Origin of the sequence: Paenibacillus provencensis (genome assembly GCF_042678545.1) — a bacterium.
GTDB lineage: Bacteria > Bacillota > Bacilli > Paenibacillales > Paenibacillaceae > Paenibacillus > Paenibacillus provencensis.
The window spans coordinates 1-48,713 of the sequence record NZ_JBHTKX010000013.1; the positions used below are offsets into that span (position 1 = coordinate 1).

General features: G+C 45.2%; 47 protein-coding genes, 1 tRNA gene, 1 rRNA gene, 1 other RNA gene and 1 riboswitch. Of the genes, 39 read left to right on the forward strand and 11 right to left on the reverse strand.

Annotated elements, in window-relative coordinates; all coding sequences use genetic code 11:
* The first annotated feature begins 9 nt into the window (after positions 1 to 9).
* The 10 genes from rrf to ACFQ3J_RS26400 all read left to right on the forward strand — a co-directional run bounded on the left by rrf (position 10) and on the right by ACFQ3J_RS26400 (position 9,168).
* Positions 10 to 126: ribosomal RNA gene (gene rrf / locus ACFQ3J_RS26355) — 5S ribosomal RNA — on the forward strand.
* A gap of 339 nt (positions 127 to 465) precedes the next feature.
* Positions 466 to 1,929 (forward strand): IMP dehydrogenase, encoded by a 1,464-nt coding sequence (gene guaB / locus ACFQ3J_RS26360; RefSeq protein ID WP_251584867.1) that lies wholly within the window; start codon positions 466 to 468, stop codon positions 1,927 to 1,929.
* 355 nt (positions 1,930 to 2,284) lie between these two features.
* Positions 2,285 to 3,685, forward strand: a complete 1,401-nt coding sequence (locus ACFQ3J_RS26365; protein ID WP_251584865.1) for a D-alanyl-D-alanine carboxypeptidase family protein — start codon at positions 2,285 to 2,287, stop codon at positions 3,683 to 3,685.
* A 287-nt stretch (positions 3,686 to 3,972) separates the two neighbouring features.
* Entirely contained in the window at positions 3,973 to 4,854 is an 882-nt protein-coding gene (gene pdxS, locus ACFQ3J_RS26370) for a pyridoxal 5'-phosphate synthase lyase subunit PdxS (RefSeq protein WP_047914362.1), read from the forward strand.
* A gap of 17 nt (positions 4,855 to 4,871) precedes the next feature.
* On the forward strand, positions 4,872 to 5,444 hold the full coding sequence (pdxT, locus tag ACFQ3J_RS26375) for a pyridoxal 5'-phosphate synthase glutaminase subunit PdxT (RefSeq protein WP_091161846.1): 573 nt from the start codon (positions 4,872 to 4,874) through the stop codon (positions 5,442 to 5,444).
* A gap of 135 nt (positions 5,445 to 5,579) precedes the next feature.
* Positions 5,580 to 6,863, forward strand: coding sequence for a serine--tRNA ligase (serS, locus tag ACFQ3J_RS26380; protein ID WP_091161844.1), 1,284 nt, complete (start codon positions 5,580 to 5,582; stop codon positions 6,861 to 6,863).
* Positions 6,864 to 7,053: 190 nt separating this feature from the next.
* Positions 7,054 to 7,142: transfer RNA gene (locus tag ACFQ3J_RS26385), tRNA-Ser, on the forward strand.
* Positions 7,143 to 7,271: 129 nt separating this feature from the next.
* Entirely contained in the window at positions 7,272 to 7,613 is a 342-nt protein-coding gene (locus ACFQ3J_RS26390; protein ID WP_091161843.1) for a hypothetical protein, read from the forward strand.
* A 13-nt stretch (positions 7,614 to 7,626) separates the two neighbouring features.
* Positions 7,627 to 7,779 carry a small acid-soluble spore protein P gene (locus tag ACFQ3J_RS26395; protein WP_091161841.1) on the forward strand — a complete coding sequence of 51 codons (153 nt, stop codon included), beginning with the start codon at positions 7,627 to 7,629 and terminating at the stop codon, positions 7,777 to 7,779.
* A 309-nt stretch (positions 7,780 to 8,088) separates the two neighbouring features.
* Positions 8,089 to 9,168 carry a hypothetical protein gene (locus tag ACFQ3J_RS26400; RefSeq protein ID WP_251584863.1) on the forward strand — a complete coding sequence of 360 codons (1,080 nt, stop codon included), beginning with the start codon at positions 8,089 to 8,091 and terminating at the stop codon, positions 9,166 to 9,168.
* A 125-nt stretch (positions 9,169 to 9,293) separates the two neighbouring features.
* Here the strand turns inward: ACFQ3J_RS26400 and ACFQ3J_RS26405 are convergent, their stop codons facing one another.
* Both ACFQ3J_RS26405 and tadA read right to left on the reverse strand, forming a co-directional pair.
* Positions 9,294 to 9,857, reverse strand: a complete 564-nt coding sequence (locus tag ACFQ3J_RS26405; protein WP_251584861.1) for a GNAT family N-acetyltransferase — start codon at positions 9,855 to 9,857, stop codon at positions 9,294 to 9,296.
* 3 nt (positions 9,858 to 9,860) lie between these two features.
* Complete coding sequence (gene tadA, locus ACFQ3J_RS26410) at positions 9,861 to 10,376, reverse strand: tRNA adenosine(34) deaminase TadA (RefSeq protein ID WP_251584859.1); 516 nt, start codon at positions 10,374 to 10,376, stop codon at positions 9,861 to 9,863.
* 387 nt (positions 10,377 to 10,763) lie between these two features.
* On the opposite strand from tadA, the gene ACFQ3J_RS26415 reads away from it, so the two are divergent.
* Both ACFQ3J_RS26415 and ACFQ3J_RS26420 read left to right on the forward strand, forming a co-directional pair.
* On the forward strand, positions 10,764 to 13,067 hold the full coding sequence (locus ACFQ3J_RS26415; RefSeq protein WP_251584857.1) for an ATP-binding protein: 2,304 nt from the start codon (positions 10,764 to 10,766) through the stop codon (positions 13,065 to 13,067).
* A gap of 35 nt (positions 13,068 to 13,102) precedes the next feature.
* Entirely contained in the window at positions 13,103 to 13,804 is a 702-nt protein-coding gene (locus ACFQ3J_RS26420) for a pseudouridine synthase (RefSeq protein ID WP_251584854.1), read from the forward strand.
* 152 nt (positions 13,805 to 13,956) lie between these two features.
* On the opposite strand, the gene motB is transcribed toward ACFQ3J_RS26420, so the two are convergent.
* Both motB and motA read right to left on the reverse strand, forming a co-directional pair.
* On the reverse strand, positions 13,957 to 14,751 hold the full coding sequence (motB, locus tag ACFQ3J_RS26425) for a flagellar motor protein MotB (RefSeq protein ID WP_251584852.1): 795 nt from the start codon (positions 14,749 to 14,751) through the stop codon (positions 13,957 to 13,959).
* On the reverse strand, positions 14,738 to 15,538 hold the full coding sequence (gene motA / locus ACFQ3J_RS26430; RefSeq protein ID WP_091161829.1) for a flagellar motor stator protein MotA: 801 nt from the start codon (positions 15,536 to 15,538) through the stop codon (positions 14,738 to 14,740). Before motA ends, motB begins: the two co-directional genes overlap by 14 nt.
* A 146-nt stretch (positions 15,539 to 15,684) precedes the next feature.
* On the opposite strand from motA, the gene ACFQ3J_RS26435 reads away from it, so the two are divergent.
* The gene (locus ACFQ3J_RS26435; RefSeq protein WP_251584850.1) at positions 15,685 to 15,978 is read left to right on the forward strand and encodes a hypothetical protein; all 294 of its coding nucleotides are present in this window, start codon (positions 15,685 to 15,687) and stop codon (positions 15,976 to 15,978) included.
* Between the two features lie 239 nt (positions 15,979 to 16,217).
* Positions 16,218 to 16,514: a 4a-hydroxytetrahydrobiopterin dehydratase gene (locus ACFQ3J_RS26440; RefSeq protein ID WP_047914350.1), complete on the forward strand. Its 297-nt coding sequence runs from the start codon at positions 16,218 to 16,220 to the stop codon at positions 16,512 to 16,514.
* Between the two features lie 95 nt (positions 16,515 to 16,609).
* On the opposite strand, the gene ACFQ3J_RS26445 is transcribed toward ACFQ3J_RS26440, so the two are convergent.
* From ACFQ3J_RS26445 to ACFQ3J_RS26465, 5 genes are all read right to left on the reverse strand, one after another.
* Positions 16,610 to 16,972 carry a c-type cytochrome gene (locus tag ACFQ3J_RS26445; RefSeq protein WP_091161826.1) on the reverse strand — a complete coding sequence of 121 codons (363 nt, stop codon included), beginning with the start codon at positions 16,970 to 16,972 and terminating at the stop codon, positions 16,610 to 16,612.
* Positions 16,973 to 17,085: 113 nt separating this feature from the next.
* Positions 17,086 to 17,583 carry a GNAT family N-acetyltransferase gene (locus ACFQ3J_RS26450; RefSeq protein ID WP_251584848.1) on the reverse strand — a complete coding sequence of 166 codons (498 nt, stop codon included), beginning with the start codon at positions 17,581 to 17,583 and terminating at the stop codon, positions 17,086 to 17,088.
* A 226-nt stretch (positions 17,584 to 17,809) separates the two neighbouring features.
* On the reverse strand, positions 17,810 to 18,277 hold the full coding sequence (locus ACFQ3J_RS26455) for a C40 family peptidase (protein WP_091161823.1): 468 nt from the start codon (positions 18,275 to 18,277) through the stop codon (positions 17,810 to 17,812).
* A gap of 6 nt (positions 18,278 to 18,283) precedes the next feature.
* Positions 18,284 to 18,425, reverse strand: a riboswitch (cyclic di-AMP (ydaO/yuaA leader).
* Between the two features lie 313 nt (positions 18,426 to 18,738).
* Positions 18,739 to 19,560: a hypothetical protein gene (locus ACFQ3J_RS26460; protein WP_251584846.1), complete on the reverse strand. Its 822-nt coding sequence runs from the start codon at positions 19,558 to 19,560 to the stop codon at positions 18,739 to 18,741.
* Between the two features lie 12 nt (positions 19,561 to 19,572).
* Positions 19,573 to 21,555, reverse strand: coding sequence for a M1 family metallopeptidase (locus ACFQ3J_RS26465; protein WP_091161820.1), 1,983 nt, complete (start codon positions 21,553 to 21,555; stop codon positions 19,573 to 19,575).
* A gap of 103 nt (positions 21,556 to 21,658) precedes the next feature.
* Between ACFQ3J_RS26465 and ACFQ3J_RS26470 the strand changes: the two genes are divergently transcribed.
* Positions 21,659 to 22,174: a YwhD family protein gene (locus ACFQ3J_RS26470; protein WP_091161818.1), complete on the forward strand. Its 516-nt coding sequence runs from the start codon at positions 21,659 to 21,661 to the stop codon at positions 22,172 to 22,174.
* A gap of 131 nt (positions 22,175 to 22,305) precedes the next feature.
* Here ACFQ3J_RS26470 and ACFQ3J_RS26475 read toward each other — a convergent pair whose 3' ends face one another.
* Positions 22,306 to 24,363, reverse strand: a complete 2,058-nt coding sequence (locus tag ACFQ3J_RS26475; protein ID WP_251584844.1) for a transglycosylase domain-containing protein — start codon at positions 24,361 to 24,363, stop codon at positions 22,306 to 22,308.
* Between the two features lie 150 nt (positions 24,364 to 24,513).
* On the opposite strand from ACFQ3J_RS26475, the gene ACFQ3J_RS26480 reads away from it, so the two are divergent.
* The 10 genes from ACFQ3J_RS26480 (at position 24,514) to argS (ending at position 34,676) form a co-directional block, all read left to right on the forward strand.
* On the forward strand, positions 24,514 to 27,435 hold the full coding sequence (locus tag ACFQ3J_RS26480; protein ID WP_251584842.1) for a Na+/H+ antiporter subunit A: 2,922 nt from the start codon (positions 24,514 to 24,516) through the stop codon (positions 27,433 to 27,435).
* Between the two features lie 2 nt (positions 27,436 to 27,437).
* The gene (locus tag ACFQ3J_RS26485; RefSeq protein ID WP_091161812.1) at positions 27,438 to 27,776 is read left to right on the forward strand and encodes a Na(+)/H(+) antiporter subunit C; all 339 of its coding nucleotides are present in this window, start codon (positions 27,438 to 27,440) and stop codon (positions 27,774 to 27,776) included.
* Positions 27,769 to 29,253: a Na+/H+ antiporter subunit D gene (locus ACFQ3J_RS26490; RefSeq protein ID WP_091161811.1), complete on the forward strand. Its 1,485-nt coding sequence runs from the start codon at positions 27,769 to 27,771 to the stop codon at positions 29,251 to 29,253. Before ACFQ3J_RS26485 ends, ACFQ3J_RS26490 begins: the two co-directional genes overlap by 8 nt.
* A 4-nt stretch (positions 29,254 to 29,257) precedes the next feature.
* Positions 29,258 to 29,734 (forward strand): Na+/H+ antiporter subunit E, encoded by a 477-nt coding sequence (locus ACFQ3J_RS26495; protein ID WP_091161809.1) that lies wholly within the window; start codon positions 29,258 to 29,260, stop codon positions 29,732 to 29,734.
* The gene (locus ACFQ3J_RS26500) at positions 29,734 to 30,018 is read left to right on the forward strand and encodes a Na(+)/H(+) antiporter subunit F1 (protein ID WP_091161808.1); all 285 of its coding nucleotides are present in this window, start codon (positions 29,734 to 29,736) and stop codon (positions 30,016 to 30,018) included. The genes ACFQ3J_RS26495 and ACFQ3J_RS26500 overlap by 1 nt, the downstream gene beginning before the upstream one ends.
* Positions 30,002 to 30,430 carry a monovalent cation/H(+) antiporter subunit G gene (gene mnhG, locus ACFQ3J_RS26505; RefSeq protein ID WP_244533712.1) on the forward strand — a complete coding sequence of 143 codons (429 nt, stop codon included), beginning with the start codon at positions 30,002 to 30,004 and terminating at the stop codon, positions 30,428 to 30,430. Before ACFQ3J_RS26500 ends, mnhG begins: the two co-directional genes overlap by 17 nt.
* A gap of 197 nt (positions 30,431 to 30,627) precedes the next feature.
* The gene (gene speE / locus ACFQ3J_RS26510) at positions 30,628 to 31,455 is read left to right on the forward strand and encodes a polyamine aminopropyltransferase (RefSeq protein WP_251584840.1); all 828 of its coding nucleotides are present in this window, start codon (positions 30,628 to 30,630) and stop codon (positions 31,453 to 31,455) included.
* A 16-nt stretch (positions 31,456 to 31,471) separates the two neighbouring features.
* Entirely contained in the window at positions 31,472 to 32,341 is an 870-nt protein-coding gene (speB, locus tag ACFQ3J_RS26515; RefSeq protein WP_091161805.1) for an agmatinase, read from the forward strand.
* Positions 32,342 to 32,573: 232 nt separating this feature from the next.
* Positions 32,574 to 32,993 carry a DUF1934 domain-containing protein gene (locus ACFQ3J_RS26520; protein ID WP_251584838.1) on the forward strand — a complete coding sequence of 140 codons (420 nt, stop codon included), beginning with the start codon at positions 32,574 to 32,576 and terminating at the stop codon, positions 32,991 to 32,993.
* 3 nt (positions 32,994 to 32,996) lie between these two features.
* Positions 32,997 to 34,676 carry an arginine--tRNA ligase gene (gene argS, locus ACFQ3J_RS26525; RefSeq protein ID WP_251584836.1) on the forward strand — a complete coding sequence of 560 codons (1,680 nt, stop codon included), beginning with the start codon at positions 32,997 to 32,999 and terminating at the stop codon, positions 34,674 to 34,676.
* A 95-nt stretch (positions 34,677 to 34,771) separates the two neighbouring features.
* On the opposite strand, the gene ACFQ3J_RS26530 is transcribed toward argS, so the two are convergent.
* The gene (locus ACFQ3J_RS26530) at positions 34,772 to 35,932 is read right to left on the reverse strand and encodes a S8 family peptidase (RefSeq protein WP_091161801.1); all 1,161 of its coding nucleotides are present in this window, start codon (positions 35,930 to 35,932) and stop codon (positions 34,772 to 34,774) included.
* Between the two features lie 499 nt (positions 35,933 to 36,431).
* Between ACFQ3J_RS26530 and rpoE the strand changes: the two genes are divergently transcribed.
* The 14 genes from rpoE to ACFQ3J_RS26600 all read left to right on the forward strand — a co-directional run bounded on the left by rpoE (position 36,432) and on the right by ACFQ3J_RS26600 (position 48,407).
* Positions 36,432 to 36,977, forward strand: a complete 546-nt coding sequence (gene rpoE / locus ACFQ3J_RS26535; protein ID WP_251584834.1) for a DNA-directed RNA polymerase subunit delta — start codon at positions 36,432 to 36,434, stop codon at positions 36,975 to 36,977.
* Positions 36,978 to 37,310: 333 nt separating this feature from the next.
* Positions 37,311 to 38,921, forward strand: coding sequence for a CTP synthase (locus tag ACFQ3J_RS26540; RefSeq protein ID WP_251584832.1), 1,611 nt, complete (start codon positions 37,311 to 37,313; stop codon positions 38,919 to 38,921).
* Between the two features lie 206 nt (positions 38,922 to 39,127).
* Positions 39,128 to 39,508, forward strand: coding sequence for a response regulator (locus ACFQ3J_RS26545; RefSeq protein ID WP_091161796.1), 381 nt, complete (start codon positions 39,128 to 39,130; stop codon positions 39,506 to 39,508).
* Between the two features lie 233 nt (positions 39,509 to 39,741).
* Positions 39,742 to 40,596, forward strand: coding sequence for a class II fructose-1,6-bisphosphate aldolase (gene fba, locus ACFQ3J_RS26550; RefSeq protein WP_091161794.1), 855 nt, complete (start codon positions 39,742 to 39,744; stop codon positions 40,594 to 40,596).
* Positions 40,597 to 40,779: 183 nt separating this feature from the next.
* On the forward strand, positions 40,780 to 42,033 hold the full coding sequence (locus tag ACFQ3J_RS26555) for a UDP-N-acetylglucosamine 1-carboxyvinyltransferase (protein WP_091161793.1): 1,254 nt from the start codon (positions 40,780 to 40,782) through the stop codon (positions 42,031 to 42,033).
* A 303-nt stretch (positions 42,034 to 42,336) separates the two neighbouring features.
* The gene (gene rho, locus ACFQ3J_RS26560) at positions 42,337 to 43,686 is read left to right on the forward strand and encodes a transcription termination factor Rho (RefSeq protein WP_251584830.1); all 1,350 of its coding nucleotides are present in this window, start codon (positions 42,337 to 42,339) and stop codon (positions 43,684 to 43,686) included.
* A gap of 139 nt (positions 43,687 to 43,825) precedes the next feature.
* Complete coding sequence (rpmE, locus tag ACFQ3J_RS26565) at positions 43,826 to 44,023, forward strand: 50S ribosomal protein L31 (protein WP_047914325.1); 198 nt, start codon at positions 43,826 to 43,828, stop codon at positions 44,021 to 44,023.
* 5 nt (positions 44,024 to 44,028) lie between these two features.
* A complete protein-coding gene (locus ACFQ3J_RS26570; protein WP_379294386.1) occupies positions 44,029 to 44,190 on the forward strand; it encodes a hypothetical protein in 162 nt (53 codons plus the stop codon).
* A gap of 26 nt (positions 44,191 to 44,216) precedes the next feature.
* An RNA gene (ffs, locus tag ACFQ3J_RS26575) (signal recognition particle sRNA large type) lies at positions 44,217 to 44,483 on the forward strand.
* A gap of 336 nt (positions 44,484 to 44,819) precedes the next feature.
* Entirely contained in the window at positions 44,820 to 46,565 is a 1,746-nt protein-coding gene (dnaX, locus tag ACFQ3J_RS26580; RefSeq protein ID WP_251584828.1) for a DNA polymerase III subunit gamma/tau, read from the forward strand.
* Between the two features lie 39 nt (positions 46,566 to 46,604).
* Positions 46,605 to 46,916: a YbaB/EbfC family nucleoid-associated protein gene (locus ACFQ3J_RS26585; RefSeq protein WP_047914323.1), complete on the forward strand. Its 312-nt coding sequence runs from the start codon at positions 46,605 to 46,607 to the stop codon at positions 46,914 to 46,916.
* 29 nt (positions 46,917 to 46,945) lie between these two features.
* A complete protein-coding gene (gene recR / locus ACFQ3J_RS26590; RefSeq protein ID WP_091161788.1) occupies positions 46,946 to 47,545 on the forward strand; it encodes a recombination mediator RecR in 600 nt (199 codons plus the stop codon).
* A gap of 350 nt (positions 47,546 to 47,895) precedes the next feature.
* Entirely contained in the window at positions 47,896 to 48,141 is a 246-nt protein-coding gene (locus ACFQ3J_RS26595; RefSeq protein ID WP_311288312.1) for a DUF2508 family protein, read from the forward strand.
* Positions 48,141 to 48,407, forward strand: a complete 267-nt coding sequence (locus tag ACFQ3J_RS26600; RefSeq protein WP_091161786.1) for a pro-sigmaK processing inhibitor BofA family protein — start codon at positions 48,141 to 48,143, stop codon at positions 48,405 to 48,407. Before ACFQ3J_RS26595 ends, ACFQ3J_RS26600 begins: the two co-directional genes overlap by 1 nt.
* The last annotated feature ends 306 nt before the right edge of the window (positions 48,408 to 48,713 follow it).

Consider the following 48,713-nt stretch of genomic DNA (forward strand, 5'->3'; position numbering starts at 1 on the left):
AAAATCCTGTTTGGTGGCGATAGCGGAGGGGTTCCACACGTACCCATCCCGAACACGACCGTTAAGCCCTCCAGCGCCGATGGTACTTGGACCGCAGGGTCCTGGGAGAGTAGGACGCCGCCAAGCAAAGAACCACTGTCGATGACGACGGTGGTTTTTTTATTTTTACAGCGATAAATTACTTGAAAAAGAAGCATTCTATGTCATAGATGATGTGAGTCCAGCAAAACAGATTCTCCAAAAATATCGTGCCATTACTGGATTAAAATAGGATATGTCCGCATGTCAGATACACTTGTTTTTCTAGTGCAATACACTCTTTCATAGCAGGTTACTTTTCCTTGACAGTCCAAATGGGCCTTTGCTAAGATGGCAATAATATATTTTCAGAAAACGGTCAAAAGTTCTCAAATGGGGCTGATTTTCGGATCTTTAAGGCTATATAAATAAAGGAGGAACATCCTGGTGTGGGAAGATAAGTTCGGTAAAGAAGGTTTAACGTTTGATGATGTATTGTTAGTACCTCGTAAATCTGAGGTTTTGCCTAAACAAGTAGATGTATCAGTTCGTCTGAGCGAGAATATCAAGCTTAACATTCCACTGATTAGTGCTGCAATGGATACAGTTACAGAGGCGCCTTTGGCTATTGCCATCGCAAGAGAAGGCGGTATTGGTATTATTCATAAAAATATGACAGCTGAGCAGCAAGCAGAGGAAGTGGATCGAGTTAAGCGTTCCGAAAGTGGTGTCATCACGAATCCTTTTTCTTTGACTAGAGATCATTTGGTTTCCGATGCCGAACGAGTTATGGCCAAATTCCGTATTTCTGGTGTACCTATCGTCGATGATCAACAAAAGCTTGTTGGTATCCTTACTAACCGTGATTTGCGTTTCATCCATGATTACAACATCAAAATTTCCGAAGTGATGACAAGCGAGAACTTGGTTACTGCACCGGTGGGTACAACTTTGGAGCAAGCTGAAGAGATCCTTCAAAAGCATAAGATAGAGAAGCTTCCTTTGGTTGACGAAACAAACACACTCAAAGGTCTTATTACGATTAAAGATATTGAAAAAGCAATTCAATTCCCTCACGCGGCTAAAGATGCACAAGGACGTCTTGTGGTTGGTGCAGCGGTTGGTATCTCACAAGATCTGTATGAGCGTACAGAAGCTCTGGTTAAAGCCGGAGTGGACTTGATCTCCATTGACTCAGCACATGGACACAGTAAAAATATCATCGATGCAGTTCGCAAACTGCGCAGTCTATATCCGGAACTGACGATAATTGCAGGTAACGTTGCAACAGGTGAAGCGACTCATGAGCTCATTGAAGCGGGCGCATCTGTAGTTAAGGTCGGCATCGGTCCTGGTTCGATCTGTACGACGCGTGTCGTAGCGGGTATTGGTGTACCTCAAGTTACTGCAATTTACGATTGTGCTTCTGTTGCACGGGAATACAACGTTCCTATCATTGCTGACGGAGGAATTAAATACTCCGGAGAAATTACGAAGGCCCTTGCTGCTGGCGCACATGCCGTTATGCTGGGAAGCTTGTTCGCGGGTACTGAAGAAAGCCCTGGTGAGTTCGAAATCTACCAAGGCCGCCGCTTCAAAGGATACCGTGGTATGGGCTCGATCAGTGCAATGAAAAAAGGCAGTGCAGATCGTTACTTCCAAGATAATGATCAGAGCAAGAAGCTTGTGCCCGAAGGAATTGAGGGTCGAGTTGCTTACAAAGGTCCACTAAGCGACACCGTTCATCAGCTTATGGGCGGACTTCGTGCAGGTATGGGTTATTGCGGAACGCAAACCATCGATCAGCTGCGTAACGACACTCAATTTATTCGTATTACGAATGCAGGCTTGCGTGAGAGTCATCCGCATGACGTGCAAATTACGAAGGAAGCGCCAAACTACGCTTTGTAGAATATGATTTTCTCTATTCTGATGATTCCTTAATCATATAGAATCTCATGATTACAGACAGGCAGGTTGAAATTAACCTGACCTGTCTTTTTTTGCACAATATCGTGTGTTAAAATGAAACAGTGCTTATTCCGCTAATGAATAACTGTGAGACACTTATTTGAAATGGTTTCAACAGTGTTTTGAATCTGCCAACAATACGCTGCTGTAATCCTTTAATTCGGGGTGATACGGCATAGATTATAGATTCTTAATATCTCGGCACGAATGAATTCATGCATACGCAGTAAACACGATTTTATCATTAGGTTATTACACAACATTGATTGAGAAATTTAGAGGAGGATTTATTCCATTGAAGAAATACAAACATTCATCAGAGCATTCCACTAAAGGAAAGAAGGCGAAAATTAAGAAACGGATCGCTACGGTTATGGTCGTGAACATGCTCTCTATGGCAGTTCTTCCTGCAGCTGTGTTTGGGGCTTCCATTCCTGTTGCTTCGGCAACGACGACAAATACAGATACTGCGGCGACAACAGCTAAAGTTCCATCTCCAGACACCCTCAATTTAAACGTAAGATCTGCCGTATTGATTGAACCAACCACGGGTGAGGTGCTCTTGTCCATTAATGCGGACGAGGCTTATGCGCCGGCAAGTATGACCAAGATGATGACGGAGTATATTGTTGCTGATAAGGTCAAAAAAGGTGAGCTTTCCTGGGATACTGAAGTAACGGTGCAAAAAAATGCAGCCAGCAGTGTTGGCTCTCGGATTTATCTCGCTGAAGGGGATACTCATTCGGTAGAAGAGCTTTACATAGCGATGGCTGTAGGATCTGCCAATGATGCAACTGTGGCACTTGCAGAATATGTCGCTGGTTCGGAGCAAGAGTTTGTTAAGATGATGAATGAAGAAGCTAAGCGGATGGGATTAACCAAAACACATTTCATCAATTCGACAGGTCTTGACCGTGCGGATATGCCTGAGGAATTCCGGCCTGAGGAAGATCGGGAAACTTTAATGTCTGCCATGGATGCAGCAATATTGGCGAAGTATATCATTACAGATCACCCGGATTTTGCAAATTATACAGCGATTCCCTCCTACAAATTCCGTGAGACGGATGCGGATCCAATGGTCAACTGGAACTGGATGCTTGAAGCGAACAAGGGTGTCACCAATTTCAAACAATTCGCTTACGAAGGCTTGGATGGACTAAAGACGGGTCATACGAAAAGCGCAGGCAATTGTTTTGCAGGTACGGCTGAACGAGATGGTATGCGCCTGATTAGTGTCGTTATGGGTGCCGAAACAAATGCCAGTCGATTTACAGAAACGAAGAAGGTACTCGATTACGGCTTTGAGAATTTTGAAGTCAAGCAGGTAGTAGCTGCCAAAAGTGCCGTTCCAGGGGCAGAGACAGCTCCAGTTGTAAAAGGTAAGGAGACAGAAGCGCCCGTTGTAACTGAACAGGCTGTCAACTTCCTTGTGCCTAAAGGGACAGAGAATCCGACACCAACTTTTGAGACAAGCTTTGAAGGAGAAGGACTCACTGCGCCTGTAGAAGCCGGAACCAAAGCAGGTACCATTACGTACACTTACAAAATCGAGGGAATGGCAAGTGAACAGGTACAGACGGTGAACCTCGTAACCTCAGAGCCTGTAGACAAAGCCGGCTGGTTCAGCCTGATGTTCCGCGCGATTGGAGATTTCTTCGGGGATATGTTCGACAGTATCAAAAATTTGTTCTGAGTGACGAGCTCGAAAGCCAATTAAAATCGTATACACCGGAAATAATGACAACTAGGCAGGTCTTCAGAACTTGATCTATTCTAGGCTCCTGCTTATACCCAGGTGATCATCGGATAGAACGTCAAATCCAGTAAAATTGTTGTATAATAAGGATGTATACGGTAAAATATCAAGTTAGAATTCTATTTTATGGTCGATAAATATAATATGTTTTTCTAAGGATACAAACCTTATTTATAGGGACCTGAGTGGAAGAATTGTTGTATATTATGGGGGGCGTAAAGGATATGGAAACAGGAACATCTCGTGTTAAAAGAGGCATGGCAGAAATGCAAAAAGGCGGCGTCATCATGGACGTCATGAACGCAGAGCAGGCAAAAATTGCGGAAGCATCAGGTGCAACTGCGGTTATGGCTCTTGAGCGGGTACCTTCTGATATTCGTGCGGCCGGTGGTGTGGCCCGCATGGCTGATCCAACAATCGTTGAAGAGGTTATGAAGGTTGTCTCTATTCCGGTTATGGCTAAGGCGCGTATCGGTCATTACGTTGAAGCGAAAGTACTGGAGTCCCTGGGTGTGGACTATCTTGATGAGAGTGAAGTGCTTACGCCTGCGGATGAAGTGTTCCATATTGATAAGCATGAGTTTACTGTACCATTTGTTTGTGGAGCAAAGGATCTGGGTGAGGCTCTAAGACGTATCGGTGAAGGGGCGTCCATGATTCGTACAAAAGGCGAGCCGGGAACAGGTAACATTGTTGAAGCCGTTCGTCATATGCGTTTCATCAACAGCCAAATTCGCAAAGTACAGAACATGTCAAAGGATGAGCTGTATGCGGAAGCGAAGAATCTGGGCGTGACTTATGAGCTTCTGCGTGAAGTGCATGAGAATGGCAAGCTTCCTGTCGTCAACTTTGCAGCTGGCGGTGTAGCGACTCCAGCAGATGCAGCACTGATGATGCACTTGGGGGCGGATGGCGTGTTCGTAGGATCCGGTATCTTCAAATCGGACAACCCTGAGAAATTCGCTCGTGCAATCGTTGAAGCAACTACTCATTATACCGATTATAAATTGATTGCCGAAGTTTCCAAGAACTTAGGAGCCCCTATGAAAGGGATTGAAATTTCCAAATTGACTGCAGCAGAACGCATGTCCGATCGCGGTTGGTAAGAGAGAAGGGAACCGAGTTGAAGATTGGTGTATTGGCTCTACAGGGTGCAGTAGCTGAACATATTCGAAGCATAGAGCTTGCTGGTGGTGTTGGCATCTCTGTTAAGAAAGTGGAGCAATTAAACGAAATAGACGGTTTGATTATTCCAGGTGGAGAGAGTACAACCATCGGTAAGCTGATGAGAAAGTATAACTTCATTGATGCAATTCGGCAATTTTCAGCTGCTGGCAAGCCCATATTTGGCACTTGTGCTGGTTTGATTGTGCTGGCTGATCGTATTGCCGGCGGTGAAGAAGCGCATCTCGGACTAATGAACATGACGGTTTCGAGAAATGCTTTTGGCCGTCAGCGTGAAAGCTTTGAGACCGATTTGCAGATGGTTGGTATCGAAGAGACGGTGCGTGCGGTGTTTATTCGTGCCCCGCTCATTCAATCGATTGGAGACGAGGTTACGGTTCTATCTACGTACCAAGACGAAATTGTGACAGCCCGTCAAGGGCATTTGCTCGCATGTTCCTTCCATCCGGAGCTCACTGATGACTATCGATTACATCAGTACTTTGTGCAGATGGTGGAGAGCAGCCTCTAAACTTTGAGATTAATGTACTTATAACGATCTTGCCCTGGTAAGGCACGGAATCTTCTCCCATAGGCTTACTTAAGCTTTGCGGGAGAAGCTTTTCCTATTTTTCAGGCAAGGTTGTTTTTGTAGGAGGGATTATTCGTGTTAGATGTTAAAATATTGCGAAATGACTTCGGTCAAGTAGAACAGGCACTCCAGAACCGAGGCAAATCAGTGGAGCTTATTGCGGATTTCCCCAAGTTGGATATGCGTCGCCGCGAATTGCTGCAAGAGGTAGAACTACTAAAGAATCGCAGGAATACGGTATCTGGTGAAGTGGCCAAGCGCAAGAAGAATAAAGAGGATGCAGAAGAGCTGATTCTGGAAATGCGTGAAGTTTCGGATCGTATTAAGCAAATGGATGAAGAGATCCGTACGCTTGAATCCGATATCAATGAATTGACGATGGCGATCCCTAACCTGCCTCATGAGAGTGTTCCAGTGGGTGCTTCTGAGGATGACAATGTAGAGGTTCGCCGCTGGTCTGAAGCAAGAGAGTTCAGCTTCGCTCCAAAAGCGCACTGGGATGTAGCTGGGGAGCTCGGAATACTTGATTTTGAAGCTGCTGCTAAAGTTACAGGCTCTAGATTTACTTTTTATAAAGGTCTAGGTGCACGTCTTGAGCGAGCATTGATTAACTTCATGATGGATCTCCATAGTAATGATCATGGTTATGAAGAGATTCTGCCGCCGATGATTGTTAATCAGGACAGCCTGTATGGTACAGGACAGCTGCCTAAATTCGAAGAGGATCTGTTCAAGATCAAGGATACCGAGTACTACTTGATTCCAACTGCAGAAGTACCGGTAACGAACTATCACCGTGAGGAGATCATCCCTGCAGAAGAACTGCCTCAGAAATTTGTGGCTTATAGCTCCTGCTTCCGTTCTGAAGCCGGATCGGCAGGGCGTGATACAAGAGGTTTGATTAGACAGCACCAATTCAACAAAGTAGAGATGCTGAAATTCTCGCTGCCTGAGAACTCTTATGAAGAGCTCGAAGAGATGACTCGCAACGCAGAACGTGTTCTGCAGCTTCTGGAGCTTCCTTACCGGGTTATGGCGCTGTGTACGGCAGATATGGGCTTTACGTCAGCGAAGACGTATGACCTTGAAGTATGGCTTCCTGAGAGTGGGATGTACAGAGAGATATCTTCTTGCTCCAATTGTGAAGATTTCCAGGCTAGACGGGCGAATATTCGTTTCCGTAGAGAAGCCAAGGCCAAACCTGAATTTTTGCACACGCTGAATGGATCTGGATTAGCGGTAGGCAGAACGGTAGCCGCAATACTGGAGAATTATCAGCAGGAAGATGGTAGTGTCATCATTCCAAAAGTACTCGTTCCTTATATGGGCGGAGTAGAAAAGATCACTTCTAAGAAGTAGCGCTCTATTTAGATGTGCTCATATGGATGAGCACCCGCAACGAGCAGACAGTTCATGAAGTAAGATCAGGATTCAGCAGAAGCTGATGAAAAATTAAAAAATAACTTGCAATGATGTACAAGCTGTGATAAAATAATTTTTGTTACGCGTTATATTAAGTGTTAACGCCAAATAAGCATTATTTTATCCTGGAGAGGTACCGAAGCGGTCATAACGGGGCGGTCTTGAAAACCGTTAGGGGGCAACTCCACATGGGTTCGAATCCCATCCTCTCCGCCATACATAGCATAATCAAGCCATTCTCTATTATAGAGATGGCTTTTTTGTTTACATGGTTTTATGACACTGGGCAATGCATAAAAAGCGGCTGTATTTCGCATTTTATAAGGTGTGGAGGTGCTAATATAAATGAGCCAAAGTTTTGATATCGATCAAAATCAGCTTGTTCATGCCTGGCAAGAAAGACTGCCTGTTATACTGAATCAGGGAGATCAAGCTCAGGTGCATGCCGACGAGGCAGATCAACAAGCCATTCGTATTCATATTGATGCAGCAGGACGTCAATTGTACTCTTTTGATTTTCGCTGTGCTTATGTGGACAACCGTGAAGTGAAGGTAGATCTCATTGATGTAGAAAAAGACGGGCTTCATATTGATGAACGCACCGATGCAATACAGCAGATGACGGAAGATTACACTCGTCATATCCATGAATGTGCCCAAGCGGTACAGCAATTAACCAATCCTTAGGAGGAATTCATGAATGGGTAAGCCAAGAGCAGTTCCTGTCCCTGAAGCACAGGCTTCGCAAGGAGTCAAAGAAAAGCGTGATCATGCATCGGGTCCCGCGCCGTTGTCAGGCTCCAAGAAGGTAAAGAACCGCAATCATGTGGACCATAACAATCCGGAAGGTTAGTTGATAACGACTTGTGTGTGATGGGTAAATGCATTTTTGTGAAAAGGCCATGCTCCTATAGCAGAGGCTTTTTTATTTTGCATACTAATGAAAATCCGCGTCATGGCAAGAAAAATCGTTTCAATTTCCAATATGAAAACGCTTATAAAAAAGTGTCGAAAAAAGACGAAATTAATTAAATTTGATTTTTATAAATCTATAGCACCAAAAATGACCAAAAGTGTTTATACTTATGAGATAATGGTTTATTATGTTATGGTGTGATTTATGAAGATGGTTGCTTTGCTTTGGAAAGGGGAAAAACAAAAAATGAAAAAAGGATTCACGAAAGGCTTGTTTGCACTAATGCTGTCTATAGTGTTAATTCTAGCAGGCTGTGGAAGCAAGCAAGAACCGAAAGAGGCGGTACAAACTGCGGCGACAAAAGCGGCAGAAATGACCTCTTACGCAATGACGAGCAAAGTGAAAATTGATAACCTAAGCTTTAGCTCTGCAGAAAATTCCGAAGACATGGCAATGTTTATGTCCATGCTGAAGGATGCAGAGCTTACGGTTGACGGAGTGTTTCAAAATGATCCGATGCAGGCGGAGTTTACGCTAGGCATTGCAATCAAGGGCGATATGGAGATGACTTATAACATCCCAATGGTTATGACTACGGAGAAGGTGTTCGTTAAGGTACCGAACATTCCTATGCTTCCAATGCCAGAAGCACTGATCGATAAATACATTGAGCTGGATATGAAAAAGCTTGCTGAGGAAGAAGGCGTAGCGTGGACTCCAGGATCAATGGATGTTGCTAAATCGCAAGCGCTGACGAATGAAATTAGCGAGGCAGTCCTTGCAGAATACGACCAGGATACGTATTTCAAGAACCTGGAGGCGGATGCAGTTACACTTCCTGAGGATGTAGAGGCTAAACAGATCGTACAATTTGCGATTACAAATGATAATGTGAAGGAAGCCATTACAATCTTGGTAAACAATGCTCTGCCTAAAGTACTAGATATTATCGCCAAGGATGAATATAAAGAGATGCTACAGCTGACAGATGAGGATATTGCAGGAGCGAAGGAATCTCTTACAGCAACAGATCAAAGCCAAATGGCAGCAGATTTGGAAGAGCTGAAGAATTATTTGACGATCAACACATTCAATGTCAATACCGCGATTAACAAAGATCATATTCCTGTGTACCAAGAAGCCATTGTGGATATCGTTATTAACGATCCAGAAACAGAAGAGGTTATTAACCTTGCGCTGACAGGCACAAATCATTATTCAAAAATTAACGAAACGCCTGAATTCGTAATTGGTATCCCTGCGGGAGATGATGTTGTAACCATGGAAGAGTTTGAAGAAATATTGAATGAGTATTACAGCTACTAATTTCGAAGTGTTGAAATTGCCATCATACACAATGAATAATTCATTGAGGTTTATCGGCGTATAAACAAGAAAACCCGTCATTTTGACGGGTTTTTATGTTTTAAGTGGTGTAGTCAGCAGAGGTATTAATCTTTTCCGTAATTTGGGTTTAACAGTGAATAAATTTGGTGATCCTGCCAGTGGCCGGCGATCAGCAGGTAGCCCCTAGCAATGCCTTCTGCCATAAATCCGTTCTTCTCGAGAACACGGCGAGATGCCTGATTATGAAGAAGAATGGATGCCTGTATACGGTGAAGCCCAAGTGAACGAAAGGCGAATAAGATGATCAGCTTCACCGCTGCGCTCATATAGCCTTTGCCCATATGATCAACATGCGTAAAATAACCTAAATCTGCATATTGAGCCACTCCGCGTGCGATACTGGTCAGACTGACTTGTCCAACCAGCTCGTCGGTATTATCCTCAAAAACCCCAAAATAATAGCCCTGATCCTGATCAGATTCCTGCTGCCTGGATAGGATTCTGTTTCTCAGGGCTTCAATAGTGTAGAACTCATCCCCTCTAATGGGTTCAAAGGGTGCGTGATGCTGCTTGCTGGCCACATACAAGGCTTGTAACGCTTCCGAGTCTTCTATTACGTATGGCCTGATATAGAGGCCGTGTTGTGTATCATGAAGGACCCTATGCACTTGTTATTCTCCCTCCGTGCGTGGTTTGCGGCGAAGTTTTCTAAAGAAGGACGTAAGCATCGCAGCGCATTCCTCCTGTAAGACTCCGCTTGTAATTTCGGTCTGATGGTTAAATCGAGATTCCTGAAGCAGATTCATGAGTGTACCGGCGCAGCCGGCCTTCGGATCGGTTGTTCCATATACAACATGAGGAATTCTAGATTGTACGATGGCACCAGCACACATAGGGCATGGCTCGAGCGTGACATACAATTTGCAATCCAGCAATCTCCATGCCTTCAAGTGCTCGCTTGCTTGTTTAATAGCAATGATCTCAGCATGTGCTGTCGCATCATAATGAATCTCCCTTAGATTGTATCCCCGGCCAATGATCTCATTGTCTTTGACTACGATCGCTCCAATCGGTACCTCGCCGAGTGTCTCTGCCTTCATTGCTTCACTTATGGCTTCTCTCATCCAATATTCATCTGTGTATAAAAAATTTACGTCTTTACTGGTATGGGACTGAAATTCGTTCATTTATGCGGCTCCCGCCTTTCATTACTCCAATTATACAACGAACAGATATTCTATTGTTAACATGATGTGCATAACTTTGTGGATAACTTTGTAGTTGCTAACAAGTTTGTACACATATTATCCAAAGGCCTGTGGATTTGTGCACAAATATGTGTATTGTTTTTCATATCGAGTTTTGGCCTATCTAATTAATTGTAGATTTAACATAGGGATATATCAAACCAATGAAGAGAAGAATTGCTATAAAATACTGCATAGTTACGAATCAGATTCCTTTTCAAATACACCACTAAAAGGTATGATGGTTTTATAAATACATAAAGTCCTAAGAAGGAGTAAATAAAGTCACATTTCGCCAGCATACGAGCCAAGAGGTGAGCTGAAGTCTTGTCCATTAAAATTAAATTATCTTTAGTAATGTCATTCTCGGTACTCATTATACTCGGGCTCAACATTGCTTTAAGCTATTACACAACCCAGGAGAATTTACAGCAGGATAGTGAGAAGCGGGCGGTTTCGGCTGCCAAACAGATTGCACTTGCTGTCGAGCAGAATCAGAATAGCACGAAGTCCATTAAGAAGCAGATCTCCAAAAATATATGGCTGGCTTCCATTATAGCAGCGGATAGACTAGATTCCGATATCAAAAACGTGACGACAGAGCAGCTGGAAGAGCTCAGTGAAGAAATTGGAGTTACAGATATTTCTTTGATGATTCAAACAGAGGACGATATTATCGTAAGTAAATCCTCTGACCCGAATGAGATTGGCTTATCCACCAAGAAAATGACATATTGGTATGAGGCTTTTAAACAGTTGTTTGCCTTTAATCAAGTAACGATTCCTCAGGGAGTCGCTTATGATCACTATTGGTCTGACGGGTTTGAGTATGCCACCTCAGACCCAGATAACATCAATATTTGGGGATATTATCACGACGGAGAACGAAATTACATCATCAACCCTTTTCTGAATGCATCTGAGGTGGAAGACTATGTTGTGTTCTCAAGTCCGGATGGAATGATAGAGAAGGTGAAGGATGTCAATCCTTCAATTCTGTCCATTGCAGGCATTAATCCATCTACTTTCGGACAGCCATCTATGGCACCGGATGGGACCGATGAGCTCAACTATAAATTTGGTACCAGGCCGATTATGTTCGGCGCGTACGATTATGGACAGATCAAGGAAGATAGCACTGCCATTCATAAAGCGATTGAAACCGGAAATAATGTGTCTTATGTAGCGAATGTGGATAATAAAAAAGTATTAAAGAACATGATTCCGATACCGAATCCTGAAGGCGGATCCTACATCATTAGCATTATTACCGATTATCAGGAGATCCAGGGCGTTATTACAGAACAACTGGTTAGTCATATTGCAGTTTCTCTCGTTTTATTGGAGATCGTCATTTTTGGCAGTTATTTATTGGCTTCTGCATATACAAAACCTATCCAAATTGTACTTTCTAAGGTGAATGAAGTGGCAGACGGACACTTCAATATTGGATTGCAGCTGAAACGTCATGATGAGTTCGGTCAACTGTCTAACGGGATTAATGCGATGATTCGCAATCTCGGTCATTACACGAATCGTCTCAAGCAGATGTATGAAGAAAATCGAGCAGTGAAGGAGCATCTTGAATCGGTTATTAACCAGACAGCAGATGCCATTCATATTACAGATGAAGACAGCAATGTCATTCAGGTAAATCGGGCTTTTGAACTATTATATGGCTGGACCAGTCAAGAGATTGTTGGAAGGCCACTTAGTAATGTACCTGATGAATTAATAGTCGAAGAAAAAGAGCGGATGCAGAAGCTTCATGAGGGCCAGACAGTTCCTTATATTGAATCTTACCGTTTAGCCAAAGATGGCAGTAGAATTGAAGTCAGTGTAAGTACTGCACCAATCAGGGATAATGAAGGCGAAATCACTGGATTTATTAGTATTTCTAGAGACATTACAGGTCGCAAGCGGATGGAGGAAGTGCTACGCAGGTCAGAGAAGCTGACGACCGTGGGACAGCTTGCAGCAGGCGTAGCCCATGAAATACGTAATCCTCTGACGACGCTTCGGGGCTTCATTCAGCTGCAGCAGCAGACCAAGAAGCTGAATCCAAGGCATATCGACCTTATGCTGTCAGAGCTGGACCGGATTAATTTGATTGTCGGCGAATTTCTCATATTAGCTAAGCCTCAGGCAGTTAATTTCCAGCAGAAAGACATTCGCTTTATTATGGGAGATGTCATTTCTCTGCTCGACAGCCAGGCTCATATGCATGGTATCGAATTCAACATTGAGGCAGAGGGGACGTCGATCGTGCATTGTGGTGAGAATCAATTAAAGCAGGTATTCATCAACATATTAAAGAACGGGATGGAGGCAATGCCTGATGGCGGAACCATCCATATTACGATCTCCAAGACTCCGGATGAGCAGATCCGAATCCAAATAATAGACCAAGGCATCGGTATTCCGGAGGAGATCATGCACAAGCTTGGGGAGCCGTTCTTTACGAATAAGGAAACAGGGACTGGGCTCGGACTCATGGTCTGTCAGCGACTAATCCAGGCTCATAAAGGTACGATGGAAATTGAAAGTGAAAAAGGTAAAGGGACAACGGTCACGATTCTTTTACCCGAGGTCGTAGATGGTGACACCGATCCTTCTGATGTTGAAATGTAAGCATCCAGATTTTTTAATGTTAGGTGAGTGAATGAATGCGAATCAACAAATTTATTAGTGAGACAGGCTATTGTTCCCGGAGAGAGGCAGACAAGCTGGTCGACAGCGGGAAAGTAACAATCAACGGAGTTGTGGCTGTGCTTGGCAGTCAGGCGGGGGAAGGGGACGAAGTGCTGGTTGATGGGAAGCCTCTTCGTGCCAAAGGTAACACGGTATATATTGCATTGAATAAGCCTGTCGGCATTACCAGTACGACAGAGCAGCACATTGAAGGAAACATCGTGGATTTTGTGGGTCACAAGGAACGCATCTTCCCGATTGGGCGGCTGGATAAGGATTCGGAGGGCCTGATCCTAATGACGAATGATGGAGACATCGTAAATAAAATACTGCGCGCTGAAGGAAAGCATGAGAAGGAATATATCGTGACCGTAAACAGGCCGGTGACAGAATCTTTCCTGAGAGGTATGGCAAGCGGTGTGAAGATTCTTGGTGAAAGAACACTGCCTTGTACGGTGACTCGCATCTCGGACAAGACCTTTCGCATCATTTTGACCGAAGGGAAGAATCGGCAAATTCGACGAATGTGTAGTGCGTTTGGATATGAAGTGCGCAAACTGAAGCGTATTCGTATTATGAACATTCATCTCGGATCCCAGGCAATAGGTACTTGGCGAGAATTAAGCGAGCAGGAGAAATCGGAATTAGGGAACCTATTGAATTACAAGCTGCTCTAAAAGCTCAAGATAAGGCGTTATTTCATAGCGTCAGCATAAAATTCACACTAAGCAAGCTGAAAATAACCATATAATAAAGCCTCCAACCCGACCTAAGACGGGAATGGAGGCTTTGTTAGTACATATCTATCCGTTGAGCTAGCGCTACTCAACTACTCAACACTCATCGTGCTAGAGCTGCTTGTGTATTTACGAATAATCGAAATTTCGACACGCCGATTCTGAGCTCGCCCTTCAGGCGTATCATTAGAGGCGACAGGGTGATATTCACCATAACCGCTAGGTGTAAATTTTGAAGGATCCAGATTCGTATTTAGCAGCATAATTTTCAAGAAATTCAAGGCACGGTCGCTGCTCAGGTCCCAGTTATCATTGTATTGTGCATTGTTAATAGGCATATTATCCGTGTGACCGGTAACAATGACATCATAGTCAGGAAATTGCTGCAGCATGCGGGATATGTTCTTAGCCATAACTCTTGCCTCAGGCTTCACTGTCGCTTGCCCTGAAGCAAAGACGGCATTGTCTGCTATGGTGATCATGAGCTGTGATTGATTTAGCTTCGTATCCAGCTGATCGGTCAGCCGATTCTCGCTGATATATTGATCAAGCTGCTTCTTCAGCTTCTCCAGCTCTTCCTGCTCTTGCTTCGCGAGCTGGGCCTCTTGGGAAGTCTCAGGATTCTTTGGCGGAGTTGTTTCGCTGCCTAAGTCCATGCTGGGATCGGTGGGAAAGGCAGATTTGTTATCCAGAACGCCTGTACCACCGTTGAGCGCACTGCTTAAAGCACTTGCCATTTGTTCAAACTTCTGAGCATCGATGGAGCTCATGGAGAACAGAGTGATGAATAGGGCCAGAAGCAATGTCATCAGGTCGGAATAAGGCAGCAGCCAGCTTTCGTCTACATGCTCTTCATGATCTTCATGTCTTTTCTTAGTCTTTTTCACCTGTGCTTCCCTCCTTGCTTGCAAGCTCTGCACGTTCGCTCGGGGTCAGGAATACGGACAACTTCTGATTGATCGCAATGGTGGATACACCGGATTGGATGGACAACAGGCCTTCGACCATCATTAACTTAAGCTCGGTTTCTTTTTTGGAAATACGCTTGAGCTTATTCGCAATAGGATGCCAGAGCACATATCCTGTAAATATACCTAACAGGGTAGCAATAAATGCAGCAGCGATGGCATGAGCCAGCTTGTCCATATCACTTAGATCACCGAGAGCGGCGATAAGGCCGACAACAGCGCCAAGAACACCAAGTGTAGGAGCGTACATGCCCATTTGAGAAAAGATCAATGCCCCTGTCTTGTGTCGTTCCTCAGTTGCGTGAATATCTTCCATCAAAACATCACTGACAAATTCCTGATCATTACCGTCTATAATCATCCGCATTCCGCTGCGCAGGAAAACATCGTCGATCTCGTCTACCTTTGCCTCAAGTGCGAGGAGCCCTTCACGACGGGTAATGGATGCCCACTCGGAGAACATGCTGATCAGTGAAACTTTGTCAATCATCTTCTGCTTCACGAAGACGACTCTAAACAGTTGTGGTATCTTTTTGACCTCTGACATGGGGAAGGCCATAAAAATGGTAGCCATCGTACCACCGAAAATAATCAGGTAAGCTGCAGGGTTGTTCACCAAATTAATGAGTGGCGCACCCTTAAAGATCATACCTAAAACTAGGGACACTAACCCTAGTATCAGTCCAATAATTGTTGAAATTTCCATCATACACCTCATCCATGAGATTTAATCTGAATCCTTTCAAGATATCCCTTTGATTTATAATATTTATCGACACGTTATTCATTTTTGTGAAGGGTTAATTTCCGGTATAATAGAAACACGATATTAAAAATGGAGTGAACACACGAATGGGTGTAAAACATGGACGCGAGTATAGTGACATATTAGAGGATTTGATTAAGGCAATTGCCAAAATTCCGGATCGATACACTTTCTTCGAGATGGAAGAAGAGGACTGGGAGCGGCTTGGAGCTGCAGACAGAGGCGAGGTGGATGAAGCGCTTGCAGAAGATTTGTTCTACGCGCTGGGAGGCGAATCCATGATTACTGTAGGCAGTGGAGTCGTTATTCATGATAAGGAGAACCATCGTCTGAATATATTAATAGGCGAGGATGAACTGGATTTCGTAGCTCTGATTTAGGGCTTTTGGGGAGCTGGAATTAGGATCGCTTACATGATAAGATGGAACACGATAAGCCGTTTACCACTAGCAAACGGGTTCCTTATTGTAAGATATCAGTAAATATAGAGACAGAATTGCACCTAAGCTTGCTGATATGCTTAGCATTCTTTTACTGCATAGTGCAGTACCTGTATTTACGTGAGGCACCTGGTCTGCTGAATGTAAGTACGTCTTATCAAGGAGGTTGGATTGAAACGATGGTCTTTACACAAGAGGAAGTAGAAGCTCATCTTGATAAACTAGAGGGCTGGGAGTACGAAGAGGGTCGCTGGATTGTCCGCAAATTCACGTTCACCAGCTTCATGAAAGGGATTGCCTTTGTTGATGAAGTCGGATTAATTTCGGAGGCATTCAATCATCACCCTTTTATTACCATCGATCATAAAGTGGTGACGCTGCGGCTCACTTCATGGGATGATGGAGGAATAACCGCGATCGATATTAAAGAAGCACAACAATATAATGAAGCTTACGATAGAATGATGCAAAATTAAGTAACGATGAAAGTAACAAAACACGCCTGTAAGAGTGGGTTCTGATGACAGATACCAACTCTTTGCAGGCGTGTTTTATTTAAGGTTATACGGCTTTACTTCTTCTCGGACAGCCATAGAGCAAGGTTCGCAATCTCTTCTTCAGTAAGCTGACCTTCAAACGCCGGCATGCCGCCGCCTGTGCCTTCACTAATAATCTGGTACAGTTTATTGGCGTCATGTTTTGCACCAATGGTTTGCAGTGACGGTCCCATTCCGCCTTCCAGTTGATTACCGTGACAAGTAATACAGCTTGCCTTCGCCTTCTCCTCTGCAGCAGCAGCATCTAGAGTTACCTCAGGCATTGCCCGTGGCTGCTCTTCCTCAGTCACATGTTCTCTTCCTGGAACCGTAAACATTAACACGAGGGCAAAAGCGCAAGCGAAGAAAAATAACCCACTCATGATCCATTTCTTCATTCGTTGTGTCCTCCTACTATGTACAATCCTTCATTTATTATAAAGGATCATGAACTTGCTTCATAGTATTTTATGGTAAATATTTAAACAAAAGTTAGGAGAGACAATCATGTCTATTTAAGCTTTGCTCCTTCATACACCATACAGAAGAACAGCTTAGGGCCCTCCGGCGTAAGGCGCTCATAGGTATCATGAATGGCAAATCCTGCTTTTTCATAAGTGCGAATCGCTCTTTTATTCCAGGTTAGAACCTCAAGATCAATATCGTTCTGCGGGTTCCGGACTGCGGCTTCCTGTACAATCGAGTTGACAAAGGAAGTCCCCATTCCCTGTCCGCAAAGATCGGGTCTCATTCCGAGACCAAGCCGGGTCACACCGGTTAAAGGAAATAATTGAGCGAATCCGTATAACTCACCTGCATCATTTACAATAGATAAATACTGCGTGGCTCGAAGTTCAGGGTCGCCAAATTCAATCTCAAGCGCCTTCATCTGCTCCCAGGGCAGCCAGCCATATATGTTATAAGGAGGTTCGTACTGCCAAGTGCAGATCTCAGCTGCATGCTCTTCACTCATAGGAAGAGCATGAAAGGTAGTTCCTTTCTGCGTCATGTCATCGTCTCCTTTATAGATGTAGACTCCATATAGTTCAAGAACAACCCGAATCAATTTCATAAATCATTAAAAAGGTGAGTTTGATCTATATATACCCTTGATTTAAGCAGCTAAAGGTATTATCAAATTGATTCACCCTAATATAATATAAAAAGCCCGAAGATGGATTACTATTTAGTAATCAAATCTTCGGGCTATGAGGTTTGTTCCAGCACAGTGTTCCTTAATCTAATGCAGCTGTTTCGTATTCTTCCGTACTCATAATTCGTTTTGCACCAATGTAACGTTTTTCATAGTAGCTCTCGTCCAGCTTGCTGATAATAACTCCTTTAGAAGAGGAAGCATGTGCAAATTTACCTTCACCTACGAAGATGCCGACATGGGATACACCTTTTCCGCTTGTGTTAAAAAATACGAGGTCGCCAGGTCTCATTTCAGAACGGGATACAGACTTGCCCATTTTGTATTGAGATCCAGATTGATGAGGCAGATCGATGCCGAGTTTATCAAATACATACATGGTAAAACCAGAGCAATCAAATCCGTTTAAAGTAGTACCGCCATATTTATATTCGGTTCCTTTAGCGCTATCAATGACCTTGTCCATTTTGGAATCGGCGAATGCACTTCCTGTTCCGATGGAGAATGCAATAGCAAGACTCAGTGCTGCAGCAGTTAGTGACTTTTTCAAGAAAAAATAATCCCCTTCCAATGCCTGCGAGGTTAGCTTAAGGATTCGGTAGAAGGTTCCCCTATGATCACTTACGTTGCGAGATCAATTCACCCATAAAAGTGGTTCCCCCGCTTCCCAGATGCCAGGAATTTGGCTGTTTCTTAAGATGTGCATCTGTGAAAGTCGCTCACTCTTGTAAGACTATGTACTTAGTTAAATGGTAAAAGTTACAACAATTATTACAAAGTTGTTACTAGAAGTTCTGGGCCTATTGTAACAGAGGTTGTGTAAATTTGGCAATCGTTTTTTAGAGAAAATATTACAAAAAATAAGTCTCGCTCTAGGAGAAGAGCGAGACTTATAAAGTTTTTTGACGTTAGGTGCGATAAATAAACAGGCGGATTGACTTTATTTCTACGTTGAAAGCGTTATATTCGCGCTGGGTGCGGTTTTTGAAGAGAGGAGACAAGACAATAAATTTAGGCATCATCGCTTTTGGATTGCCAAATACTGAACTGGGAACTTATCTTCCATACATTTATGAGCGATCGTATTAGATGATAAGACTGCTGGAGAATCAGGGCTAAAAGTCCTGTCCAAATGAGCGATACGGCAGTGAAAGCACTGAACAGTATGAAGGCAAGTGCACTAAGTGTCAGGGCAACTCCAGTGACAGGAAGCGCATGGCGGATGCAGACCCATACTGCACTAAAGCCGCTTCGATTGCCTGTAAGTCCAAACTGTACATATAAGAGCAGCTGCTTGATAATGTAGGCGTAAATGATCCATAAGATAACGTAAGGAGCTGCCTGTAGAAGGATATTCTGGTTGTAGACCGCATTTAGGAGGAGTGGAAGCACCTTCGGGATGATCCAGTAGGCAGGCAGCAGCAGCAGTACAATCTCGATGATATAGAGCAGTGATGTCTTTTTCCAGTGCTTAAGGGTCCCGCGAAAGAAGGAGAAGCCCTTGGTGCTTTCATCTTCATGAAGACTGTGAAACAAGCCCGCCCGAATCAGCGGAGTGATGAGCATCCTTAAAATAAACATGAGGACAAGCAGCCAAACATAATCATGGACTGTGGAGCTGGTACTCAAGCTGATCTGCCCCTCTAACCAGAATAAGATCTGGCTAAGCTCATGTGGCGGGGGATTCGGGTAGCGCATTAGCAAAGGGATGACCGCAGAGGACACCATCTTATACAGAAGAACACCCCACAGCAGTTGGTACAGAAACAGGAATATAACGATTAGGAAATGACGCTTGACCAACTTAAAACCTTCGGAGAGATAAGATTTCATCCGCTATACACCTCACCATGACAGACTTCCGAGCAAGAGCTCCAATACTTTGGTAATACTAATGTTAAACCGGGTCTCCAATGCTTCATCCCCTTCAGCTTTTAAGTAGTTGTTCATATGCTTATTCTCAAGTGTAATGGAGTACTCTGGATCGACCATTGCCCAAACCAGAGGAGACTTATAAGTTAGGTTGTAGATGATCTCTCCACCTTTTCCGTCCCATTCCTTGCGGATCATATGCCCATCTTCAAAAGTGAATACGATAGGAATCTCTGAGTAATCCGCTGCATTCTTTGCAACTCTGATCGAGGAAATGTAGCTCGGCTCTTCGGGTGTTCCCTGTTCCTTGATGGAGATGGAATCTACAGAGAAATCAGCCATTTGGTTACCGTAAATATATTGGTCAAAATAAGTGTCCCAGGATCTGCGGGTAACCTGCTCCACCACCTTTTGGAATTGAGCGGTGGTCGGGTGCTTGAACCGATACTTGGCAGCATAGGTAGCCATAATCTGGTCCATCTTCTTGGTGCCAACCTGCTGTTCTATTCCGAGGAGGACCAGTTTGCCTCTTGTGTATACATTCTCTGCATAGTGATTATGAGAGTTAAACTTCCACGATTCCTGCGTAAGCGGTGCAGGTGAGCTCATCGAAGCAGATTGCAGCGGAAGGTTGGGGGTTAGTCCATACTCCTGCTCCATGAGGCGATCTTCTGCATAGGAAGTGAATGCTTCATCCAGCCATGCTTCTTCAAATTCGTTGCTCGCGATCATGCCATAGAAGTATTGATGACCAATCTCGTGAATGACCGTTCTCTCTAGTTCATAACCAGGGGAGGTGTCATTCGCGCCAAAAGCAGTAATCAGAGTCGGATACTCCATTCCTCCCGCACCGTTCGCTTCGATAGGCGGAACAACGATGGACAGGGTAGAATAAGGGTATCTGCCATACCATTCGCTATAATTGGACAGTGCAGACTTAGCTGCGTAAAAGTATCGATCCTTCAGATCGGCATGAGCCGGATCAAGATACAGCTTGATGCGTACTCCTGGAACATTGGGTGAGGAGAATGGCTCCTCAGCTACGATAAAATTCGGTGAAGCAGCCCAGGCAAAATCATGGACATCATCGGCATAGAACTGGTAAATTCTCTGGCCATCCTGCTTAGTATAAGGCCTGGTCGGGAATCCGGTAGCAGCCACGATATAATCCTCAGGGACCTTTATCCGCACACTGTAAATTCCAAAGTCTGAATAAAATTCTGAGTTTCCATGATACTGGTGGAGGTTCCATCCTTCCGTTGTTCGATTTCGTCTGCCTACAGGTTCATAGACACTTATTTTAGGAAACCACTGACCTGCCATGACAAATTCATCTGCTGTACCCATCCGAGCAAAAATTTTAGGGAGCTCCACTTCAAATGCTATGTTTAATGTGATGCTTTCGCCCCCTTTGACAGGCTTGGGCAGACGAACCTTCACAAGGCTGCGGTCGTTCATATTACCATCGTCCGGCTGGACATACTGGATGCGATGCAATAAGGATAATCCTTCTGTCGTTTTGATCTCGGTAAGCTTCATGGAGCCATAGCCATCCTTCGGCATAGCATCACCTCGAAGCTTTCCGCCGGACTCCTTCATAAAGGTTGTCTGATCGGATGAGAAAGCATTAGGATATAGATGAAAATATAATTCATTTACGGTTTTGGTTCCCGGATGAGTCCAGGTCATGATGGAGGTACCTTTTAAGGTGTTCTCTTCGGTCAGCTGCACATCAATGTGATATTCGACAATGCGGTCGCTCAGTACCTCAGCTCGAGGAGTTTGGACGCTTTCCTGTACCGGTGCAGGTGCTGGAGCAGCCCCAGGCTTGGCCGTATTTGGTACGAGAGCAGGTAGAGCATCCGGTGAGCCGTTTAGACTGAGTAGTAGTGTGCCGCCTAGGACACAAACAGCAATAATAGAAGATAGAATAACTTTCGCGCGAACTGGGGTCATACATTATATACCTCCCGTTGACAAGCATCTAAGGCATATATATGTTTGCAATGGGACAAATATTAGTTAAAATATTGGTATCAACTTTTGGAGGCCATAATCAATGGAACAAAACGGACAAAGTGGACAAAGCGGCAAGAAACAAATTGCCTTGAATATTGTAAGCAGCAAGAGCAAGCATAAGGGATTCGGTGCAGGATCCATTGATCTGAACAACGTATCTCCTGTCATTATTGATGCTGGAGAGGCAAAGATCGATATTGGTGCGATGCATGCGAAGAGCAAAGTGGAGCGGGGAATCAAATTCTCTGCGGATAAGACAGCTGTGCCGAACGGCCGCCAGGTATGGCTAGTATGGGTGGCAGTGGACCGTACTCCGGAAGGGCAGCTGTATGCAGGCGCAACTGCATGCGAAATGTGGATTGATACGGAAGCGAGACGAGGCTGGAAGATTCTTGCGGATCATGTTAACAAGATGGATTATGCAATGAAGCGTCGGATCATGCTGGATGAGATGGGAGCCGAAGAGAAAGCAGCATTGAAGAAGCTGCTTATGGCTCATAATGAGGACTGGTGGAATGCTTCTCCGGAAGAACTGAAGCAAGCGCTGGATAGCTGATATTGTCGTTCACACAAAAGAAAAGAGCCGCAGAGCTGTAGATCATCAGCTCTGCGGCTCTTTTGTTGTTATATATACCTTTGCCACAGGCACGGAGTCAACTCAGAACGTATGAAGCCTGGGTTCAAAGGTTATTTGGTCCACCAATTTTTAAAGTGATCCCACCAAGAATTATCACGTTCTCTCTCGATATCCTGCTCAGTTGAGTCTTGTTCTGGCTCAGCATAATGCTCAGTACAATATTCCGTCGGCTCCGTGCCGCGAAGGAATACTTCGAGCCTGCGATTTTCACAATAATTACCGGCAAGCTTGCCCGTTGTAGGATCGATATATACACTGGCCACTCCTTCTGGCACAGGAAATACTTTTGGAGGCACATTCTCAAGCGCCTTCTCTGTGTATTCTGCGAAGATAGGAGCAGCCCTGCGGCTCTCTGTAGTCGTAATCTCTTTCCCTTCATCGTAGCCAACCCACACGGCTGTTGCTAATTCAGGCGTATATCCAACCATCCAGGCATCTGAGCTCGTGGTCCCTGTCTTGCCCGCGACAGGCCTTGCGAGCTTGTTAGCTACCCGGTGAGCTGTGCCTCCCGTATCAAATACGCTCTCCAGCAGGTTGGTCATCACATACGCCGATGCCGGATCAACGACCTGTTCGGGAACCTGGTCCGGAACTTTATAGACGATTCGATCAGCTGCATCGGTAATTTTAAGCACGGCGACAGGTGCATTTCGCTGTCCTTCATTGGCAAGCACGCTGTATGCCGAAGCCATTTCAAACACGCTCACAGGCGAGGTGCCGAGGGCAAGCGAAGGTACTCCGCTGAGCGAGCTGGTTATCCCTAATTTATGGGCCATGGCGATGACAGGCTCATATCCGATTTGCATCAGTGTACTTACTGCATAAATATTATCTGAAACGGCAATGGCCCTGCGCATATCAATCCATCCGAGATATTTCTCGCCGAAATTGCTGGGCTCATAGGTCTTCCGGTTATTATCGTAGTGAAACACGGTTGGCTTGCTCTCGAATAGAGAAACACTAGTCAGCTGCTTCGATTCAATGGCCGTTAGATACATGATCGGTTTGAAGGAGGATGCCGGCTGGCGATTACCGGCCAGCGCATGATTATACTGACTGGTCAGATAATTGGTGCCGCCTACCATTGCCTTCACATGCCCATCACGCGGATCAATGGAGACAAGACCCACTTGAAGTTTGCTCTCCGGGTCCATAATGCTGGCCACCGTTTCTTCAGCCGCTTTTTGCATTCGCATATCAAGGGTCGAGTAAATATTAAGTCCTCCGTGATCCAGGCGCGAGGAATCAATGCCCAGCTCATTAATCACCACATTACGGATATAATCACGGAAATATGGTGCCTCTTCATTTGTTTTCCGTTCACTTTGCGGCTTGATCTCCAGCATTTCATTATATGCCTTGTCAGCCTCGGCCTGTGTAATATTTCCAGTATCAACCATAGCACTGAGAACAATCTTCTGCCGATCCTTTGCTTTCTTCATATTATTATACGGCGAGTAATAAGTGGGTCCTTTGGGAACACCGGCGAGAAGTGCACTTTCTGCGAGCGTAAGATCTGTAGCCGACTTGCCAAAATACAGCTGAGATGCCGCTTCGATTCCATATGCCCCGTGACCATAGTAAATTTCATTAAGATACATTTGAAGAATTTCGTCTTTTGTAAAATTCATTTCAAGCTGGGCTGTATAGACAGCCTCTTTTATTTTTCGCGACCAGGTCTTCTCATGCGTGAGATACAGATTTCTGGCAAGCTGCTGTGTCAGCGTACTTGCGCCTTGTGCCATGCTCATTTCCTTGATGTTCACGAGTATGGCTCTTCCCACGCCGACAATGTCAAAGCCGTGGTGCTCATAGAATTTGCGGTCCTCGACTGCAATTGTAGCCTCTTTAAGCTCAGGAGCGATTTGATCCAGCTTCACAGGAGTCGAATCCTTCCCGCTGGAGGAGAATGTGGCGATGACCTCGCCGTTGATATCAAACAGCCTTGAATTTCGGTCATTATCTGCGAGAGGGAGGCTCGTAGCGTATAGATAAATGACAAGCACTGTAGTTAGCACAATGCCCGTGAGCGCCAGGATGCCTAGTACTTTCAGAACCTTTATGGTGCGGCTTGTCTTCTTTTTCGCTGATTCTTTAGATTCTGACAAATGGAGCCCTCCCTTCATTCCAAAAATAACCTCATGTACCAGTATGGGACTAGGTCCTATTCATTATTCATAGCTATAAAGATTCTGTGCATAGCAGATACGGGTAAAGGTTAACATAAACTCTAATTCGTGCTACTAGGGGGTGTACTTGTGTATCTGCTTCATATTTCTATTCTTCTTCCCATTGCAGCAGGGATTGGGATTGCATTTATGAAAGGTTTGTCACACCGTTTTCACCTGGGATGGGCGGTTCTGATCGTACCGTTGATTCTGTTTGCCTATTTTCTGAGCATGATTCCTGATGTGCGGGATTACTCCTTATTCTATGAATCCATTCCGTGGATTCCATCCCTTGGCATTTATTTTACAGTCTATTTAGATGGATTAAGTCTATTGCTGTCACTGCTCATTACAGGGATAGGCACTCTGGTTGTTCTATACTCTGTCTACTATATGGAACGTGGTCAGGCATTGCATCGGTTCTATTTGTATCTGCTCCTGTTTATGGGAGCTATGCTTGGAGTCGTGCTCTCAGACAACATGATGGTGCTATACGGTTTTTGGGAGCTGACGAGTATTGCCTCTTTCCTCTTGATTGCATTTCATCACAGTAAGGAAGAGTCGATCCGCGGTGCACAGAAGTCGTTTCTTGTAACGGTCTTCGGCGGATTTGCGATGCTGACAGGGTTCATTATGCTGTATTTGATCAGCGGCTCATACAGCATAAGAGAAACGATTGAGTCTATCTCCTATATAGACGATCATTCACTCTTTATCCCTGCGCTTATTCTGATTCTGATCGGTGCCTTTACTAAATCCGCACAGTTCCCATTTCATATTTGGCTGCCGGACGCGATGGAAGCGCCGACGCCAGTGAGTGCATACTTGCATTCAGCCACTATGGTCAAAGCAGGTATTTATATTGTCGCCCGGTATACACCGGTCTTCGGCGGAGAGGCCGTATGGTTCTGGCTTGTCTCCCTTACAGGAATCCTAACGATGGCTTACGGTTCGCTAATTGCAATCAAGAAGACGGATCTCAAAGCCATTCTAGCGTATTCAACCATATCCCAGCTTGGGCTCATCATGTCATTGTTCGGGTTGGGCTCGGCAGCTCTATACTTTGGATACGGGTCGGAATCCTTATTATATACAACAGCAACAACGGCAGGCATATTACATTTGTTCAACCATGCGCTGTTCAAGGGATCGCTATTTATGATGGCAGGGATTGTGGACCATGAGACAGGCACCCGGGATATTAGAAAGCTTGGCGGACTTATGGCAGTCATGCCGGTGACCTTCTCGATTGCTCTGATCGGCACATTCTCTATGGCAGGTCTGCCGCCATTCAACGGATTCGTTAGTAAGGAGATGTTCTTTAAGGCAACGCTTGAAATTACAGAGCTGAATATATTCAATCTCGAAGCCTGGGGATTAATATTTCCCATCCTCGCCTGGATTGCCAGCGTGATGACCTTTATATATTCCCTGGTTATCGTGTTTCGGACATTCCTTGGGACGAACAAAACCGAAATTCCTGTACATAAGCTTCATGAAGCGCCTATAGGAATGTTAATTCCACCCGTTGTTCTTGCACTTATGGTGCTGATTACAGGGGTATATCCGGATCTGTTATCTGGTGGGCTGATTGAACCGGCTATGGCTTCTGTTCTGTCTCCGCTGCTGGCTGAAGGAGAACGTTTCGATGTGCATCTGTATCTATGGCATGGGATTACATCCGAGCTGTGGATGACCTTAGGCGTTGTTATTCTTGGAGGAGTTATCTACAAGTTCCTGCCCAGATGGAAGACTCAATACGAGGAATACATCCCAAGATATACCGTCAACCGATTTTATTCAACTGCTTTCAGAGGACTTCATCGATTTGCGAAGCGATGGACACAGACCTACATGAATGGATCGCTGCGCAACTATTTAATTTACATCTTTGGCTTTATGCTGATCCTGATCTTCTATGCATTCTGGCGTGCCAGCGATATACAGTGGAATTTCAGCGGATATGAATCGTTTATGACTTATGAAAATATTTTGCTCGCGGGATTAATTATTACGGCGTTATGCATTCCGATAGCCAAACACAGGTTATCTGCGGTCATCCTGACAGGGGCCGTGGGTTATCTTGTAACCTTGTTTTTTGTGCTCTTCAGAGCGCCGGATCTGGCGCTGACTCAAATGGTGGTCGAAACGGTGTCGGTTGCACTTTTCCTGCTCTGCTTCTATCACCTTCCTGAACTAACACCCAAATCAAGCAGGAAATATCAGGCTTTAAACCTGGTTATTGCTATAGGTGTAGGTGTCATGGTTACCTTAATCGCCCTGGCAGCAAGCGGAACGCCTCAGCTAGCTTCCATTTCCGAGTTCTTTACGAGGGAGAGCTATAACCTTGCAGGCGGTAAAAATATCGTCAACGTGCTTCTGGTTGATTTCCGCGGCTTTGATACGCTGCTGGAGATTATGGTACTCGGTGTTGCTGCGCTTGCGATCTATTCGATGATCAATCTTAATCTGACGGGCAGAGATCTTGGGTCGAAGCACCAAGCGTTACCGAAGAAGGAAAAGGAAGAGGAGGATCAAGCGAAGGATAAGAGCCTAACGGTCAAGCCAGATAATTGGAACACCGTTCCTTTGCGAAGCAACGATGTATTCTTGCAGATGAGTACAAAGATCATTGTGTTTATCATCCTTGTATTCGCCCTATATCTCTTCTTTGCCGGACATCATCAGCCGGGGGGCGGATTTATCAGTGGACTTGTAACCTCTGCCTCGCTTGTTCTTATGGCAATCGCGTTCAACACGGATACGCTGCGGCGAATACTTCCTGTAGACTACCGCTATGTCATTGCATGGGGTCTTCTTATATCGCTGGCAACCGCTGCTGGATCTTTTCTGTTTGGTGTTCCGTTTATGAGCCAGACATTTGATTATTTTGATATACCGATATTGGGTGAGGTCGAACTTACGACAGCTCTGATCTTTGAGGCAGGAGTATTCATGTCCGTGGTCGGTGTTACGATGACCATCATTTTGCAAATTGGGGAGGACCGATGACTATGGAAATTATAATGAGCGTTACGGTAGGTATTCTATTTGCAGTAGGCGTGTACCTGATACTGTCTCGAAGCTTGCTGAGGCTTGTGCTGGGAATATCCATCCTATCACATGGGGTTCATCTATTGCTCATGACAATGGCTCGTCTGAAGACAGGAGCACCTCCGCTGCTGGGAGAGCATGCCGAGAATTATGTGGACCCTCTTCCACAGGCACTGATCCTGACTTCCATTGTTATTAACTTTGGACTGCTGTCCTTCTTCTTTGTTCTTGCCTATCGTTCGTATCTCAAACTGAAGACCGACGATATGGAGGAAGTAAGGGGGCCGAAATATGAATAATCTTGTGGTTCTGCCGATCTTCATCCCTGTTCTAACAGGGATTCTTCTCATTCTGTTTATGAAGTCGGTAAGAATACAGCGCTGGATCAGCGGGATTAGTACCGTCATCGCTCTTGGCATCGCGATCCTGTTGTTCACGCAAGTATCCGTTTCAGGTCTCCAGCTGCTCAACATGGGGGGATGGGCAGCGCCTTATGGCATTGTGTTTGTAGCTGACACCCTCGCCTCTCTTCTTGTACTCGTAGCCTCCATTATTGCGGTGGCTTGTATATTCTATGCATTCAAAAGTGTCACTCAGGAGAGGGAGAAATACCACTTTTACGTGTTCTTTCAATTTCTGATGGCTGGCGTCAACGGTTCCTTCTTAACCGGAGATCTATTCAATCTATTCGTCTGCTTTGAGCTCATGCTGATTTCTTCCTATGCGCTGCTGGTGCTGGGGAATACGGAAAGGCAGCTGATGGAGTCATTAAAATATGTGCTGATCAATATGGTATCCTCCTCCTTCTTTGTTGTTGGCATTGGTTATCTGTATTCCGTTGTAGGAACCATAAACTTGGCTCATTTATCGGTGAGGGTGGCTGAGGTAGGGCAAGATGGTATTTTGGGAGTTATCGCCGTCCTATTCCTGCTTATTTTCAGCATAAAAGCCGGATTATTCTTGTTCTTTTGGCTATCCGGATCCTATGCTGCTCCGCCGGCTATCGTAACTGCACTGTTTGCAGGCCTTCTGACAAAGGTAGGTTTATACGCCATTGTGCGGATGTTTACGCTTGTGTTCTATCACGATCCCGAGTTTACTCGGCAGATCATTGGCTGGATGGCAGGTGCCACAATGATACTGGGGGTTATCGGAGCGATTGCCTATAAGAATGTAAATAAGATTCTGGTGTACAACGTCGTTGCAGGGGTAGGTTTTGTGGCCTTTGGGATGGCAGCAGATAACAAGCTCGCGCTCGAAGGGCTTATGTTCTATTTATTGCACGACATGATCATCAAAACCCTGTTGTTCTTGCTGGGTGGAGCCTTAATTGCTGCTGCCGGAACGTCAAGTCTTAACAATATGGGCGGGCTCATCCGCAGCTACCCGCTGCTTGGCTGGATGTTCTTTGTGGCCGCGCTTGCCCTGGCTGGTGTGCCTCCGTTAAGCGGATTCCCAGGCAAGCTGATGCTTTTTGAAGGGGGCATTGCTGCCGGGCTGTACGGGTTGACCACGATTGCGGTTATCGCGAGCTTCCTGATGCTGTACTCGCTTCTGCGAATCTTCATCTATGCTTTCTGGGGAAAGGGGCAGACCATCCATTCGGATGAGCCTCATTACTCCATCAACCGGATGCTCATTCCGGCAGGGGGGCTGTTTATTATTGTGATCGGGATGGGGCTGTTTGCAGAGGCACTGTATCCATCCTTTTCGACGGCGGCACATGTATTGATTGATCCTAGCCTGTATGTCAATAAGGTACTGAAGGGGTGGTGATTGGATGTCCAGGCAGATTATTCTCAATCTACTCATCACTTTGCTCTGGATGATGCTGAATCATTCTTGGAGCGGTGCAAGCTTCTTTGTAGGGTACACGCTTGGTTTATTGATCATTTTTGCATTTCGGCGATTCTTTCCTGAGCCCTTCTATTTAAAAAAACTATGGGCCGCCTTAAAGCTGATCAAGCTGCTTATTGTAGAGCTGTTTCGTTCCTCGTTTGAAGTCATTTCTCATATCGTGAAGCCGAAACTGGACATTTCGCCAGGCACCTTCAAATATGAAACAGACCTTCGCTCCGAATTCGAGATTATGCTGCTGTTTCTGTTCATCTCACTGACGCCAGGCACGATGCCGCTTGAGATTTCCAGAAACAAGAGAACCATTTACATTCATGCGTTCCATATCCCGGACGAAGGGAAGATTGCAGAGGATATTAAGAATACGTTTGAGAAAGCGATCATGGAGGTGACGAGATAATGCTGACCATTGTTCTTAGCATTTCACTGTTGCTGCTGGGTGTCGCCATTCTCGGGTGTCTGTATCGTGTTCTGAAGGGGCCTTCCATGGCCGACCGCATCACGGCACTCGATACGATTGGTATTCACTTGATCGGAAGTGTTGCGGTGCTGTCTATGCTGTTTCATACCCAGGCCTATGTGGATATCATCCTCTTAATTGGTATCCTGGCGTTCATCAGTACTGTAGCCTTTGCCAGGTTTATTGAAAGGGGGCTTGTACTCGAAAATGACGATGATCTTTAGCGTAATTGTTGGTCTCTTGGTCTTGTTTGGAGCAGTTTTGAGTGTGCTGAGCACCTACGGACTCATCCGGCTCCCGGATGTATACCTTCGTGCGCACGCAGCAACAAAAAGTAATACACTTGGTATTTTGTGTATCTTATCCGGCGGATTTTTGTTCTTTATAGTCTATGACGGCTATGTGAGTGCAAGGCTGCTGCTGGGCATTCTGTTTGTCTTTTTGACAGCTCCTGTTGCAGGGCATTTGAATGGTCGCGCTGCCTATCGTACCGATGTTCCGTTATGGAAGGGAAGCACGCTTGATGAACTGGCAAAGGCCCTTAAAGGGAAGAAACGACAGCTCCTCGAGAACGAGGAAATTTCTGTGGATTCACTTGAGCCGGAGCCGAACAGAAATCAGACAAAGCATGAGTGAACTCCCCTGAAAATAACGCAATATAGCAGTATCTTTACAGCGATTTCAGATTTAACGTATAATGCAAAAGTGCATGGGTTTTGTACAACATAGACGGGAAATCCGTAGCTCCTATTCGCTTGTATATGCTGTTGGATAGAAATCCAGGTGAAGGCTGCCGGCTGAACACTTATTCTAATCGAGAGAAGGTAATAACGATGGAATTGTGGTTTACGGAGAAACAAACCAAAAATTTCGGCATTACAATGAAGATTCACGAAACTTATGTGAATGAGAAGACGGAATTTCAAGATCTGGCTATGGTCAAAACCGAGGAGTTTGGCAACATGCTGCTCCTTGACGGTATGGTAATGACGACAGAAAAAGACGAATTCGTATACCATGAGATGGTTGCGCATCCGGTTCTATATACGCATCCTAACCCTGAATATGTTCTTGTGGTTGGCGGTGGTGACGGTGGAGTCATCCGTGAAGTGCTCAAGCATCCTCAAGTGAAAAAGGCGGTTCTGGTTGATATCGACGGCAAAGTAATTGAGTATTCCAAAACCTATTTGCCAAGCATTGCTGGCAAGCTGGAAGATGCCCGTGTCGAAGTGCTCGTAGGTGACGGCTTTATGCACATTCACGATCACAAAGATGCTTATGATGTCATTATGGTAGATTCCACGGAGCCGGTAGGCCCTGCGGCCAATCTGTTCACACGCGGCTTCTACCAAGGAATTTACGAGGCATTAAAGGAAGACGGCATCTTTGTTGCTCAGACGGACAACCCTTGGTTTAAGGCTGATCTGATACAGAGCGTGAACAAAGACGTGAAGGAAGTGTTCCCGATCGTTCGTGTATATGGAGCGAATATTCCAACCTACCCAAGCGGTCTGTGGACTTTTACTATGGGAAGCAAGAAGTATGATCCGCTCGAAGTCGACGAGTCTGCGATCCCAGAAATCGATACTAAATATTATACTCCGCGTCTTCACAAGGCAGCGTTTATGCTGCCAAAATTCGTGGAAGATCTGATTAAATAAGGAGAATTAGCTTAACATGAAAATCGATCAAGCGTACTCTGGAAATGTGTTTATTTGCAGTTCCGAAGATTATGAGAATTCCAAAGCCGTTATCTACGGCATGCCGATGGACTACACTGTCAGCTTCCGTCCAGGTTCACGTTTCGGTCCGGCGCACATTCGCCAGGCTTCCGTAGGACTTGAAGAGTACAGCCCTTACCTTGACAGAAGCATCGTAGATCTGAAATATTTTGATGCAGGAGATTTGCTGCTGCCTTTCGGTAATGCAAGCCGCAGCTTGGATATCATCCGGGAGTATGTCGAAGGTCTCCTGACAGACGGCAAAATCCCGGTTGGTCTTGGTGGAGAGCATCTGGTTACTTGGCCTGTACTTGAAGCAATGTATAAGAAATATCCTGATCTTGCGATTATTCATATCGATGCCCATGCGGATCTTCGTGAGCATTATGAAGGCGAGCCGCTGTCCCACTCTACTCCAATTCGCAAAGCAGCGGAATTGATGGGAGGCAAGAACATTTATCAATTCGGCATCCGCTCCGGTTCAAGAGAAGAGTTTGCCTATGCACGTGAGAATATCAACTTCTATCCATTTGAAGTGGCAGCTCCAATGAAGGAAGCATTGCCGTCTATGGGAAGTCGTCCGGTTTACGTGACGATTGATATCGACGTGCTTGACCCTTCGGCAGCTCCAGGTACAGGAACGGCAGAGGCCGGCGGAATTACGTCCAAGGAACTGCTTGAAGCGGTTCATGCGATTGCGAGATCGAGTGTCAATGTCGTGGGATTTGATGTCGTGGAAGTGGCGCCGATCTATGACCCAACGCAGCAGACGCCAATCGTTGCATCCAAACTGATCCGTGAAATGCTGCTTGGCTTCGTCAAGTAGTCTGTACAATATTACACAAATTGAGGTTTGTGAAGCACCCTTTCATCCCCTGATCGAAGAAGATACGATTAGGGCTGTTGGGGTGCTTTTGTATGCGAGTTATAGTTTTACGGCATCATTTAGATAGACAGGCAGGATTTTGATTTGAACAATAAGACCAAAATCTATAGAATGAACTAAGGAAAGAAGCGAAAGGAACGCTTTTTTAAGGTAGATAGGGGACGATAGAATCATGTCAGGATGGAATCCCGTCAAGGTTCATATTTACAGTATGGCTGACGGCGAGAAGGTTATACAGACATTTACCGGAGAGGCGATCAGGAAAGGCAGCGCCCTCTATGTACGATATGAAGAAGAAGAGCAGGTTCCCGGGGGGAGCAAGACTCGAAATACCATTAAGGTAACGGAACGCAGCTTGAAGCTGATTCGCCATGGCGGAATAGAATCGGAGCAGAATTTTGAGCTGGGTCAAAGGCTGCCCGGCTTCTATAAATCACCCTATACTTCGTTTGCTTTGTCTACAGATACGAAGAAGCTTGAGATCAGCACGGCAGGAATGTCGGCCAAGCTTGCTTTTCGCTATGATCTATATATGTTTGAAGAGAAATCAGGACATTTTGATATCAGTATGGAAATACAGGAGGAACTTTAATTCATGACACGCAATCCACTAGAGCTTATAAATGAGCAAGTTACTGCAGCAATTAAAGAAGCTGTAATATCAGCAGGTATTGTGGCTGAGGACGAGATACCGGCTATCGTGCTGGAAGTGCCGAAGGATAAGAGTCACGGGGATCTTGCAACGAATGCTGCGATGCAGCTGACTCGTATTGCCAAGAAGAATCCGCGCATGATTGCTGAACAAATCATCAACCACCTCGATTTATCGAAGGCGAGCATTGAGTCTGCTGAGATTGCAGGTCCGGGCTTTATTAATTTCCGACTCAGCAAGAGCTATCTGTATCCTGTAATTGAACTCATTCACGAGCAGGGTGATGACTACGGACGTGTGAACATGGGCGAAGGGCGCAAAATCCAGATGGAGTTCGTCAGCGCGAACCCGACCGGAAGCCTTCATCTTGGACATGCCCGGGGAGCTGCTGTTGGGGATGCACTATGCAATGTGCTTGATTTTGCAGGATATGAAGTCACGCGTGAGTACTATATTAATGATGCCGGCAATCAAGTGTTTAATCTGAGCAAATCCATTGAGGCTCGTTATCTTCAGGAGCTGGGACAAGAAGTGGAGATGCCGGAGGATGGTTATCATGGCGAGGATATTCGCGGCTTTGCCAAAGAATTGGTTGCCGAAAAAGGAAACTCCCTGCTTGACCTGAATCCTGGTGACCGTGCAGCGTTCTTTAGAGATTATGGTCTTGAGAAAGAGCTCAATAAGATCAAGCGAGACCTTGGACGCTTCCGCGTTGAATTTGACAACTGGTTCAGCGAAACATCACTTTATGATAACGGTGCGGTACTGAACGCGCTTGACGAGCTGCGGGAAAGGGAAGAGATCTTCGAGAAGGACGGGGCAACTTGGCTGAACACTTCGAAATATGGCGACGATAAAGACCGTGTTCTCATTAAAAATGACGGCACATATACCTATCTGACACCGGATATTGCTTATCATCGCGATAAGTATGCTCGCGGCTACGATACGATGATCAATATTTGGGGTGCAGACCACCACGGTTACATTCCAAGAATGAAGGCAGCCATGGAGGCGCTCGGTAACGATCCGGACAAGCTGGTTGTTCTCATTGCCCAAATGGTTAGCTTGTTCCAAAACGGCGAGAAGGTGAAGATGTCCAAACGTACGGGTAAAGCCATTACGATGGAAGATCTGATGGACGAAGTTGGCGTGGACGCTATTCGATACTTCTTCACCATGCGCAGCATGGATTCCCATCTTGATTTTGATATGGATCTTGCCATCTCTACGAGTAACGAGAACCCGGTGTTCTACGTACAGTATGCTCATGCCCGGGTATGCAGTGTATACCGTCAGGCCGAAGAGCAGGGAATTGTCATCTATCCTGTACGAGATGTGAACCTGTCCAAGCTGACAGCGGAACATGAATATGACATTTTGCGCAAGCTGGGCGAGTTCCCTGAAGAGGTTGCAGCAGCCGCAAATGGATATGCTCCGCACCGCATTATCCGTTATGTGTATGAGCTGTCGGCATTGTTCCACAGCTACTATAAAGCAGAGCGCGTCATTACCGATGATGCGGAGCAGACTCAAGCGAGATTGGCTCTTCTTGGCGCTGTTCGCACCGTCATTGCTACCAGCCTTCGACTTGTAGGTGTGAGCGCACCAGAAAAAATGTAACTTTGTTATCAGCTGCCGGAATGAAGCAGCTTACTCATAAATAGAAGCCTCCTTGTTGATCCGGAGAGGCTTCTATTACTTTTTGACAACAATAACTAAGACTTGGTTCCTTCCTGCAGCAATCGAAGTGCGTGAAGCTCTCCGCCTTGATCGCTGGCACGAGTTGACTTGCCGGAGCGAAGAGGGGTTGCGCTTTTCTTGATCAGCGCTTTGATCTCCTCAGGGGATAGACCGGGGCGTTCTGACAGCAGTAGTGCAATCGCACCGCTGACGTGCGAAGTAGCCATGGAGGTACCGTTCATCACGTGATATTTCCCGTGAGTCCAACAGGAGTATATATTTTTGCCTGGAGCATATACATCTACATAGGGACCCCGATTGCTGAACTCGGCAATTCGTCTGTTCTCATCTGTCGCACCAACGGAGATGGTCTGGGAGTACCTGGCCGGATAATCAATGCTGCGACGCTTTCCGTCGTTACCTGAGGAAGCGACAATGACGATGCCTTCCCTGCTTGCTTTGTTTACTAAATCAAGAAGAGCTTTGCTCTTGGTGCGCATGCCGAAGCTCATGTTGATAATATCTACCCGGTTTCGGACACACCAATCAATGCCAAGGATGATATCTGAGACATAGGCCGATCCTTGATGATCGAATGCTTTTACAGGATATATGATGGATCTGGGGGCAACACCAATAATGCCTTCCGTACTGTTTGCCGCAGCTATGGTGCCTGCGATATGGGTGCCATGTCCGTTATCGTCGAAGGGAAGCATGTTTCGGTTAAGAAGATTAATGCCTCTGGCGAGGGAATGACGGAGGTCGGGGTGCTGATAATCAGCGCCTGTATCGATCACAGCAATTTTGATTCGATGACCGGTAGAATTGGACCAAGCCTTATGGGCGCGAATTTTTTTCACCCCCCATGGGATGCCTTGACCTCCTGAAGGGATCGTTTTGGTGTTCTTGATCGTGGAGTGAACCTTTATTTTACTGTCGTTCTCAATGGTTAATGATGGCCCGCTCAGACTGAGAAGCCTGGCAGATGGAGTTAGAGGAACGATTAGTGCCCTGATCAGGCGGGATGCTCTGACATGCCGGAGATTTTTCAGTGTAGGCTTGAGCTTGGCAAGTGCAAGCAAACACTCATGATACTGCTGCGGTTTTGCAAAACGAATGATTTGGTGTCCGCTGGATGTCTGGGAAGCTTGATTCATCTCATCATTCAGCAAGGATAAGAATACAGAGTAATCCATTTTGGGCAGTCCCCCTCTGGATGCCATGCTTGAGGTATTGTATGAAGGTGCCTGAGAAGCCGCATGGGAAACCAGCCCTTTTTTATTACAAATAGGCCCGTTAGATCGTGTCAAATTGGGTGAAAACTCATAATATACATAGAGAGCCCCATGGCTCTTGCGGGGACCCGGCGAAGGAACATTCCTTCAGGGCGGATACAGTCAGAAGGCGGGGGAGGGACCCCCGTCTTTGTTCATTCAAAAAAGCGGGGGCGTATCTGAATAGTTATTGCCGGAGATGGGATACATATCGAAAAGTGACACCATCATGAGTTATATAGATAGAGATTGTATTTTGCTGCTTAACTTAAATCTCGATATTAAGTGCACATAAAACTTGCATTTTGAGGCTAAATAGGTTTTACTTAGGTTTGTTAATGGATATGTTAGTTATAGTTAAAGCGTTATAGTCATTCTATAACCGTTATGCGAATTAATGTGTGAGAGGAAGTGTCCGTTAGTGAGTACCTCACTCAATCTGAAATTGGATCCAGAAAAGATCCGTGAAATGCCGATGGTCGATCTGGCTTTTATGGTGCTTAAAGCTGCCAACACGCCTTATTACTATCGTGACCTGATGAATGAAGTAGCGAAGCTGCGCAGCCTCAGCGACGAAGAGACCAATGATGTCATTGCACAGCTATATACTGAAATTAATATCGACGGCCGGTTTGCTTATGTAGGAACCAATCTGTGGGGACTCAAGCGCTGGTATCCGATCGATAAAGCAGAAGATACTGTTACTGGCATGAAGCGTCCAAGAATCATTAACGATGACGATGATGAGGATGAAGAGTACATTGATGAAGAACACGAGGATGAAGATTTCGATCATGCTGGTGATGAGGACGAAGATGATGATCTCTTCGATGATGACTCGGACGAGGACGAAGATGATGTCGATGAAGAGATTATCGGTGATGAAGAGCTCGATGATGATGAAGAAGACGTAGAAGACGAAGACGATGAGCTGTCAGACGACGAAGATGAGGACGAGGAAGTCTAGTCCAAAACTGGTTGTATAAAGTCGATGAACATCCTTGACAAAAGATCATGCAAGCAGGTAAACTATTGCTTGGGCTTATGATTGAGCGATGAATATTACACGTGTTTTATATAAAAAAGTGCCCCGTTTTTTCGGGTGTGCTTTTTTCTTTTTTATAGGGAACTATAGATAGAAATAACATGTACCGCCTTGATTTGTGAGGCGGGATGTTTTTTTTGACAAGCAAATTTTGCTTATTCCCTTTATTGACGATGATAACCTGAAAAATGGGTTAGGATAACATCATAATGTCGCCTGAATTTTACGGACTTTTATGTAGGAGGGTATTATAAAGTGACAACAAAGTATATTTTCGTGACGGGCGGGGTTGTGTCTTCCCTGGGAAAAGGGATTACGGCTGCATCTCTGGGAAGACTGCTTAAGAACAGAGGGCTTAAGGTGACGATTCAGAAATTCGATCCATACATTAATGTGGATCCAGGAACGATGAGTCCTTACCAGCATGGTGAAGTGTTTGTAACAGATGACGGAGCGGAAACAGACCTTGATCTTGGGCATTATGAGCGTTTTATTGATATAAATCTTTCCAAAAACAGCAATGTGACTACAGGTAAAGTGTATTCTACGGTAATCAGCAAAGAGCGCCGCGGAGAATATTTGGGCGGTACGGTTCAGGTTATTCCTCATATTACGAACGAAATCAAAGAACGTGTATTCCGTGCGGGTCGTGAAACGGGGTCTGATGTCGTTATTACGGAGATCGGTGGTACGGTAGGCGATATTGAAAGCTTGCCATATCTTGAAGCTATTCGTCAGATTAAGAGCGATGTGGGTCGGGATAATGTGATGTACATTCACGTTACTTTGATTCCTTACATTAAAGCAGCAGGTGAAGTGAAAACGAAGCCGACGCAGCACAGTGTTAAGGAATTGCGCGGAATTGGTATCCAGCCGAATGTGATCGTGTGCCGCACAGAGCAAGAGCTCTCTGCTGATATGAAGGCTAAGCTGGCTCTGTTCTGTGATATTGATCCGCATGCTGTGGTAGAATGCCGTGATGCTAGCACGCTGTATGAGGTTCCATTGAACCTTCGTGATGAAGGCTTGGATGAGATTGTAGTGAATCATTTGAAGCTGACAACTCCTGCACCGGATATGACCGAATGGGAAGGGCTTGTTGACCGGATCAGCAAGCTTGAAAGATCCGTGGAAATTGCGATTGTCGGTAAATATGTGGCGCTACATGATGCTTACCTCAGTGTGGTTGAATCCCTATCACATGCAGGTTTTGCTGCCAACGCTGACGTAAAGCTTCGCTGGGTAAATGCTGAGGAGATCACAGATGAGAATGTAGATGAGCTGCTTCATGGAATTGGTGGAATCTTAGTACCGGGTGGATTTGGTGATCGTGGTATTGAAGGTAAGGTTTCAGCTATTCGCTATGCCCGTGAGAAGAACATTCCGTTCTTCGGTATTTGCCTTGGTATGCAAGTATCCGTCATTGAGTATGCTCGTTCGGTCGTTGGTCTGACAGGTGCTAACAGCTCGGAGATTAACCCTTCTACAGAATATCCGGTCATTGATCTGCTTCCAGAGCAAAAAGATATCGAGGATCTCGGCGGTACGATGCGTCTTGGGTTGTATCCTTGCAAATTGCAGGAAGGTTCCCTTGCAGCTGCGTGCTATCAGGATGAGCTGGTCTATGAGAGACATCGTCATCGGTATGAATTTAACAATGAGTACCGTGAAGTGATTGAGAAGGCGGGCCTGCTTATCTCTGGTACAACTCCAGACGGACGCTTGGTGGAAATTGTTGAACTTCCAGGACATCCTTGGTTCCTGTCCGTTCAATTCCATCCGGAATTCATTTCCCGTCCGAACCGTCCGCAACCATTGTTCCGTGAATTTGTGAAGGCTTCCCTTACTCATTCCGAGAATATGTAATATAGAATTTATATAACCCTAAAGATCCCGTATACGGGATCTTTTTTTTATAATGCTGCTTGGATGCCGCTCCATTTATATGCAATATGGTTCAAGCAAGCAGGATTTAACTGAGCGAGGTAGAATCTTATATTTAACAACCTAAAAATCGCTGGATTAGGTATAATCATGTACGGCTTGCGTAGATTGATGCGGGAGGTAAGACTTTGAATAACAAAAAAGTATTGATAGTTGATGATCAGAATGGAATTCGTATTTTGCTCATGGAAGTGTTTAGCAGCGAAGGGTATACAACATACCAGGCCGCTAATGGCAAAATTGCACTGGAAATTGTTCAAAAGCATTCCCCAGATCTGGTTCTACTGGATATGAAAATTCCAGGAATGGATGGTCTGGAAATACTGAAGCATATCAAAGAGATGAACCCTGAAATCAAGGTCATTATGATGACCGCATATGGCGAGCTTGACATGATTAAAGAAGCTACCGAGCTTGGAGCACTAATGCATTTCACCAAACCGTTTGACATTGATGAGATGCGCATAGCGGTTAATATGCAGCTTGGCGGGGTAAAGAACGAATTATAGGATGTATAGGGTCCTGTCTTAACGGGCAGGATTTTTTGTGGTTTTCATGTAAATCGCATCGCTTTGCCAGCGCCCTGTCTTCTGCTAGAAGTCAAAATGGCAGGGCGTCTGTACAGCTTATTTATTTTTCAAACCTTTGTTTAGTATTTAACATCGGATGTGGTATAATAATGGCTGTATGTGATGTCGGCTAATAACCATAGACAAACAAAGACACTAGGAGGATTTAAACCATGCCATTAGTATCAATGACAGACATGTTAAACAAAGCGCTTAAAGGTCAATATGCAGTTGGTCAATTCAACATCAACAACCTTGAGTGGACTCAAGCTATTCTTGCTGCAGCAGAAGAAGAGAAATCTCCAGTAATTCTTGGAGTATCCGAAGGCGCAGCTCGACACATGGGCGGCTTCTATACTGTAGTAAAAATGGTTGAAGGCCTCATCCACGATATGAAAATTACCGTGCCTGTAGCCATCCATCTTGATCATGGTTCCAGCTTTGATAAATGTAAAGAAGCAATTGATGCAGGCTTCACTTCCGTTATGATCGACGGTTCCCACCATGCAATCGACGAGAATATCGAAATCACTAAAAAAGTGGTTGAGTATGCACATTCCAAAGGTGTTTCGGTTGAAGCTGAAGTTGGTATCGTAGGCGGACAAGAGGATGATGTTGTCGGTGAAGTAATGTACGCTAAACTTGACGACTGTGTTCGTATCGTTAACGAAACAGGTATCGATACACTTGCTCCAGCTCTTGGTTCCGTACATGGTCCTTACAAAGGCGAGCCTAACCTTGGCTTTGCTGAAATGGAAGAGATTCGTAACGCAACTACACTTCCACTTGTCCTTCATGGCGGTACAGGTATCCCGACTCATGACATCAAGAAAGCAATCTCCCTGGGTACTTCCAAGATTAACGTGAACACAGAGAACCAAATCTCGTTCACGAAGACAGTTCGTGAAGTGCTTGCAGCTAAACCAGATGTTTACGATCCACGTAAATATATCGTTCCAGGTCGTGATGCAATCAAAGCAACCGTTATCGGCAAAATCCGTGAGTTTGGTTCCAACAACCAAGCGTAAGTTCTTTGACATACGATTCAATTTAATAGATGAAATGGGAATCACACCGCATAGTCGGTGTTTTTCCATTTCATAATAAGTATTTTAAAGTTTAATGTATTTATATGATAATCCGCAGTGTTGCATTGCCATAAGAATTATTCAATTCGGCTAGAAGTGATTTCTAGGAGGACCCTTTACCTTATGGAAAAATTAATGATCAGTGGTGGAAGGCCACTCCAAGGCACAGTTACCATTAGCGGAGCTAAGAACAGTGCCATAGCGCTCATTCCGGCGGCAATCCTTGCCGAGTCGGAAGTTATTCTTGATAATCTACCTTTACTCAGCGATGTTGCTGTTTATTCCGAAATTCTGGAGGAACTCGGGGCTGCGGTATCTTGGGATGGCAATTCGATGAAGATCGACCCTTCTCATATTATTTCACTGCCTATGCCTAACGGGCCGGTGAAGAAGCTTCGCGCGTCTTATTATATGATGGGTGCCTTGCTAGGGCGATTCAAAGAAGCAACCATTGGATTACCAGGGGGCTGCAACTTTGAACCTCGGCCCATTGATCAGCATATCAAAGGATTTGAAGCTCTGGGAGCAACGGTAACGAATGAGCATGGCGCGATTCATCTTCATGCCAAAGAGCTCAAGGGTGCCAAAATTTATCTGGATGTTGTCAGTGTGGGAGCAACCATTAACATTATGCTGGCGGCCACAAGAGCCAAGGGCTCTACAATTATTGAAAATGCGGCTAAAGAGCCTGAGATTATAGATGTAGCAACACTTTTGAATTCCATGGGAGCATCGATTAAAGGTGCAGGAACTGAAACGATTCGTATTGAAGGCAAATCTGAGCTTCATGGCTGCAGACATTCCATTATTCCTGATCGCATTCAAGCGGGTACATATATGATTGCAGCTGCTGCAACTCGTGGCAATGTACTCATTGATAATGTCATCCCCAAGCATTTAGAGGCGTTGACGGCTAAGCTGATTGAAATGGGTGTTGGCATTGAGGAGCTTGATGAGAGCATTCGAGTGATCGGCAAACCAAGCTATGATCATGTGGATGTTAAAGCGTTGGTATATCCGGGTTTTGCAACCGACCTGCAGTCTCCAATGACCAGTCTGCTCACCCAGGCACAGGGAGTGAGTGTATTGAGCGATTTTGTGTATAGCAACCGCTTTAAGCATGTACCTGAGCTTATCCGAATGGGTGCTAGGATTCGAGTAGAAGGAAGATCTGCTATTATCGAAGGTCATGTACTGAATGCAGCCAAAGTGAAAGCGGCTGACCTGCGGGCAGGTGCTGCTCTTGTCATTGCTGGATTAACGGTTGAGGAAGGTGTCACCGAGGTTGGCGGTGTAGAGTTTATTGATCGTGGGTACGACAACTTAGTATCCAATCTACGCGAGCTGGGTGCCGATGTTTGGCGTCAGACACTATAGAGATATAACCGGATTTAAATTCGAAGAGATAAACATATTCAAGAATAGCCCTTGTTATCCGATCTATATTTTATATGAATATCTCTTCGAAAAATGGGTAAACCTATTCTAATACTGATTTCTTGCATAACAATGGCAATTATACCGCCAATAAGCTGCTTATTTGCATTCAGATAGGTAAATTCCGTACAATGGATGCTAAGCAGTGTTATTGAAGATGATCATTACTTAGTTTGCACACATACGACTGGACCGTCAGTCTTCCCATTTTACGGACTTATTAATTGAATAGGTGGTTATTGCATGGATCTACAAATTTCCGATCTGGAAGAAATGAAGCTGACTGACTTATACAAGTTAGCGAAGAAGTACCAGATCCCTTATTACGGCCAGCTGAAGAAGAAGGAACTGATCTTCGCTATTCTTCGAGCGCAGGCAGAACAAAGCGGCCTTATGTTCATGGAAGGTGTACTTGAAATCCTCCCAGAGGGTTATGGTTTTCTCCGCCCCATTAACTATTTGCCGAGCAAAGAAGATATTTATATATCTTCCTCACAAATTCGTAAGTTTGATTTAAGGACTGGGGATCTCGTATCCGGCAAGTGCCGTACCCCTAAAGAGAATGAAAGATATTTCGGATTGCTTCAGGTTAATGCCGTCAATGGTCAAAGTCCTGAGCTTGCGGCCGAAAGACTCCATTTTCCAGCCTTAACTCCTCTATACCCACAGAAAAAGCTAGTGCTTGAAACATCCCCAACGCATTTATCAACCCGTATTATGGATGTGCTTGCTCCCGTAGGATTGGGACAGCGCGGACTCATTGTTGCACCTCCCAAGGCGGGCAAGACACTCCTTCTGAAAGAGATAGCAAATAGCATTTCAACCAACAATCCGGAGATTGAATTGTTTGTACTGCTGATTGACGAACGTCCTGAGGAAGTGACGGATATGCAGCGTTCTGTTAAAGGGGAAGTTGTTGCCTCAACATTTGATGAGCTTCCGGAAAATCATATTAAAGTGGCTGAGCTTGTTCTCGAGCGTGCGCTTCGTCTGGTCGAGGCGAAGAAGGATGTTGTTATTTTGCTGGATAGCATTACGCGTCTTGCGCGTGCCTATAACCTGGTTATTCCGCCATCTGGACGGACACTCAGCGGTGGTATTGACCCGGCTGCATTCCATCGTCCGAAGCGTTTCTTTGGTTCTGCCCGGAATGTGGAAGAGGGAGGCAGTTTAACTATTCTAGCTACGGCACTAATTGACACAGGCTCACGTATGGACGACATTATATACGAGGAGTTCAAGGGTACAGGTAACATGGAATTGCATCTTGATCGCAAGCTTGCTGAACGCCGGATCTTCCCAGCTATCGATATTCGCCGTTCCGGTACACGCCGTGAGGAAGTACTGCTTACGAAGGATGAACTCGATGCGATTTGGGCTGTACGCAAGAATATGAATGAAAGTTATGACTTTGTGGAAGGCTTCCTTAAGAAGCTGCGCAATACCAAGACGAACGCGGAGTTCCTGGCATCACTGGATACGGCGGGCAATAGTGGTCAAGCACAACCCGGCAGCTCTTCTGGTTCAGGCACAAGCACTGCGCCGGCAAGACGCACCAACAGAACTTCAGCGGCATCTGCAACGACAACCTAATCGAAGCTCATAGCGAGTCTTTAACTACCATTTATTTGCATAGGCATTGCGTGGAGTAGAAGAGCGTGCTATAATCAACTTTGTGTTCTTAATAACTCTGGGTCCTTTAGCCGGCTCAGGGCAAGAAGAGGTGAAAGTCATGAATGAAGCGATTCAACCAAAATATCACGTAACTACTGCGACTTGCGCATGTGGTAACACGTTCGAAACGGGTTCTATTAAAGAATCTCTGCGTGTAGAGGTATGCTCTGCATGTCACCCGTTCTTCACTGGTAAACAGAAATTCTTGGATGCTGGTGGCCGTGTTGATAGATTTAAGAAAAAATACGGAATGTAATTTATATGAAGCTGACGGGCCTTCGTCAGCTTCATTTGTTTTTAACCTTCTGCCTGAACGGCAGAGGGTTTTATTTTTGTGCAGGCTGCTCTTCGGTACAAGAACGAGTAGAAGAGTCTTCTTATACAGGTGCAGCTGGAAAGTATTGCAGTCCGGTTGCATTTTGATACTGCATGCGATATACTTATTTTCACCGTGCTAGATGGGGAGGTAGCGGTGCCCTGTAACTCGCAATCCGCTATAGCGAGGTTGAATTCCTGTTAGAGGTTTTGCCGATGTGAGGCTGGTCCCTGCATGCAATGTTGACGGTTGGGTCCTCCGCAATGAGTACTTGTGAATCTGGTCAGGTCCGGAAGGAAGCAGCCATAAGCAAGACTACTCTTGTGCCGGAGGGTGGCCTAACCCGAGTTGTTATGCAGGGGTGCCGCTTGGATCGCAATTATCAATAACAGGTGCACGGTTCTTATTTGAATATAAATGTCTATTGTTCAAATAGATAATATAAGATAGTATATAGGTATCTTTGCATTAGAAATGCAAAGATTTTTTTGCGTTTAAACAACCGATTCCATTTCGTAATACTTTTAGCTGCTTTAATCAAGAGTCATACAGATTAAAATGATTTTAGTTTGTCTATATAGTTTCAAATTCAACTTTTTTTAATGAGTTATGAAATTGATTCAGCACTGACGAAAATACTTCTCATGTACTTTTAAAGTTTTGATTCAAGAGGGAATATAGTATAATGAAGCCACAAACAAAGGTCATGAGACATGTGGAAAGAGGGTAAAGCACAGTGGAACATATTGCGTTGTACCGTGCTTGGCGGCCTCAGTCGTTTCAAGACATGGTTGGGCAACAACATATCATTCAGACTTTGCAGAATGCCATACGTGAAGGGCGGATCTCGCATGCGTATCTGTTCAGTGGTCCGCGTGGAACAGGGAAGACAAGCGCAGCCAAAATACTTGCGAAGGCTGTCAACTGTGAACGGGGTCCTCGGGTAGAGCCTTGTAATGAGTGTGAAGCATGCCGGCGTATTACGTCCGGATCGGTTATGGATGTGCAGGAGATCGATGCTGCATCCAATCGCGGGGTAGAAGAGATTCGTGATTTACGCGAGAAAGTAAAGTATGCCCCTACCGAGGTCCGTCATAAGGTGTACATCATTGATGAAGTACACATGCTGACGACAGAAGCGTTTAACGCCTTGCTGAAGACACTGGAAGAACCGCCGCCGCACGTGATGTTTATACTTGCAACTACAGAGCCGCATCGGCTTCCTGCTACGATTATTTCTCGCTGTCAGCGGTTTGATTTTCGCAGGGTATCCCTGGAAGAGCAGACAGGGCGGCTTGCAGCGATTTGTAAAGAAGAAGGTATTACAGCAGAAGATGAAGCTCTTCAATATATTGCGCGTTTGTCTGATGGGGGTATGAGGGATGCGCTGAGCATTCTAGATCAAGTCTCTTCCTTTACAGGAGGACACGTCTCCTATCAGCAGACATTGGATATGACAGGGGGGCTTCCCTCAGAGAAGTTTGGTAAGCTGGCTGGTTTCCTCCTCAAAGGAGAAGTCGGTGATGTTCTGCAGACGGTTGAAGAATTTATGCAGGAAGGCAAGAGTGCGGACAAGAGTATGGAGAACCTTCTGTACTATTTCCGGGATTTGCTCCTGATCAAGATGGTGCCCAATGCAGATCGGATGACGGATCGGGTTCTTGATCCTGCCTCATTTAAGCCGATTGCAGATGCCTTTTCCAAAGAACAGTTGTTTTACGTGATTGATACGCTCAATCGATATCAAAGTGAAATGAAATACGCGGCTCAGCCCCAAACGCTGTTCGAAGTCGCATTGCTCAAATTGTGCAGTCTTCCCCAGGGTGGCGCTGCTGCATCGGTTTCCGCGGGACAGGAGTCCAGCGTGGATTCCTCAGAAATAGCTGCGATGAAGCGGCAAATTGCTGAGCTTGAGAAGAAGCTGGAGAAGGCGATGAAGAATGGCGGCGTTGGAGCTGCGAGTGCAGGACAGGGCTCAGGTAGTGGTTCTGCTCGATCGAATCAGCGTACAGCTGCGCCAAGAATATCGGGACCTGCCAAGCTCCCTCCTAACATGGAGCAGTACGTCGCTCAGAAGGGCAGCAAGGAGTTTACCGATATTGCGAGCAAATGGGGACAGATCCTTCAACGAGTCAAGGAAGAGAAAGTAACGGTGCATGCCTGGTTTGTTGATGGAGAGCCTGTATCTGCATTAGAGGATGCCGTGCTCGTCGCCTTTAAGAACAATATTCACCGTGAAACGACGGAGAAGCCGGCGAACAGAGAAGTGATCGAAGGTGTGCTTGAGCAGCAGCTGGGCAGACCGGTAAGGCTGGTGACGATGCTTCAGCGGGATTGGTTAACTGCGATTGAAGGTACGCAGGAGACGAAGAAGGAAGAGGAGTTCAAGCTGGAGCCTGAGCAGGATGGGAACCAGAAGGAGCCTTGGATTGATGAGGCAATCGAGCTTTTTGGTGAGAATTTGGTTATCATTAAGGAATAAGAGTGTATTACTTGATATTAATTTAAGGAGATGACACAGATGAACAATATGAATCAAATGATGAAGCAGGTCAAAAAAATGCAGGAGCAAATGCTCAAGGCTCAAGAGGAGCTTGGCACGAAGACTGTAGAAGGTTCTTCTGGCGGCGGGGTTGTAACGGCTGAAGTGAATGGTCACAAGAAACTGATCTCAATTACAATCAAGCCTGAAGCGGTAGATCCTGAAGATGTTGAAATGCTGCAAGATCTTGTTATGACTGCAGTGAACGATGCGATGAGCAAAGCTGATGAACTGGCTAACCAGGACATGGGCAAATTTACGAACGGTATGAAAATCCCTGGCTTGTTCTAATTTGAGCCAACAGAAGGAGAATTCTTAACTTGTATTATCCGGAACCGATTGCGAAGCTTATAGATGCTTTCACACGTTTGCCCGGCATCGGTCCCAAAACGGCCGCTCGCCTTGCCTTCCATGTACTGAACATGAAAGAAGATGATGTGATTGATTTTGCCAAAGCGCTGGTAAGTGTGAAACGGAATCTTCACTATTGTTCGGTGTGCTGTAATATTACGGATACGGATCCGTGCCGCATTTGTCAGGATAAGACGAGGGATACATCCGTGATCTGCGTTGTACAGGATCCTAAAGACCTCGTAGCTATGGAACGAACCAAAGAATTCAACGGTTATTATCATGTTCTGCAAGGAGCGATTTCTCCTATGGAAGGGATTGGACCGGATGATATCCGGCTGAAGGAATTGCTTACTCGCTTGAGTGATGAGCGGGTGAAGGAGCTTATCCTGGCGACGAACCCAAATATCGAAGGAGAAGCAACGGCAATGTATATCTCGAGACTGGTTAAACCATTTGAGATTGTTGTGAGCCGGATTGCTCATGGTCTGCCTGTAGGCGGGGATCTCGAATATGCAGATGAAGTAACATTATCTAAGGCGCTGGAAGGCCGCCGGCAATTGAACTAGATCATTTTATTAAGCGAACTGTACAGATGTAAGAAGCTCTGAGTCTCTGGGGCTTCTTTTTTTATGTGTTCTAAGTTTGTCCCTCTCGCGATATGTATGAAATAACGCATTAAGAGAATTGCGGACCGATGGAGATCCAGAAGGAGCTGAAGATTTGTTGACACCTGCGCTTGTGATTTCCTCGCAAGCCATTGAAATGCCTGTTTAATATGAGCAGCTGTTTCAAATTGTTCTTTCTGGATTCAAAAAAGGTTAAGGCCTAATTTCTCGGGAGGGGATGCAGAATGGTGATGGGTTGGATCAAAGCATGGGGTGCAAAGGATAGCAATGCAGCATTACAAGAGAAACGAATGGGTACGGAAATTTTGGATGACATCCAGACTGCGCATGAAGAATGGAAGCATGCACACCGTATGTTTGAAGAAGCTGTAGGGCAGGATCAGATCGATTATGCGATTTTTACACTTGAGGCTGCAGAGAGAAAATACCAGATGCAATTAAAAAGAGCGAAACAGGCTGGCTTGGATGGGAAGAGCCATTATGCTATTAAAGAGATCAGCGCAATAAGTCTGACAAAAGAAGCAGGAGGGGTATAGTGAAGAGTGTTATTCTATGGGGAGTGCTTTCCGTATCCTTGATTCTTATTCTTGTCATTCTATTTAGAAGAAAGATAGGTTTTAAGTGGATCAGTTCTTTTGGTGTTCATTTAGTGCTCGCAGCTCTGGGTATATATGTTGTTAACTACTCCGGATTAATTGGAGAGGTGAACATACCCATAAACCCTGCGACGATAGGTACGGTTACGGTGCTTGGACTGCCAGGAGTAGCTTTGCTTTACGGATTAAAAATCTCTTTATTTTAGTGTTGACTTTAAATGAAGTAATGTGGTACATTATATCTCGGCCCTTTTAAGAGCTAACTAAATTAATAAGTGTACACAACACACGAAAAATTAATTGAAAAAAACTCTTGACGACAAGGCGCCAAACATGATATATTATAAAGGTCGCTGAAACAAAGCGATGAAACAAAAAAAGAAATTTGATCTTTGAAAACTGAACAACGAGTGAGTGGCATTTTCTTTGAAAATGCTTAGCGAGATCATTCGGTACGCGTCGCAAGACCGTATGAATGATGGAGCAAAATAAAGAGAACATAATGTTCTCGT

What these genes read in the sequence shown, in the direction of transcription:
- pdxS (WP_047914362.1), top strand. Translation starts at nt 3,973, where the DNA reads ATGGAAACAGGAACATCTCGTGTTAAAAGAGGCATGGCAGAAATGCAA.
- ACFQ3J_RS26390 (WP_091161843.1), top strand. Translation starts at nt 7,272, where the DNA reads ATGAGCCAAAGTTTTGATATCGATCAAAATCAGCTTGTTCATGCCTGG.
- ACFQ3J_RS26395 (WP_091161841.1), top strand. Translation starts at nt 7,627, where the DNA reads ATGGGTAAGCCAAGAGCAGTTCCTGTCCCTGAAGCACAGGCTTCGCAA.
- ACFQ3J_RS26400 (WP_251584863.1), top strand. Translation starts at nt 8,089, where the DNA reads ATGAAAAAAGGATTCACGAAAGGCTTGTTTGCACTAATGCTGTCTATA.
- tadA (WP_251584859.1), bottom strand. Translation starts at nt 10,376, where the DNA reads ATGAACGAATTTCAGTCCCATACCAGTAAAGACGTAAATTTTTTATAC.
- ACFQ3J_RS26420 (WP_251584854.1), top strand. Translation starts at nt 13,103, where the DNA reads ATGCGAATCAACAAATTTATTAGTGAGACAGGCTATTGTTCCCGGAGA.
- motA (WP_091161829.1), bottom strand. Translation starts at nt 15,538, where the DNA reads ATGGAAATTTCAACAATTATTGGACTGATACTAGGGTTAGTGTCCCTA.
- ACFQ3J_RS26435 (WP_251584850.1), top strand. Translation starts at nt 15,685, where the DNA reads ATGGGTGTAAAACATGGACGCGAGTATAGTGACATATTAGAGGATTTG.
- ACFQ3J_RS26440 (WP_047914350.1), top strand. Translation starts at nt 16,218, where the DNA reads ATGGTCTTTACACAAGAGGAAGTAGAAGCTCATCTTGATAAACTAGAG.
- ACFQ3J_RS26445 (WP_091161826.1), bottom strand. Translation starts at nt 16,972, where the DNA reads ATGAAGAAATGGATCATGAGTGGGTTATTTTTCTTCGCTTGCGCTTTT.
- ACFQ3J_RS26450 (WP_251584848.1), bottom strand. Translation starts at nt 17,583, where the DNA reads ATGACGCAGAAAGGAACTACCTTTCATGCTCTTCCTATGAGTGAAGAG.
- ACFQ3J_RS26460 (WP_251584846.1), bottom strand. Translation starts at nt 19,560, where the DNA reads ATGAAATCTTATCTCTCCGAAGGTTTTAAGTTGGTCAAGCGTCATTTC.
- ACFQ3J_RS26465 (WP_091161820.1), bottom strand. Translation starts at nt 21,555, where the DNA reads ATGACCCCAGTTCGCGCGAAAGTTATTCTATCTTCTATTATTGCTGTT.
- ACFQ3J_RS26470 (WP_091161818.1), top strand. Translation starts at nt 21,659, where the DNA reads ATGGAACAAAACGGACAAAGTGGACAAAGCGGCAAGAAACAAATTGCC.
- ACFQ3J_RS26485 (WP_091161812.1), top strand. Translation starts at nt 27,438, where the DNA reads ATGGAAATTATAATGAGCGTTACGGTAGGTATTCTATTTGCAGTAGGC.
- ACFQ3J_RS26490 (WP_091161811.1), top strand. Translation starts at nt 27,769, where the DNA reads ATGAATAATCTTGTGGTTCTGCCGATCTTCATCCCTGTTCTAACAGGG.
- ACFQ3J_RS26495 (WP_091161809.1), top strand. Translation starts at nt 29,258, where the DNA reads ATGTCCAGGCAGATTATTCTCAATCTACTCATCACTTTGCTCTGGATG.
- ACFQ3J_RS26500 (WP_091161808.1), top strand. Translation starts at nt 29,734, where the DNA reads ATGCTGACCATTGTTCTTAGCATTTCACTGTTGCTGCTGGGTGTCGCC.
- mnhG (WP_244533712.1), top strand. Translation starts at nt 30,002, where the DNA reads ATGACGATGATCTTTAGCGTAATTGTTGGTCTCTTGGTCTTGTTTGGA.
- speE (WP_251584840.1), top strand. Translation starts at nt 30,628, where the DNA reads ATGGAATTGTGGTTTACGGAGAAACAAACCAAAAATTTCGGCATTACA.
- speB (WP_091161805.1), top strand. Translation starts at nt 31,472, where the DNA reads ATGAAAATCGATCAAGCGTACTCTGGAAATGTGTTTATTTGCAGTTCC.
- ACFQ3J_RS26520 (WP_251584838.1), top strand. Translation starts at nt 32,574, where the DNA reads ATGTCAGGATGGAATCCCGTCAAGGTTCATATTTACAGTATGGCTGAC.
- argS (WP_251584836.1), top strand. Translation starts at nt 32,997, where the DNA reads ATGACACGCAATCCACTAGAGCTTATAAATGAGCAAGTTACTGCAGCA.
- ACFQ3J_RS26530 (WP_091161801.1), bottom strand. Translation starts at nt 35,932, where the DNA reads ATGGATTACTCTGTATTCTTATCCTTGCTGAATGATGAGATGAATCAA.
- fba (WP_091161794.1), top strand. Translation starts at nt 39,742, where the DNA reads ATGCCATTAGTATCAATGACAGACATGTTAAACAAAGCGCTTAAAGGT.
- ACFQ3J_RS26555 (WP_091161793.1), top strand. Translation starts at nt 40,780, where the DNA reads ATGGAAAAATTAATGATCAGTGGTGGAAGGCCACTCCAAGGCACAGTT.
- rho (WP_251584830.1), top strand. Translation starts at nt 42,337, where the DNA reads ATGGATCTACAAATTTCCGATCTGGAAGAAATGAAGCTGACTGACTTA.
- rpmE (WP_047914325.1), top strand. Translation starts at nt 43,826, where the DNA reads ATGAATGAAGCGATTCAACCAAAATATCACGTAACTACTGCGACTTGC.
- ACFQ3J_RS26570 (WP_379294386.1), top strand. Translation starts at nt 44,029, where the DNA reads ATGAAGCTGACGGGCCTTCGTCAGCTTCATTTGTTTTTAACCTTCTGC.
- ACFQ3J_RS26585 (WP_047914323.1), top strand. Translation starts at nt 46,605, where the DNA reads ATGAACAATATGAATCAAATGATGAAGCAGGTCAAAAAAATGCAGGAG.
- ACFQ3J_RS26595 (WP_311288312.1), top strand. Translation starts at nt 47,896, where the DNA reads ATGGGTACGGAAATTTTGGATGACATCCAGACTGCGCATGAAGAATGG.